56 protein-coding genes and 2 riboswitches (1 of these 58 only partly in view) are annotated in these 54,363 nt (G+C 65.7%); of the genes, 21 read left to right on the top strand and 35 right to left on the bottom strand.

Going from position 1 to position 54,363, the window contains the following annotated elements; all coding sequences use genetic code 11:
* Positions 1-244 precede the first annotated feature (244 nt).
* From BMW87_RS00005 to BMW87_RS00030, 6 genes are all read right to left on the bottom strand, one after another.
* Complete coding sequence (locus tag BMW87_RS00005) at positions 245-691, bottom strand: DUF6386 family protein (protein ID WP_093073216.1); 447 nt, start codon at positions 689-691, stop codon at positions 245-247.
* Positions 692-719: 28 nt separating this feature from the next.
* Positions 720-1,880: an IS30 family transposase gene (locus BMW87_RS00010; protein WP_093073218.1), complete on the bottom strand. Its 1,161-nt coding sequence runs from the start codon at positions 1,878-1,880 to the stop codon at positions 720-722.
* 659 nt (positions 1,881-2,539) lie between these two features.
* The gene (locus BMW87_RS34620; protein ID WP_143062535.1) at positions 2,540-2,755 is read right to left on the bottom strand and encodes a hypothetical protein; all 216 of its coding nucleotides are present in this window, start codon (positions 2,753-2,755) and stop codon (positions 2,540-2,542) included.
* A gap of 216 nt (positions 2,756-2,971) precedes the next feature.
* Complete coding sequence (locus tag BMW87_RS00020; RefSeq protein WP_093073222.1) at positions 2,972-3,322, bottom strand: hypothetical protein; 351 nt, start codon at positions 3,320-3,322, stop codon at positions 2,972-2,974.
* 158 nt (positions 3,323-3,480) lie between these two features.
* On the bottom strand, positions 3,481-4,014 hold the full coding sequence (locus BMW87_RS00025) for a 3'-5' exonuclease (protein WP_093073224.1): 534 nt from the start codon (positions 4,012-4,014) through the stop codon (positions 3,481-3,483).
* Between the two features lie 412 nt (positions 4,015-4,426).
* Entirely contained in the window at positions 4,427-4,759 is a 333-nt protein-coding gene (locus tag BMW87_RS00030) for a peptidyl-tRNA hydrolase (RefSeq protein WP_093073226.1), read from the bottom strand.
* A gap of 478 nt (positions 4,760-5,237) precedes the next feature.
* On the opposite strand from BMW87_RS00030, the gene BMW87_RS00035 reads away from it, so the two are divergent.
* Positions 5,238-5,594: a hypothetical protein gene (locus BMW87_RS00035; RefSeq protein WP_093073228.1), complete on the top strand. Its 357-nt coding sequence runs from the start codon at positions 5,238-5,240 to the stop codon at positions 5,592-5,594.
* Between the two features lie 15 nt (positions 5,595-5,609).
* Here the strand turns inward: BMW87_RS00035 and BMW87_RS00040 are convergent, their stop codons facing one another.
* Positions 5,610-7,031: an aldehyde dehydrogenase family protein gene (locus BMW87_RS00040; RefSeq protein ID WP_093073230.1), complete on the bottom strand. Its 1,422-nt coding sequence runs from the start codon at positions 7,029-7,031 to the stop codon at positions 5,610-5,612.
* A 122-nt stretch (positions 7,032-7,153) separates the two neighbouring features.
* Here BMW87_RS00040 and BMW87_RS00045 point away from each other — a divergent pair, with 122 nt between their 5' ends.
* The 3 genes from BMW87_RS00045 to BMW87_RS00055 are packed head-to-tail and all read left to right on the top strand — an operon-like array spanning position 7,154 to position 9,602.
* Positions 7,154-8,059, top strand: a complete 906-nt coding sequence (locus tag BMW87_RS00045; protein WP_093073232.1) for a LysR family transcriptional regulator — start codon at positions 7,154-7,156, stop codon at positions 8,057-8,059.
* 60 nt (positions 8,060-8,119) lie between these two features.
* On the top strand, positions 8,120-8,392 hold the full coding sequence (locus tag BMW87_RS00050) for a helix-turn-helix domain-containing protein (RefSeq protein ID WP_256216607.1): 273 nt from the start codon (positions 8,120-8,122) through the stop codon (positions 8,390-8,392).
* Entirely contained in the window at positions 8,373-9,602 is a 1,230-nt protein-coding gene (locus BMW87_RS00055; protein WP_256216609.1) for a type II toxin-antitoxin system HipA family toxin, read from the top strand. The genes BMW87_RS00050 and BMW87_RS00055 overlap by 20 nt, the downstream gene beginning before the upstream one ends.
* A 28-nt stretch (positions 9,603-9,630) precedes the next feature.
* On the opposite strand, the gene BMW87_RS00060 is transcribed toward BMW87_RS00055, so the two are convergent.
* Together BMW87_RS00060 and BMW87_RS00065 are read right to left on the bottom strand one after the other, a co-directional pair.
* A complete protein-coding gene (locus BMW87_RS00060; protein WP_093073234.1) occupies positions 9,631-10,044 on the bottom strand; it encodes a GFA family protein in 414 nt (137 codons plus the stop codon).
* Positions 10,045-10,162: 118 nt separating this feature from the next.
* Entirely contained in the window at positions 10,163-11,041 is an 879-nt protein-coding gene (locus BMW87_RS00065) for an AraC family transcriptional regulator (RefSeq protein ID WP_093073236.1), read from the bottom strand.
* 223 nt (positions 11,042-11,264) lie between these two features.
* On the opposite strand from BMW87_RS00065, the gene BMW87_RS00070 reads away from it, so the two are divergent.
* Positions 11,265-12,566 (top strand): UDP-N-acetylglucosamine 1-carboxyvinyltransferase, encoded by a 1,302-nt coding sequence (locus BMW87_RS00070; RefSeq protein ID WP_093055537.1) that lies wholly within the window; start codon positions 11,265-11,267, stop codon positions 12,564-12,566.
* A gap of 31 nt (positions 12,567-12,597) precedes the next feature.
* Here the strand turns inward: BMW87_RS00070 and BMW87_RS00075 are convergent, their stop codons facing one another.
* Positions 12,598-13,632, bottom strand: a complete 1,035-nt coding sequence (locus BMW87_RS00075) for a hypothetical protein (protein WP_093073238.1) — start codon at positions 13,630-13,632, stop codon at positions 12,598-12,600.
* Positions 13,633-13,745: 113 nt separating this feature from the next.
* On the opposite strand from BMW87_RS00075, the gene BMW87_RS00080 reads away from it, so the two are divergent.
* Together BMW87_RS00080 and BMW87_RS00085 are read left to right on the top strand one after the other, a co-directional pair.
* Entirely contained in the window at positions 13,746-14,789 is a 1,044-nt protein-coding gene (locus BMW87_RS00080) for an NAD(P)H-dependent flavin oxidoreductase (protein ID WP_093073240.1), read from the top strand.
* 10 nt (positions 14,790-14,799) lie between these two features.
* Positions 14,800-15,474, top strand: a complete 675-nt coding sequence (locus BMW87_RS00085; RefSeq protein WP_093073242.1) for an alpha/beta hydrolase — start codon at positions 14,800-14,802, stop codon at positions 15,472-15,474.
* On the opposite strand, the gene BMW87_RS00090 is transcribed toward BMW87_RS00085, so the two are convergent.
* A complete protein-coding gene (locus BMW87_RS00090; RefSeq protein WP_093073244.1) occupies positions 15,452-16,081 on the bottom strand; it encodes a TetR/AcrR family transcriptional regulator in 630 nt (209 codons plus the stop codon). The two genes, BMW87_RS00085 and BMW87_RS00090, sit on opposite strands and share 23 nt — an antisense overlap.
* A gap of 49 nt (positions 16,082-16,130) precedes the next feature.
* Here BMW87_RS00090 and BMW87_RS00095 point away from each other — a divergent pair, with 49 nt between their 5' ends.
* The 3 genes from BMW87_RS00095 (at position 16,131) to BMW87_RS00105 (ending at position 18,675) form a co-directional block, all read left to right on the top strand.
* On the top strand, positions 16,131-17,246 hold the full coding sequence (locus BMW87_RS00095; protein ID WP_093073246.1) for a DUF2855 family protein: 1,116 nt from the start codon (positions 16,131-16,133) through the stop codon (positions 17,244-17,246).
* A gap of 125 nt (positions 17,247-17,371) precedes the next feature.
* Complete coding sequence (locus BMW87_RS00100; RefSeq protein WP_093073248.1) at positions 17,372-18,286, top strand: DUF3014 domain-containing protein; 915 nt, start codon at positions 17,372-17,374, stop codon at positions 18,284-18,286.
* 134 nt (positions 18,287-18,420) lie between these two features.
* Positions 18,421-18,675 carry a hypothetical protein gene (locus BMW87_RS00105; RefSeq protein ID WP_093055551.1) on the top strand — a complete coding sequence of 85 codons (255 nt, stop codon included), beginning with the start codon at positions 18,421-18,423 and terminating at the stop codon, positions 18,673-18,675.
* Between the two features lie 38 nt (positions 18,676-18,713).
* Here BMW87_RS00105 and gcvP read toward each other — a convergent pair whose 3' ends face one another.
* From gcvP to BMW87_RS00160, 11 genes are all read right to left on the bottom strand, one after another.
* Positions 18,714-21,623, bottom strand: a complete 2,910-nt coding sequence (gene gcvP, locus BMW87_RS00110; RefSeq protein WP_093073250.1) for an aminomethyl-transferring glycine dehydrogenase — start codon at positions 21,621-21,623, stop codon at positions 18,714-18,716.
* Between the two features lie 51 nt (positions 21,624-21,674).
* Complete coding sequence (gene gcvH / locus BMW87_RS00115) at positions 21,675-22,046, bottom strand: glycine cleavage system protein GcvH (RefSeq protein ID WP_093055555.1); 372 nt, start codon at positions 22,044-22,046, stop codon at positions 21,675-21,677.
* Between the two features lie 60 nt (positions 22,047-22,106).
* Positions 22,107-23,279, bottom strand: a complete 1,173-nt coding sequence (gene gcvT, locus BMW87_RS00120) for a glycine cleavage system aminomethyltransferase GcvT (protein ID WP_093073252.1) — start codon at positions 23,277-23,279, stop codon at positions 22,107-22,109.
* Positions 23,280-23,324: 45 nt separating this feature from the next.
* A riboswitch (glycine riboswitch) is annotated at positions 23,325-23,437 on the bottom strand.
* A gap of 12 nt (positions 23,438-23,449) precedes the next feature.
* A riboswitch (glycine riboswitch) is annotated at positions 23,450-23,540 on the bottom strand.
* 33 nt (positions 23,541-23,573) lie between these two features.
* A complete protein-coding gene (locus BMW87_RS00125) occupies positions 23,574-24,134 on the bottom strand; it encodes a hypothetical protein (RefSeq protein ID WP_093073254.1) in 561 nt (186 codons plus the stop codon).
* Between the two features lie 98 nt (positions 24,135-24,232).
* The gene (locus BMW87_RS00130) at positions 24,233-24,697 is read right to left on the bottom strand and encodes a L,D-transpeptidase Cds6 family protein (RefSeq protein ID WP_093073256.1); all 465 of its coding nucleotides are present in this window, start codon (positions 24,695-24,697) and stop codon (positions 24,233-24,235) included.
* Between the two features lie 106 nt (positions 24,698-24,803).
* Positions 24,804-26,096, bottom strand: coding sequence for a TRAP transporter large permease (locus BMW87_RS00135; protein ID WP_093055563.1), 1,293 nt, complete (start codon positions 26,094-26,096; stop codon positions 24,804-24,806).
* An 11-nt stretch (positions 26,097-26,107) separates the two neighbouring features.
* Complete coding sequence (locus BMW87_RS00140; RefSeq protein ID WP_093055565.1) at positions 26,108-26,620, bottom strand: TRAP transporter small permease; 513 nt, start codon at positions 26,618-26,620, stop codon at positions 26,108-26,110.
* Positions 26,621-26,717: 97 nt separating this feature from the next.
* Positions 26,718-27,692, bottom strand: a complete 975-nt coding sequence (locus BMW87_RS00145) for a TRAP transporter substrate-binding protein (protein ID WP_093055567.1) — start codon at positions 27,690-27,692, stop codon at positions 26,718-26,720.
* Positions 27,693-27,737: 45 nt separating this feature from the next.
* Positions 27,738-28,757: a D-erythronate dehydrogenase gene (gene denD, locus BMW87_RS00150; RefSeq protein WP_093073258.1), complete on the bottom strand. Its 1,020-nt coding sequence runs from the start codon at positions 28,755-28,757 to the stop codon at positions 27,738-27,740.
* A gap of 38 nt (positions 28,758-28,795) precedes the next feature.
* Positions 28,796-29,548: an anti-sigma factor gene (locus tag BMW87_RS00155; RefSeq protein ID WP_093073260.1), complete on the bottom strand. Its 753-nt coding sequence runs from the start codon at positions 29,546-29,548 to the stop codon at positions 28,796-28,798.
* Positions 29,545-30,267, bottom strand: a complete 723-nt coding sequence (locus BMW87_RS00160) for an RNA polymerase sigma factor (RefSeq protein ID WP_256216610.1) — start codon at positions 30,265-30,267, stop codon at positions 29,545-29,547. Before BMW87_RS00160 ends, BMW87_RS00155 begins: the two co-directional genes overlap by 4 nt.
* Here BMW87_RS00160 and BMW87_RS00165 point away from each other — a divergent pair.
* The gene (locus BMW87_RS00165) at positions 30,266-30,802 is read left to right on the top strand and encodes a DUF3455 domain-containing protein (RefSeq protein ID WP_093073264.1); all 537 of its coding nucleotides are present in this window, start codon (positions 30,266-30,268) and stop codon (positions 30,800-30,802) included. The two genes, BMW87_RS00160 and BMW87_RS00165, sit on opposite strands and share 2 nt — an antisense overlap.
* A gap of 34 nt (positions 30,803-30,836) precedes the next feature.
* Here BMW87_RS00165 and BMW87_RS00170 read toward each other — a convergent pair whose 3' ends face one another.
* Entirely contained in the window at positions 30,837-31,322 is a 486-nt protein-coding gene (locus tag BMW87_RS00170; protein ID WP_093073266.1) for a tetratricopeptide repeat protein, read from the bottom strand.
* Positions 31,323-31,512: 190 nt separating this feature from the next.
* On the opposite strand from BMW87_RS00170, the gene BMW87_RS00175 reads away from it, so the two are divergent.
* Positions 31,513-32,100 carry a hypothetical protein gene (locus BMW87_RS00175; RefSeq protein WP_143062536.1) on the top strand — a complete coding sequence of 196 codons (588 nt, stop codon included), beginning with the start codon at positions 31,513-31,515 and terminating at the stop codon, positions 32,098-32,100.
* A 110-nt stretch (positions 32,101-32,210) separates the two neighbouring features.
* Here the strand turns inward: BMW87_RS00175 and BMW87_RS00180 are convergent, their stop codons facing one another.
* Complete coding sequence (locus BMW87_RS00180; protein WP_093073270.1) at positions 32,211-33,908, bottom strand: electron transfer flavoprotein-ubiquinone oxidoreductase; 1,698 nt, start codon at positions 33,906-33,908, stop codon at positions 32,211-32,213.
* Between the two features lie 141 nt (positions 33,909-34,049).
* Here BMW87_RS00180 and BMW87_RS00185 point away from each other — a divergent pair, with 141 nt between their 5' ends.
* Genes BMW87_RS00185 through BMW87_RS00200 form a run of 4 tightly spaced genes read left to right on the top strand, consistent with a single transcriptional unit; the run spans position 34,050 to position 36,869 of the window.
* Positions 34,050-34,832 (top strand): SDR family oxidoreductase, encoded by a 783-nt coding sequence (locus tag BMW87_RS00185; RefSeq protein WP_093055581.1) that lies wholly within the window; start codon positions 34,050-34,052, stop codon positions 34,830-34,832.
* Between the two features lie 20 nt (positions 34,833-34,852).
* The gene (locus BMW87_RS00190; RefSeq protein WP_256216675.1) at positions 34,853-35,740 is read left to right on the top strand and encodes a DMT family transporter; all 888 of its coding nucleotides are present in this window, start codon (positions 34,853-34,855) and stop codon (positions 35,738-35,740) included.
* A complete protein-coding gene (locus BMW87_RS00195) occupies positions 35,737-36,159 on the top strand; it encodes an acyl-CoA thioesterase (RefSeq protein ID WP_093073272.1) in 423 nt (140 codons plus the stop codon). Before BMW87_RS00190 ends, BMW87_RS00195 begins: the two co-directional genes overlap by 4 nt.
* A gap of 11 nt (positions 36,160-36,170) precedes the next feature.
* Positions 36,171-36,869, top strand: coding sequence for a M949_RS01915 family surface polysaccharide biosynthesis protein (locus BMW87_RS00200; RefSeq protein WP_143062537.1), 699 nt, complete (start codon positions 36,171-36,173; stop codon positions 36,867-36,869).
* Positions 36,870-36,875: 6 nt separating this feature from the next.
* Here BMW87_RS00200 and BMW87_RS00205 read toward each other — a convergent pair whose 3' ends face one another.
* Together BMW87_RS00205 and BMW87_RS00210 are read right to left on the bottom strand one after the other, a co-directional pair.
* Entirely contained in the window at positions 36,876-38,231 is a 1,356-nt protein-coding gene (locus BMW87_RS00205) for a sensor histidine kinase (protein WP_093073276.1), read from the bottom strand.
* Positions 38,228-38,902 (bottom strand): response regulator transcription factor, encoded by a 675-nt coding sequence (locus BMW87_RS00210; protein ID WP_093073278.1) that lies wholly within the window; start codon positions 38,900-38,902, stop codon positions 38,228-38,230. Before BMW87_RS00210 ends, BMW87_RS00205 begins: the two co-directional genes overlap by 4 nt.
* A 141-nt stretch (positions 38,903-39,043) precedes the next feature.
* Here BMW87_RS00210 and BMW87_RS00215 point away from each other — a divergent pair, with 141 nt between their 5' ends.
* From BMW87_RS00215 to BMW87_RS00225, 3 genes are read left to right on the top strand one after another with little or no spacing between them, the layout of a single operon-like run.
* Positions 39,044-39,748 carry a phosphatase PAP2 family protein gene (locus BMW87_RS00215; protein WP_093073280.1) on the top strand — a complete coding sequence of 235 codons (705 nt, stop codon included), beginning with the start codon at positions 39,044-39,046 and terminating at the stop codon, positions 39,746-39,748.
* Entirely contained in the window at positions 39,735-40,337 is a 603-nt protein-coding gene (locus BMW87_RS00220; RefSeq protein ID WP_093073282.1) for a phosphatase PAP2 family protein, read from the top strand. The genes BMW87_RS00215 and BMW87_RS00220 overlap by 14 nt, the downstream gene beginning before the upstream one ends.
* Positions 40,338-40,383: 46 nt before the next feature.
* The gene (locus BMW87_RS00225) at positions 40,384-42,135 is read left to right on the top strand and encodes a phosphoethanolamine transferase (RefSeq protein ID WP_093073284.1); all 1,752 of its coding nucleotides are present in this window, start codon (positions 40,384-40,386) and stop codon (positions 42,133-42,135) included.
* A gap of 10 nt (positions 42,136-42,145) precedes the next feature.
* Here BMW87_RS00225 and BMW87_RS00230 read toward each other — a convergent pair whose 3' ends face one another.
* From BMW87_RS00230 to eat, 5 genes are all read right to left on the bottom strand, one after another.
* Positions 42,146-42,727 (bottom strand): peroxidase-related enzyme, encoded by a 582-nt coding sequence (locus BMW87_RS00230; RefSeq protein WP_093055598.1) that lies wholly within the window; start codon positions 42,725-42,727, stop codon positions 42,146-42,148.
* Positions 42,728-42,784: 57 nt separating this feature from the next.
* Positions 42,785-44,053 (bottom strand): HAD family hydrolase, encoded by a 1,269-nt coding sequence (locus BMW87_RS00235; RefSeq protein ID WP_093073286.1) that lies wholly within the window; start codon positions 44,051-44,053, stop codon positions 42,785-42,787.
* 101 nt (positions 44,054-44,154) lie between these two features.
* The gene (eutC, locus tag BMW87_RS00240) at positions 44,155-44,937 is read right to left on the bottom strand and encodes an ethanolamine ammonia-lyase subunit EutC (protein ID WP_093055602.1); all 783 of its coding nucleotides are present in this window, start codon (positions 44,935-44,937) and stop codon (positions 44,155-44,157) included.
* The gene (locus BMW87_RS00245; RefSeq protein ID WP_093073288.1) at positions 44,934-46,328 is read right to left on the bottom strand and encodes an ethanolamine ammonia-lyase subunit EutB; all 1,395 of its coding nucleotides are present in this window, start codon (positions 46,326-46,328) and stop codon (positions 44,934-44,936) included. Before BMW87_RS00245 ends, eutC begins: the two co-directional genes overlap by 4 nt.
* Before the next feature lie 13 nt (positions 46,329-46,341).
* Positions 46,342-47,769, bottom strand: coding sequence for an ethanolamine permease (gene eat / locus BMW87_RS00250; protein WP_093055605.1), 1,428 nt, complete (start codon positions 47,767-47,769; stop codon positions 46,342-46,344).
* A 170-nt stretch (positions 47,770-47,939) separates the two neighbouring features.
* Between eat and BMW87_RS00255 the strand changes: the two genes are divergently transcribed.
* Complete coding sequence (locus tag BMW87_RS00255; RefSeq protein WP_176928807.1) at positions 47,940-48,308, top strand: FKBP-type peptidyl-prolyl cis-trans isomerase; 369 nt, start codon at positions 47,940-47,942, stop codon at positions 48,306-48,308.
* Between the two features lie 3 nt (positions 48,309-48,311).
* On the opposite strand, the gene BMW87_RS00260 is transcribed toward BMW87_RS00255, so the two are convergent.
* Complete coding sequence (locus BMW87_RS00260) at positions 48,312-49,064, bottom strand: glucose 1-dehydrogenase (protein WP_093073290.1); 753 nt, start codon at positions 49,062-49,064, stop codon at positions 48,312-48,314.
* A gap of 124 nt (positions 49,065-49,188) precedes the next feature.
* On the opposite strand from BMW87_RS00260, the gene BMW87_RS00265 reads away from it, so the two are divergent.
* On the top strand, positions 49,189-50,106 hold the full coding sequence (locus BMW87_RS00265; protein WP_093055611.1) for a LysR family transcriptional regulator: 918 nt from the start codon (positions 49,189-49,191) through the stop codon (positions 50,104-50,106).
* Positions 50,107-50,119: 13 nt separating this feature from the next.
* On the opposite strand, the gene BMW87_RS00270 is transcribed toward BMW87_RS00265, so the two are convergent.
* The 3 genes from BMW87_RS00270 to BMW87_RS00280 all read right to left on the bottom strand — a co-directional run.
* Positions 50,120-51,718 (bottom strand): OpgD/OpgG family glucan biosynthesis protein, encoded by a 1,599-nt coding sequence (locus BMW87_RS00270; protein ID WP_093073292.1) that lies wholly within the window; start codon positions 51,716-51,718, stop codon positions 50,120-50,122.
* Between the two features lie 174 nt (positions 51,719-51,892).
* A complete protein-coding gene (locus BMW87_RS00275; protein ID WP_093055615.1) occupies positions 51,893-52,735 on the bottom strand; it encodes a class I SAM-dependent methyltransferase in 843 nt (280 codons plus the stop codon).
* A gap of 132 nt (positions 52,736-52,867) precedes the next feature.
* Positions 52,868-54,363, bottom strand: the 3' portion of a protein-coding gene (locus BMW87_RS00280) for a sigma-54-dependent Fis family transcriptional regulator (RefSeq protein WP_093073294.1). 388 nt of this gene lie beyond the right edge of the window; 1,496 of the gene's 1,884 nt are visible here — the last part of the coding sequence; its start codon lies beyond the right edge, outside the window — the gene reads right to left on this strand; the stop codon is at positions 52,868-52,870.

A 54,363-nucleotide genomic window follows, 5' to 3' on the forward strand; every position in this document is an offset into this window, starting at 1 on the left:
GGGCCCCGAGTTCAATTCCGGTAAGGCCTTTGTGTTCAACCCGCTCTAACGAGCGCAGGTCATCTTCGGAAGATTCATCGTCCGCAAGAAGACGACTTTCATACGCGCCTGCATCCTCTTCAGACGCGACAAAGAAGTCGGTGAGCATTCCCATGTTTGGTTCCTATCTTCGTGATGAAAGACCATGAAAGAGGTCTTTGGACATTGAGCGGATAAGCATTCTGGCCGCATTCTGCCGCCGCGCTCAGGCGCCCAGCCGAACCAGGTCGCCGAACGAATTTGACGCGTCAAGGGTCGTCGGCGTCAGTGAAACGGTGACCGTGCCACCTCGCTGACGTGCACGAACCAAGTACGAGCCCGGCACGGCATCGAGGAACACATTTCCATATTCCGCTTCCGGTTCCAGGCCAGCGGAGCTCATCATTTCGCCGGCGCCGAAGAAGAATCGCCCGCTGGTGTTCCGCACGACCAACTCCACGTCTGCGTCCCCTAGTTCTTCGTGTGCCGCGACCTCGAGCTCATAGCGCCCGTCGGCGCTGACGTTCATGAACGCAGCGTTCGCCCGGTTGACTTCGAGGAGTTCCTCCTGAGGCAACGACCACCAATCGGCATCCTCGTTGAGGCGATGCCGCATGCATTCCGGGTCGAAAAGGACGATGGTGGCGGTGTCGGTTGTTACAGTTGTGCGCATCGCTCAATGTCTGGTGTTGGCGGCGGATTCAACCGGTCGATGCAACGGTCTGGCTGAACATCTCAGCCGGGGTCTGGAAGCCGAGAGTTTTTCTCGGCCTCTCGTTCAATTGTCTGGCCAGGGCGTTGAGCTTGGCTTGTGAGTAGCTTGAGATGTCTATGCCCTTGGGCAGGTACTGCCTGAGCAGACCGTTCGTGTTCTCGTTGCTGCCGCGTTGCCAAGGGCTGCTTGGATCACAGAAGTAGACCTGGATGTCTGTTGCCAGCGTGAAGCGCTTGTGTCCGGCCATCTCTTTGCCTCGATCCCATGTCAGCGATTTGTAGAGCTCTTGAGGAAGCTTTCGAGCGTTCTTGATCAAGGCGTTGACGACCGTCTCGGTGTCCTTGCCACCCACTTTCACGAGCATGACGTACCGCGTCTGACGCTCAACCAGCGTTGCGATCTGGCTGTTGTGGCTGCCGAAGACCAAGTCTCCTTCCCAGTGACCAGGCACCGCGCGATCCTCTATGGATGCGGGCCGTTCGCTGATGGAGACGGCGCCAACGATCTGCCCGTGGGTGTCGGTCTTCTGAGTGTGATGCCGAGACCGGCGCATGCCGCGCGTGCGTCTCAGATGCTGCAACAGTTCCTTCTTCAAGGCACCACGCGCTTGAATGAAAAGGCTGCGGTAGATGGTCTCGTGTGACACGTGTTGGCTCTCGTCGCATGGATAAGTATGCTTGAGCCACCCGGCGATTTGTTCCGGCGACCACAGCAGCCGAAGCTTGTCAGTCACGATTTGCGCCAGAGCTCTGTTTACCGCCAGCCTGCACTGCTTGGGGCGAAGCGCACGATTCCAAGCAGCGCCCTCCGCTTCGGTCGCTCGGTAGTTGGATCGCCCCCCATTGCGCTTGATCTCGCGGCTAATCGTTGATGGCGCTCGCCCGAGCAGGGCAGCAATTGCGCGAATTGATTGGCCGGCCACCACGGCGCGAGAGATCCCTTCTCTCTCGGCCAAGGTCAGCGCTCTTACAGAACGGCTGCGCGGCGGTGGTCGAAAGCCGCCAGTGCGGGACAGAATTCCCTGCACCGACGTGTGCGCCCGATTGAACAGCTGCGCAATCTGATGGAGCGTCCACCCCTGCTTCCATCGCTCCCACATCAATGCTTTTTGGCTGTCCGTGTAGTAGGTTCGCGTCCGGTACTTCATCTGCAACACTCCTTCTGCGTACGCAGCAATCAGTGTGTTGCATCGACCGGTTGAATCCGCCGCCGAAAGCGGCTGACCTATCCTACTTCGGAGTCGCTCCTCACAAGGGACTCCAAGAGGAAGAGCGCCTCTTCGGCGTTGAGAGCCCTCGAGCGATGCGCCGTGCTTCGCGCGCTTCGGCCGGTAGAGCGCTGTGTCAGTCTTGCGCAGCTTTCTGTGTGGTGGATCATGTTGCTATCTACTGCGAACTCATGCCTGAAATATTCTGTCGAGATGTCCTCAGGGTTGAGGGCGAAGTTTGCCGGTGAGGCTCCCCTTATCAGCCAGGTCGACACGCCTTGGGGGCAAGTCGCCTGAATCTCCTCGGGCAGGCGCTGGATGGTTTCAGGGGTCAACTGTTCGCAGATCTTCAAGATGACGCCAGAGAGATCGCCGGTAGCGGTCGCCTGTTCCTCATCGATGATCTCGATAGATCTCGGGTTGATCTCCGCCCTATGACAAGCGCGGAGAACCTCTGCCGTCCAGCTTCCGCTATGGGCGTTGGACGCTTGAGCGAAGAGGTACGTTTGAGGAAGTCGAACTCGATATGGCATACCGCAATATAAGGTCCGCCGACCCATTCTGCAGCTGCGACGAAGATCCGCTATTGGCCGACCTGGTCAGCGAGCGATGTCGCCAGCATCGCTAATTGGAATGGTCAGATGCTCCTCGAGACGCTCCGTTTGCAGATGGCTAGGACCGTAGGCAATAGCGGTAACTCGAACGGACATCCTCTTTGGCGAAGCCCACGCGGCTTGTATTTCAAGCAGCAGTTCCTCACTGTCGACGACAATGACTTTCGAGGCTGGCTTTGAGCCAATCAGTTCGACAAGCATGGGCCGAGGTAGCCGGCGGCATGCCTCCAACTCGTCCGAAAGTGCTGCGTAGGCGCTGGCTCGATTCACTTCATACCTCGGTTGATTCCCGCTACGGATGCTTTTTGTCGGCGCGGTCGACCGGCCGGTCATGGCCGAATTCTGCCCGTGACGGCGAGTGGCTGGTTGTGGCCAGCGCCCGTCGATGGTTGACCGGTGCGGCTTCTCCTTTCTCGCTCAGTCCCACCAGCAGTAGAGCGGATTGCCGCAGACGCCATGGGCTCCAAGGCTGTCCGCGTCTGATCCCCAGAAACAGTAGTACTCGCCCTCGTCAGGCTCGAAGACCAGCCAGTAACCTTCCGACCTCGCGAGCAGGTATCCAGTAATCTTCGTTCCGAGTACGCGATGAGAAAACCCAGGTTCGACGACGATCGCAGACACCTTCTCGGCGGCGGTGGCGTGAGCTCGAATACTCGACCGGAGCTTCTCAAAGTACGTCGCCTCATCCTCACCCTTGGGCACGATGATCCCAGACGTGTCGGCCAGCGCGGCCTCAAGGCTTGCCCAATAGGGATTGGCTTCGTTCATGACTTTTTACTGACTCTACCCAAGGTCCGATCACTGCAGAAAGCCACCCGGTAGCAAAACTGAGGGGTCGCGATGAGAGGCCGCTCCTGGCCGACTGTAGCCCGCCGCCTTGTCTGCGTGAAGAGACCGAAATCGAGACTCTCGCAGTGCTTTGACCACTAGACGAAGATGTATGGAGCCAAGCTCGCCATGTTGCGAGCATCGTCAATGCCGCGGTGGGGCGTTCCTTGAAAAGAAAGGCCAACTCGTCGCAGAGCCTGTTCCAACCCGCAGGCCTTCTTCAAGCCCACGTTGTCGGCAAACCGCATCTTGATGTTGATGTGATTGGGCCCGAACGGATAGGCAGCATCGTGAAACAAGCAGTCCTGCTGCAACTGATACTTGTCGTAGTCTCCCCAACTGCAAAAAGTTGAATCATCGAAGGATTCAATCCATGCAGAGAACTTCTCCAGAACAATGGGAAACGGCTCTGCCGAATCAACTTTCCTCTGCGGAATCTTGGTCAGACGCTTGCAGAAATCGGTGAGCATGGGGTTCCTCACCGGCCTCACAAAGGATTGAAATTCCCCGCGGATGTCAGGACCGTTTCCCCAAAGAGCGACAGCACCGATTTCGATGATTTCCATTTCTTCGCGAGCTACCTGCCCTGTGTCCGAGCAAGTTGCTTCAAAGTCGACGATTAAGTAGGTCAAGTTGCTCCCAAAGTGACGGCATGGTTACACGCGTAGAGACATACCGAATGTCCGCAGTTGGTCGAACTCAGACTATGTCCCTTCTGGCAGGTCGCGTTGATAGCACACCGTCCCCGAGGGCCGCACTACCAGGCGCCACGACGGATTTAGGCTGCTTGCCTCCACTAGCCCGTTGAAGTACGCGACGAACTCGTCTCGCCTAGTCCACCTATCAATGCAATCTTGGTGGGCGCATCCATCGTAGAAGTCCCCGAAATCCGAGAACATCGGGACGAGGTCTGGAAATCCAAGGACGCTGCGCTCAGATCCAAGCGGTTCATTGCAGACGGCGCAGTTCGTGAAAGGGGTGCAGAGGCCCATTATTTCTCTCGGTGGACAAACGCTTCGAAGGTCAGCTCTTGGCCGCGCCCTGTCATTCAGACACAGCCGGAGGCAACGGGGCCTCCTTGTAGAGCCGAAGGAATTTGAACATCTTTGGCCATTCATCCCGAGGCTTGAAGACAATCGCCACCTCTCGATTCTCAAGTGCAGATTCAGTCAAAACCAGATGATCGACAACCTGTTTGGCATTTTCGAACTCTTTGGCATTCGCCTTACAGACAGCCTTGAAAAAAGGGCCTGAAAGCCACTTCTGTGTTTCTGGCTCGTTCTGAAACTTGAGATAACCTGCCAAGGATGCGTGAGCCACGGCGACCATAGCGAAGCCAAGCGGGATGTCGTCTCGGACAAGGATGTACATCTTCATCTGTCTATTCACGCCGCAAGCGTAGCGCTCCTCAGGTTGGGGTTCGAACTCTGTTGCAATCAGCCGCGACGCTCGATGACCGGTTCTGGCCGACTGTAGCCGGATGCACAGCCAGCGCGATCAGAGCTTCGTCTCAATCGAATGCGCAATTCATCGATTCATCTGGCGACCTCTCGGTATGACCTCGGCTCCCCAAGCTTGACGCCCGCCATTGACACCGCTTACATTGCCTTCGCCTCGTGATGAGCGAGGCCGGGATTGGCGTCCCGCTGACATCCTGCGACGAAAGCCGCAGTCACCGCACATGGTCTGCGGCTTTTTCGTTCATGCTTCCTTTTTAGGCGGCTCGAACGGGAGGGCTCGCGCCCTGCCGGTTTCCGCAAGGATGTCCCGGTACGCCAACCTGTTCGAGCTGCCGCCCCCGATTGGCGTCGGGTGCGTCGGTTTCTGCAAATCGACATCCTTGGGAGGCCCACTCATGGCCAACGCTTCTTCAAACGACGCAAGCACCAACGCCCGTTGTGCTTGTGCGCTCTTTCGTCCCACCGCCCAGTTCAAACCCTTCGAATGGGTCCAGGGCGACCGGCTCAACGATTCTTCCCAGCAAAGCCAGGCCGCATTCCTGAACGAAGCCCGCGACGTAGTGCAGGGCGCGCAAACGCTGGTTCAGCTCCTCGCCTGGGACGAAGACCGGCGCGATGCCGCTTCGTCCGACGCAGACCCCGCGCCGCTCTTCGACGCATGCCAGCGTGCCTCGCTGCAGCGGCTTCTCTCGGCAACGCTGGGCCTGCTTCACGCCCGCATCGAAGTCCAGTGCGAGGCACTGACGGGGTAGGGAAGGCCTTCGAGTTCAGGCCGCCCGTATCACCGACTTGGGCTCCAGATACGCCTCCAGCCCGAAGGTGCCGAACTCGCGGCCGATGCCCGATTGTTTGAATCCACCGAAGGGCGCCAGGGGCTCGTGGTGCAGGCCGTTGATCAGCACCCGGCCCGCCTGCAGGCGGGAGCCCACGGCGAGGGCGTGTTCGTCGCTGCCCGACAGCACCACCGCCTGCAGGCCGTAGACCGTGTCGTTGGCGATTGCGATGGCGTCTTCCTCGTCGCGGTAGGTAATGAGGCAGAGCACGGGCCCGAAGATTTCTTCACGTGCGATGACCATGTCGTTGCGTACTCCGGCGAACAGGGTGGGGCGCACGTAGAAGCCGGCGGCGAGGCCTGCCGGGCGGCCCTCGCCACCGGCAATGAGTCGCGCGCCTTCTTCCGTTCCCTTGCGGATATAGCCCTGCACCCGCTCCCACTGCTTGCGGCTGACCATGGGGCCGATCTCGGTCGCGGCATCGCGCGGGTCACCGACCTTCGCGGCCTCGACCGCCGCCCGGGCCAGCGCGATGGCCTCGTCCAGCCGGTGTTCGGGCACCAGGATGCGGGTGCCGGCCAGGCAGGCCTGGCCGCTGTTCTGGAAGCCGGCCGTCACGGCCAGGGGAATGGCGGTGGCGAAGTTGGCGTCGTCCAGCACCACGGTGGGCGACTTTCCGCCGAGCTCCAGCGTCACGCGCTTCAGGGTGTTGGCCCCGGCGCGCTGGATGGCCTTGCCCACGGCGGTGCTGCCGGTGAAAGAAATCTTGGCGATGTCGGGGTGGCTGCTGAGCTCCGCGCCCACCACGTCGCCCCGGCCGTTGACGATGTTGAAGAGCCCCGGCGGCAGGCCTGCGGAGTGCAGTGCCTCGGTGACCACCTGGGTCTGGATGGCGCTCATCTCGCTGGGCTTGATGACCACGGTGCAGCCTGCGGCCAGCGCGGTGGCCAGCTTGTTGCAGATGAAGCCGGCGTTGGAATTCCAGGGCGTGATGAGGCCGGCCACGCCGACCGGCTCCATCACGACCTGCGCGCTGCCGATCTGGCGGGTGAAGGGGTATTGCTCCAGCGTCTTCGCCGCAAGCAGGAAGGCCTCTGCCGCATACCGTGCAACCCAGCTGGCGCGGGACACGGGGCCGCCGTACTCCTCGGTGGTGGCGGCATTGATGTCGTCGGCGCGGGCCAGCACCGCGGCATGCAGGCGGTGAAGCAGTGCGATGCGCTCGGACTTGGTGCTGCGTGCATAGGCGGGCCAGGCGCGCTTGGCGGCGGCAATCGCTCGCAGCGTGTCTTCGCGGTCACCCAGGGTGACGTGGCCGATGACGGCCTCGGTCGCGGGGTTGATGAGCTCGGCCTGTTCGCGCCCGTGGGGGGTGACGAAGGCGCCGTCGATGTAGATCTGGTCGATGTTGCGCATGGCGGTGTTCCTGTTGATTCGCCGGAGAAAAATCTGGCGTGAATCAAATCTAGGGCGCTGGCATTGACTTGAGAAGCCGGCCAAATCACCATGCGTCATTCAGATAATCAGGACAATCCACCATGCACAGCAGTGGATTGATAGAGCTGGAGGCGGTGCTGGCGGTGGCCCGGCACGGCGGCTTCAGGGCGGCGGCGGTCGATATGGGCATGTCGCGCTCGGCCCTCAGCGCCACGGTGGCGGGGCTGGAGGCGCGGCTGGGCGTGCGCCTGTTCAACCGCACCACGCGCAGCGTGTCCACCACCGAGGCGGGCGAGCAGTTCATCGCGCGCATCGCGCCGGCGCTGGCCGACATTCGCGGCGCCATGGAGGCGACCAACGAGCTGCGCGACACGCCCACCGGCACCCTGCGGCTCAACAGTTCGGTCGGTGCGGCGCAGATGATCTTCGCACCGGTGGTGCTGGAGTACCTGCGCCGCTACCCCGACATGAAGGTAGACATCGTGACCGAGCGCCGGATGATCGACATCGTGGCCGAGGGCTTCGACGCCGGCATCCGCCTGGCCGAGGCCGTGCCGCGCGACATGGTGGCCGTGCCCATGAGCGGCGAGCAGCGCATGGTGGTGGTCGCGTCGCCGCAATATCTGCAGAAGCACCCCGCGCCCCAGGTGCCCGACGACCTGATGGCGCACCGCTGCGTGCGCTGGCGCTTTTCGAGCGGCATCGTTTACCGCTGGGAGTTCGCGCGCCACGGCGAGGCGATGACGCTCGACGTGCCCGGCCCCATCACGCTCGATGAACCCCTGCTGATGCTGGAGGCGGCGCGCGCAGGCGTGGGCATTGCCTACATGGGGATGTTCCACGTCGCAGAAGACCTGGCCAGCGGCCGGCTGGTGCCGCTGCTGGAAGAGTGGTCGCCAAGCTACCCGGGCATCTGCCTGTACTACCCGAGCCGGCGCAACGTGCCGGCAGGGCTGAGGGCCTTCATCGACCTGGTGCGCGAGGTGATCGAGTTGCCGGGCCGGTAGCGGAGCTAGGAATGTCCTGTTTAATGGACATTAAGCCTATATACATTAATAATGTGTCGTATGAAGGACAAAATAAGACTACCCATCGAACTGGGCCAGGCAATCCAACGTGCGCGAAAAGATGGCCGCCTGAAGGCGACCGACATCGCCGCGCGCTCGGGCCGCGCGCGCAATGTTCTCTATCGACTGGAGCGGGGGGAAGACATCACGCTTGCCTCGCTTTTTGACATCCTACGTGCCATGGATCTCACGATCAGCCTGGAGCGCCTGGGCATGCCGACGCTGGAAGAAGTTACGGAACGCTTTGGACAGGATGACGACGATGCTTCCTGAAAAGATCAGGCAGCTCGACGTTGGGATCGCCGGCGAGCCGGCCGGCCAGTTGCTCAAACACTCGGTCTACGAGTTCCGGTATCTCGACGGCCGTGTGGAGCAGCCCGCCGTCGCGTTGCTCATGCCGCCGACCCGGCCGACTTACCAGGACGGCGACCTCTTCGCTGTGATGGATCAGAACCTGCCCGAGGGTGACCTGTACCTGCGTCTGCGAGCGATGTTTCCCAAGCAACAGCTCACTCAGATGCACATGCTCGCGGTGGTGGGATCCAACGGTATCGGTCGGTTGGGCTTTCGGTTGCCGGGGGCGCAGCCGCTTGCGATGCCTCGGGTCATCGACCGCAAGACCTTGCTCGGAACCCGCTACACGCCAGAGGTGTTCGACGAACTGGTGCGCGCATACCTGAGCACGGGCGCCGGCATTGCCGGCATGCAGCCGAAGATCATGGTGCCGGATCGGGTCAGCGTTCCAGTGCCCACGATCATCGTGAAGGCTGCGGCACCGTCCTACCCGGGCCTGTCGGCCAACGAGTTCATGTGCCTGACGGCTGCTGGCCACGCAGGCATCGAGACACCCACGTTCGACCTCTCGGACGACGGGCATCTGCTGCTGGTCGACCGATTCGACATCGCGTCGGATGGGTCCCGGATCGGTTTCGAGGACATTGCGGCGCTGATGAATCTTCGGGTGCGCGACATCCAATCCGACCGCAAGTACCACGGAAGCTACCAGCGCATCGCCGAACTGATGCAGTACCTTCAACTGCCCAGCGAGAACCTCGAGCGGTTTTTCGAGCAAGTGGCGTTCAGCATCATGGTGCGCAACGGCGATGGCCACCTCAAGAACTACGGCTTGCTCTATACCTCGACCGCTGACTGCCGCCTTGCGCCGATGTTCGATGTAGTGACAACCGCGCTCTATCGGTACACGCGCTATGAAGGCGGCCCCGAGCTCGAGGACCGCACACTGGCGCTCAAGCTCTTCGCCGGCAAGGGCCACACGAAGGCCTACCCGACGACCGAGGAACTGCTGCTGTTCGGCCGCAAGGTCTGCGGGGTCGCAAAGCCAGAACTCGTTCTCGCGCGAATCGCGCAGGGGATGCAGAAGACGCTGGGCCTGATGGCCAGTGACCAGCGAATCCCGAAGAGCCTGTTGGAGAGCATGCGAGACATCTGGACCGATGGGATGGGCTATGCCAAGGTGCCGTAGATCTCAGTTGAGCCGACGGGCAGGGCCGTCACATCGGCGGCATCTTGTCGAACTTGGGCAGTGCCGGGTCGAGAAAGTCCCAGCCGTGCCCACGCACGGTGTACGTAACCGCCTGCGGCTTGTACCGGCCGGGGTCGTCGAGGCTCGCGGCGTGCACGGTGAAGACGTCGGGCATCGCCGCAAAGGTCAGGTACACGGGCGAGCCGCAGTTCGGGCAGAACCCCCGGGTCTTGACGTTGCCGCTGTCGCCGACCATGTCCCACAGCGTGGCATTGCCGCTGTGCTTCACGCCGGCGCGTGGAAAGGTGAGGTACGAGCCGTGGCCGGTGCCGCTCTTGCGTTGGCAGTCGCGGCACTGGCAGTCGTTCTGGAAGATCGGCTCGGCCGAGATCTCGTAGCGGATTGCGCCGCACGCGCAGCCGCCGGTGTAGGCGTGGCTCATTTGTGTTGTCCTTTCGAGGTTGTTTTCCAGCGGGGCTGGCTGGGTGCAACCAATTTAGGCGAGCGAGGGCGCGGCGGGGGAGTAACAAGTTCGTCGTGAGTGGGCACCGCCCGGGAGCTCAGGCTTCCACGGGCACGTAGAAGTCGATCACGGCCCCTGGCTGGTCGGGCGCGAAATGACCGTCGTACATCTCGAAGTCGGGGCTGTCGACGACCCGCAAGCCGGAGGCGGGAATCAACTCGCCCCAGATGATCGCCATGGCGCTCTTGACTTGCGGGTGCAGCGCGGACCCGTTCAGGGCGATGCGAAAAACGACGTAGGTTGCCGCCGGAATCTCCTTCACTTCGAAGCCCTTGGGGAGATCGCCGTGGGTTTCCACGCCCACGCCCGCCATGTACATGAAGCTCCCGGCCTCCTGGTCCACGCTCCAGACCACGCCGTACGTCGCCCAGCTTGGGGTCTGGGCCTTCAGCGGCAAGGCACCGACAAGCGCAGACCACAGTTGGGGAATGTCGGACTTCGTCGCGTCGTCGAAGCGCCGGGATGGGCCCGCGACGCGGAACGCCTCGAGCCTGGTCAATTCGGGCAATCGGGCCACTGCCGTGGGGGTACTGCTGGGGGAGTTCATTGGAAACTGTCCTTCGATAGGGGTAGGAGAGAAGCCGGTACGAAAGCGGCCGGGTGACGCGCCGAAGAGGCGCTTGAATGCGCGCGTGAAAGCCTCCTGCGATTCGAAGCCGCAATCCAGGGCCAGATCGATGAGCTTCACGTCGGGCTCGCTGCAGAGCCTGCGGGCGCTGCGCACGAGTCGACGCCCGCGCACATGCGCCATGACACTGCGGCCCATGCGGGCGGTGAACATCCGGGAGAAGTGGTACGCCGAAAAGCCCGCGCGTTGCGCGATCAGTTCGAGCGTGAGGGGCTCGTCGAGCCGCTCCTCGATCCAGGCCATGAGGGGGACGAATATGTCGGGCTCGCGGGGCATCGGGTTGTCCATGCGGCGATCATGAAGTACCGCAAACCGGCTGTCCTGACCGAACTTGCTGGCGTGCAGTAATGCGAAAGAATTGCCAACTCAGTGGCTTCTGCTTTGAAGTTCTTACAACTTCGGCCCCGTACATGCGGGTTTCAGACGGTAAAGTGCCCGTCTCCGGTTTCGGACTGTTTCCGACCCTTTTCCCGCCGCCTCCCGCTCCCCCCGTTTCTGTTTCTTCTTCTTCATGTCCAACCTCATCGTGCACGGCGGTACGCCGCTGCGTGGCCGCATTACCCCCTCCGCCAACAAGAACGCCGTGCTTCCGGTGCTCTGTGCCACTTTGCTCACCTGGGAGCCGCTGCGCCTGCATGGCGTGCCCGACATCACCGACGTGCGCAAGATCCTCGACATCTTCCGCACCCTCGGCAGCGACGTGCACATGGACCACGAGACCGGCACGCTCGAGCTGCATCACCGCGAGACCACTTTCGACGCATCGCTGCACCGGCTGCCCGAAGAGATGCGCTCGTCGATCATGCTGGTGCCGCCGCTGCTGGCGCGCTTCGGCGTTGCGCGGCTTGAAGACAACGTGAAGGGCTGCACGCTGGGCGTGCGCGAGATCGATCCGCACGTGGAGGTGTTCCAGCGCTTCGGCGGCGAGGTCGAGCGCACCGAGGGCTCGCTGCTGGTGCGCAGCAAAGGCCGGCTCACGCCGACCGACCACTGGCTCGACTACGCCTCGGTCACGACCACCGAAAACTTCGTGCTGTGCGCAGCCGCCGCGGGCGGCACCTCGACGCTGACCAATGCCGCGTCGGAGCCGCACGTGCAGGAGTTCTGCCGCTTCATGGCCATGATCGGTGTGCGCATCGAGGGCATGGGCACCTCGCGGCTCACGGTGCATGGCAACGGCGCGCTCAAGGGCGGCGAGTTTCGCTTCGACGAAGACTTCCACGAGATCACGACCTTCCTGGCGCTGGGCGCCATCACCGGCGGCGACGTGGTCGTGCGCAACAGCGCCCCCGAAAACTTTCCGCTGCTCGACCGCACCTTCGCCAAGTTCGGCGTGCAGATCGAGCATGCGGACGGCTGGTCGCGTGCCATCCGCACTGGTCCGCTGAAGGTGCAGACACCTTTCACGAGCAACGTGCTCACCAAGGTCGAGGCGGCGCCGTGGCCGTACTTTCCGGTGGACCTGCTGCCGATCTTCATTGCGCTGGGCGTGCGCGCCCAGGGCAATGCGATGTTCTGGAACAAGGTGTACGACGGGGCGCTGGGCTGGACGGGCGAGCTCTCGAAGTTCGGGGCGCACGTGTTCTCGTCTGACCCGCACCGGCTCATTACCTTCGGCGGCAATCCACTGACGCCCGCGGTGGTCGAGAGCCCCTACATCATTCGCGTGGCGATCGCGCTGTTCATGGTGGCGGCGAGCATCGAGGGCAAGTCGGAGATCCGCAACGCCGCACCGATCCGCCGGGCGCATCCGCGCTTCGTGGAGAACCTGCGCAGCCTGGGCGTGCAGGTTGAGTGGACGAGCGAGGAATAACTGGCGGGGTTGGTGTCGCAGCGCTCGCCCGTCAGAACGACGGAACGGGGTTGCGCCCTTCGGTCAGCACATAGGCGCCGTTGCGCCAGGCATAGACCAGTGTGCTGTCGATGGTGAGCACGCGGCGGTTTTTGGTGCCGCTCGTCCGTTCGCCCTTGAACGCGATGCGCATTTCGCCCGGCGCTTCGTCGGTGCCCAGCGTAAAGCTCGGCGTGCCGCTGACGTCGAAGCACGCGCCACGTGGCGGCTCTTCCGACTTGCCGGGCCTGGGCGCTTTCTCGCAGGACTCGTCGGCGCCTTCATTGGTGGCCGACAGCGCAATGCCCCTTGCCAGCACGCGCACCTTGCCCGCTTCGAGCCCATACACCGACAGCCACTGCCCGCAGTAGCCCTGCCAGCAACTGCCGTGGGCAATGGTCAGCGCAAAGCGCTGGGGTGCGATGCGCTCGACCTTGGTGGTGCCGAGGTTGCCCATGAAGCCGAGGTAGTCGACAGCGTCGCTGCGGCTCGCGAGTTTCCAGCCCTCGGCGCTCTGCTCGAAGAAGTAGGCGCCGAGCCATGCGCCGTTCACGTGGCCGTTCATCGGCTCGCCCCGGTCGTCGAGCGGCACGGTCTCGGTCAGCATGACGGCGTGCGTATCGTCCAGCCGCACCACCTCGCGCGGCGACACCTGAGCCTGTTGATCGGCCTCGCTGCCGGGCACTGTCTTGCCCTCGTTGGCCCTCTCGGGCAGCGAGACGGTGTCGGGCTGTCGGGGCGAGGCGCCCGGGCCCTGGGAGTCGGGGAACACCAGCGCCATGAGTTCGGCTCGCTTGAGCGTGGCCGATGCGGTGGGGCGAGGCACTGGTGGTGCGGGTGGTGCTGGCGGTGCGGCGGGGGCAACGGCCTCGGCGGTTGCCACGGCCACTGCGGCTTCGTCCGGCTGCGCGTTGGCGGTGGTAGCGGGGGCTTCTTCTTTCTGCGGGCAGCCGCCGAGCATGACGAGGCTGGCGGTGGCAATGGCAGCAGCAATGGTGCGCTGCAGCGGCCGCGAGTGAGCGGGCCGCGTCGGGTTCAGGATGGGCATGCGCGCGATTGTGCCGAAGCCATTTGGCGATGATGACCCCGCCGCCGCCGCAACCTCCGGCTTGGCGGGAGAATGGCCGGCACCCGGCGACACACGAACAAGGAGCGCTCCAAATGACCACGCTGCAACAACTCATCGGAACGGACCTTCCGCTCATTCAGGCTCCTATGGCCGGCGTGCAGGGTAGCGCGCTGGCCATTGCTGTCAGCAATGCCGGTGGCCTGGGCTCGCTGCCAGGTGCCATGCTGAGCCCCGACGTCATGCGCAGCGAGCTCGCTGCCATTCGCGCGGGCACCGGCAAGCCCTACAACGTCAATTTCTTCTGCCACACCCCGCCGGTGCCGAGCGCCGAACGTGAAGCGACCTGGCGTGCCGCGCTGGCACCGTATTACGCCGAGTTCGGCATCGACGCGGCGAACATTCCCACCGGCCCGGGGCGCAACCCTTTCAGCGCGGAAGTGGCCGATTTGCTGGCCGAATTCCGCCCGCCGGTGGTGAGCTTTCATTTCGGGCTGCCGTCAGAAGCGCTGATGGCGCAGGTGCACGGTTGGGGCGCGAAGGTGCTGGCTTCGGCCACTACGGTCGAAGAGGCGCAGTGGCTCGAAGCGCGCGGCGTGGATGCGGTCATTGCGCAAGGGCTGGAAGCCGGCGGGCATCGCGGGCATTTCCTGTCGCACGACCTGACGCGGCAGCTCGGCACTTTCGCGCTGCTGCCGCAGCTGGTGCACGCCGTGAAGGTGCCGGTGATCGCGGCCGGCGGCATTGCCGATGCAGCGGGCGTGGCCGCGGCCATGGCGATGGGCGCGGCGGGCGTGCAGATTGGCACGGCCTACTTGCTGACGCCCGAGGCGACCACCAGCGCGCTCCATCGCGAGGCGCTCAAGAGCAGGGCCGCGCGGCATACGGCGCTGACCAATCTCTTTACCGGCCGGCCGGCGCGCGGCATCGTGAACCGCGTGATGCGCGAGCTGGGGCCCATCGGCGCAGCCGCGCCGGAGTTTCCGCTGGCCACATCGGGCATCGCACCCTTGCGTGCCAAGGCCGAGGCGCAGGGCAACGGCGACTTCTCTCCGCTGTGGTCGGGGCAGAACGCCACGGGCTGCCGCGAGCTGCCTGCCGCCGAGGTCACGCGCGAGCTGGCACAAGGATTTCATTGAGCTTCAAACCATGACCCAACTGCATCTGCCCCTGAAATTTCTCGCGCATGGCGCGCAACCCGATGTTCGCGAACCCTGGCTGCTGGTGCTGATGCACGGCGTGGGCAGCAACGAGCAAGACCTGTTCGGCCTGGCGCGCATGATGCCGCCGCAGTTCAACGTGCTGAGCCTGCGCGCGCCCTATGTGCTGTCGCCCGACGCCTACGCGTGGTTCGAGTTCCAGGTGCTGCCCGGCGGTGAACGCCGGATCGACGAAGAGCAGGAGCGCGAAAGCCGCTTCCTGGTCGGCGAGATGATCGCCTCGGCCGGCAAGCAACTCGGCGTGCCGCCAGAACGCGTGATGGTCGGCGGCTTCAGCCAGGGCGGCATCATGGCGCTGTCGCTGCTGCTGACCAAGCCTGAGAGCGTGCGCGCCGCGATGGTGTGGCACAGCCGGCTGCTGTCGCAGGTGCTGCCGCACGTCGCGGCGCCGGAGGCCTTCGAGGGCAAGGCGCTGTGGGTGAGCCATGGCAGCGCCGACAACGTGATTCCGCCGAGCGCTGCGCAGGCTACGCGCGAGTTCGCGCGCACGCTGCCGTTGGCACTGTCGGGCGCGGACTTTCCGGGTGCGCATGAGATCCGTCCGGCCGAGTTGCAGGCCACGCTGGCGTGGCTGCAATCGCTCAGCGCGCCGACAAGTTCGTAGACAAGCGCGCCATGACCATCGCTTCCATCTCGGCCACCCACTCGTCGTTGCCCGCTTCGGGCTGCACCAGCAGGCGATAGCGTCGGCCGCCCCATGCGGCGGTCAGCAGCGCATGGATGGTGGCGGGCGAGGGCTGCGGCTGCAGGTCCGTGCAAGCGGCAAAGGCCTTGAGCCACCTGTCAGCCAGTTCGTCGTACACGCGGCGGTGGTGCTTGGGCTCCGCCACGCGGTGTTCGAGCATCAGCATCTCGTGGTCGAAAGCCGGCAGCCCTTCGAGCCGCGTGTCGCAGGTGATGCGCACGAGGCGCTGCACGCGTGTTTGCCAGCCGATGTCGGCCGGTGCGATCACTTCCGCATCGAGCCGCGCGAGTAGCGCCTCGATGCAGTGGCGCACATAGCCCGAGAGCAGGGCTTCCTTGTCGGGGAAGTAGTCGTAGAGCGTGCCGACCGCGATGCCGGTTTCCAGCGCCACTGCGCGCGTGGTCACGCCCTCCCAGCCGTGCGCGGACCAAATCCGAACAAAGGCGTCGTAGATCGCCTGCACGGTGAATTTGCTGCGTGCTTGCGTGGGGCGTTTCAGGGGCTTGGAGCGGGGTGCGTCCGGCATCGACGGTTTTCCGAACCCGCCGGGAGACGGGCCGCCATACAGTTTGCGAATGAACAACGTATTCACTTTAACCCGCCTCGAAACGCGCAAGAACGCCCTCGGCACTACCCGTGTCGTGACTGCGCAAGACACAGGCGAGCTGCAGCCCGGCGAGGTGCTGCTGAAGATCGGCCGCTTCTCGTTGACCACCAACAACATCACCTACGCGGCCTTCGGCGACGCAGTCATGAAGTATTGGCAGTTCTTTCCGACTGGTGATGCCGACTGGGGTCACATGCCGGCCTGGGGCTTTGCCGATGTGGTCGCCTCGAGTGTGGAGGGCGTGGCGGTGGGCGAGCGCTTCTACGGCTACTTCCCCATAGCGAGCCACCTGCGCATGCAGCCGGTGCGCGTAACGCCGCGCGGCTTCTACGACGGCGCGCCGCACCGCAGCGAGTTGGTGTCGGCCTACAACCAGTACATGCGCTGCAGCAACGACGCAGGCTACGTCGCCGCGCTGGAGGACTACCAGATGCTGGTGCGCCCGCTGTTCATCACCTCGTTCATGCTGGCCGACTTCCTGGAAGACAACGCTTTCTTCGGCGCGAAGCAGGTCGTGGTGTCGAGCGCGTCGAGCAAGACCGCATTCGGCACGGCCTTTTGCCTGCGACAGCGCGAAGGGCTGGCGCTGATTGCGGCCACGTCCAACGCCAATCGCGCTTTCGTGGAGAGCCTGGGTTGCTACGACCGCACGCTGAGCTATGAAGAAGTGACGGCGCTGCCGGCCGATGTGCCCACGCTGTACGTCGACTTCTCGGGCAACGACGACCTGCGCGCGACCATTCACCACCATTTCGGCGAAGCGCTGGTGTACGACTGCTATGCGGGCTCCGCGCAGAAGACGGAATTTCTCGGTGACACAACCTCGCTGCCCGGCCCGACGCCAAAGCTCTACTTCGCCCCCGTGCAGATCCGCAAGCGCAATGCCGACTGGGGCCCACAGGAGGTCAACCGGCGCTTCAACGAGGCGCAAGGCAGCTTCATCGCCGAGCTGAGCAGGCCCGGCAATCGATGGATGACGCTGGCGCAAGGTGAGGGCTTCGCGCATGCGCAAGCTGTGATCGCCGACCTGCACGCGGGCAGGGTAGATCCGCGGCAGGCGCATGTGGTGCGGCTCGCGGGCTGAGCGTGTGAACTTCCGCGCGGCGGGTGCGTCACAGGGCGTTACGACGACGAGGCTGGTGCGCAGCCCGAATTGGTGCACCATAGCCGTTCGCTTCCCCGACATTCCCGCACAAGGAAACCCACCTCATGCCCGAGCCCGACAGCGACACGCGCGACGCCCCTGAGTTCAGACCCCGCCGCGAAATGCCCATAGGCGCCATCGTCGCCTTCGTGCTGGTGCTGCTCGGGACTGCCTACCTTGGCTGGCGCTGGTATCAGCAGCAGATGCTGGCAGAACCCGTGCCAGTGGCCGCGGCGCCCAATGACGCGCCCGCACCGCCACCACCGGCGCCGCCCTCGGCAGCGTCCGCCGAGCCGCAGAACCCCATGGATGCACTGGCCCCGCCCGATGCGGCATTGCCCAAGCTGCCTGATTCCGATGCGCGCGTGACGAAGGCGCTGATCGAACTGTTCGGCGGCAAGAACGTTGCAGCGTACATGCACCCCGACGGCATCGTGCGCCGCTTCGTCACCACCGTCGACAACCTCGCGCGCGAACAGGCTCCGCCCAGCGCATGGCCGGTGCTGCCCACGGGCCAGCGCTTCATCACCGACGGGCAGCAGGGGCAGGTACAGACGATTGCCGCGAACAACGCCGCGCGCTACAACGCCATCGTGCTGCTGGCCGAGTCGGTCGACCCGGCCAAGGCGGCGGCCGTGTACGCAAAGCTCTATCCGCTGTTCCAGCAGGCGTACGAAGAGCTGGGCTATCCGGGCCGCTACTTCAACGACCGGCTCATTGCCGTGATCGACCACCTACTGCAGGCGCCCGAGCCCAAGGGGCCGGTGGAGGTGCGGCTGGTCGAGGTGAAGGGTGACGTGCCCTCGACCCGGCCGTGGGTGCGCTATGAATACGCCGACCCCAAGCTGGAGTCGCTGTCTTCCGGCCAGAAGATCATGGTGCGCATGGGGCCGGAGAACGAGCGCAAGGTGAAGACCAGCCTGCGCGGCCTGCGCCAGCAGATCGCCACTGGCGACGTGGCGAAGAAGAAGCAACCCTGACGCCGCACGGCGCTCGACGTACACGGGCGCCCGTGAGCATTCCTCCGGCGCGCTGTGTAGGCGCGGACCGATTGCGTGCCGCACGGATGTCGCTGAGGCTTTGTTCTCAAAATCAAAACCTCGAGGACACCCGTATGAACCTGATGAGCGTCGACCTCTACCAGAGTGCAACCGATTCGGAGAAATTCCTCGCGCTTCCAGCGGGCACCGATCCTGCCGAACTCATGGGTCCGATGACCTTCGACCAGGACTATGCGCAGGTCAAGCGATACCAGGAGGCATTCCAGTTCGATCCGTCCGAAGCCTATGCGGGCGTCAATGCCGCCAAGATCGCTGCAGACATCCTGACCGTGAAGTGGGCGACCTATCGTCGCGAATCCCCGCCGTAAAAGGGCCGCTGGGCTGCCGCCCGCCTTCTCGGATTTCGTCAGGCCTCTTCGGTTTCCTTGTAGTCGCCCACGGGCACGCAGCTACAGAACAGGTTGCGGTCGCCGTACACGTTGTCAACGCGGCCGATGGGCGGCCAGTACTTCGCGTTCTTGAGTTCGGCCAGCGGAAACGCGCCGAGTTCGCGCGAGTACGGGTGGCTCCACTCGGTGCCGAGCAGGCTCGCAGCCGTGTGCGGCGCGTGCTTGAGCGGGTTGTCTTCCTTCGGCCACACGCCTTCTTCGATGCGGCGGATTTCGCCGCGGATGGCGATCATCGCGTCGATGAAGCGGTCGAGCTCGGCCAGCGGCTCGCTCTCGGTCGGCTCGACCATCAGCGTGCCGGGCACGGGGAAGCTCAGCGTGGGGGCGTGGAAGCCGTAGTCGATCAGGCGCTTGGCCACGTCTTCGGCGGTGACGCCGCTGGTGTCCTTCAGCGGGCGCAGGTCGAGGATGCACTCGTGCGCGACGTGCCCGTTGGGGCTCGCGTACAGCGTGGGGTAGTGGTCCTTCAGGCGCGCGCTGATGTAGTTGGCGCTGAGAATGGCCGTTTCGGTCGCAGCCTGCAGGCCCTTGGCGCCCATCATGCGGCAGTACATCCAGCTGATCGGCAGCACGGCCGCATTGCCCAGCGGTGCGGCCGACACGGCGCCCACGCCGTTCGACGGCACGCCGGCCGTCGCGTGGCCAGGCAGGTATGGCACGAGGTCTTCGACCACGCACACCGGGCCCACGCCGGGGCCGCCGCCGCCGTGCGGAATGCAGAAGGTCTTGTGCAGGTTCAGGTGGCTCACGTCGCCGCCGAACTCGCCCGGCGCAGCCACGCCGACCAGCGCGTTCATGTTGGCGCCGTCGACATACACGCGGCCGCCGTGTTCATGCACCAGCTCGCACAGTTCCTTCACGCGGGTTTCGAACACTCCGTGCGTGCTGGGGTAGGTGATCATCACTGCGGCCAGCTTGTCGCTGTGCTTTTCGCAGGCGCGCTTCAGGTCGTCCATGTCGACGTTGCCCTGCGCGTCGCAGGCCGTCACCACCACCTGCAGGCCCACCATCTGCGCGCTCGCGGGGTTGGTGCCGTGTGCGGAAGACGGAATCAGGCAGATGTTGCGGTGGCCCTGGCCCTTGGCTTCATGGAACGAGCGGATGGCCAGCAGGCCTGCGTACTCGCCTTGCGAGCCGGCGTTGGGCTGCAGGCTGATGCCCGCGTAGCCGGTGGCTTCGCACAGCCAGGCGCGCAGCTGGGCGTCGAGCTGGGCATAGCCCTGCTGCTGCTCGGCGGGCGCGAAGGGGTGGATGTTGGCGAACTCGGGCCAGGTGATGGGGATCATCTCGCTCGTCGCGTTGAGCTTCATCGTGCAACTGCCCAGCGGAATCATGCTGCGGTCGAGCGCCAGGTCTTTGTCCGACAGGCTGCGGATGTAGCGCAGCATCGCGGTTTCGCTCTTGTGGGTGTTGAACACCGGGTGCGTGAGAAAGGCGCTGCTGCGGCGAAGGTCTTCGGGGATCAGCGGCGTGGTGCTGCCCGACAGGTCATCGAAGCGCGGCGCCTGCGTGCCGGCGGGCGCGAAGAGGCTCCACAGGGTTTCGACGTCGGCGCGCGTGCTGGTCTCGTCGAGCGAGATGCCCAGGTGCTGCTGCAGGCGCTGGCGCAGGTTGACGCCGGCGGCTTGCGCGCGCTCGATGATCGCCGGCGTGTCTTCGCCGGTGCGGATGGTCAGTGAATCGAACGCGGTGGTGTTGACCGGCTCGCGGCCCATCTGCGTGAGGCCCTTGGCGAGGATTGCCGTGAGCGCTGCCACTCGCTGCGCAATGCGTGTGAGGCCGTCGGGCCCGTGGTAAACGGCGTACATGCTGGCCACCACGGCCGGCAGCACTTGCGCGGTGCAGATGTTCGACGTTGCCTTCTCGCGGCGGATGTGCTGCTCGCGCGTCTGCAGTGCGAGGCGGTATGCGGGCTGGCCGTGCGTGTCGACGCTCACGCCGACCAGGCGGCCCGGCAGCGAGCGCTTGAATTCGTCGCGGCAGGCCAGGTAGGCGGCGTGCGGGCCGCCGTTGCACAGCGGCATGCCGAAGCGCTGCGTGGTGCCGCAGACGATGTCGGCATCGAACTCGCCGGGCGCGACGAGCAGCGTGAGCGCCAGCAGGTCGGCCGCGACGATGAGGGCGGCGTCGCACTGATGCGCGTGGCCTGCGAGTGGTCGCAGGTCGTGCACGTGGCCGGTGGTGGCGGGGTACTGTGCGAGCGCGGCGAAGAACTCGCCGCTCACCATCAGGTGGGGCAGCGTTTCCGACACGGTGCTCACCTTCACTTCGATGCCCAGCGGCGCGGCGCGCGTCTTGATGACTTCGATGGTCTGGGGATGGCAGTCGCCCGACACCAGGAACACGTTGCTCTTGCTCTTCACGCTGCGCTTGGCCAGCGTCATGGCCTCGGCTGCGGCCGTGGCCTCGTCGAGCATCGAGGCGTTGGCGATGGCCATGCCCGTGAGGTCGCACACCATCGTCTGGAAGTTGAGCAGGGCTTCCATGCGGCCCTGCGAGATTTCGGCCTGGTAGGGCGTGTAGGCGGTGTACCAGGCGGGGTTCTCGAGCACGTTGCGCAAGATGACGCCCGGCGTGTGCGTGCCGTAGTAGCCCTGGCCGATGAAGTTCTTGAACACCTTGTTCTTCGACGCCATCACCTTCAGCTCGGCCAGCGCATCGGCTTCGGTTGCCGGTGCGGGCAGGCGCATCGGCTTTGCGCGGCGGATGGCCGCGGGCACGATGCCGTCGATGAGCTCTGCTCGCGTTTCCGAGCCGATCACCGGCAGCATGCGCGCCTCGTCCGCCGCATCGATGCCGATGTGGCGGGCGAGGAATTCTTCGGCGTTCTCTAGTTCTTGCAAAGAGGGAAGGGCGGGCGTCGGCATGGCGGTGAGGGCTCGGGGAGAAGAAGGAAGGTGGCTGAAGAACTCAGCGGATCAGGATTCGGCGGCGAACTTGTCGTAGGAGGCCGCGTCCAGCAGGGCGTCGAGCTGTGCGGGTTCGCTCAGCTTGACCTTGAAGAACCAGCCGGCGGCCAGTGGGTCGCTGTTGGCCAGCGACGGATCGGCGCGCAGCGCCTCGTTCACTTCGGTGATCTCGCCCGACACGGGCATGAACACGTCGGCCGCGGCCTTGACCGATTCGACGACGCCGGCAACTTCGCCTTGCGCAAAGGTCTTGCCGACTTCGGGCAGGTCGACGAACACCACGTCGCCCAGCGCGTCCTGCGCATGCACGGTGATGCCGACGGTGGCTGCGTCGCCTTCGGCCGACACCCATTCGTGGTCCTTGGTGTACTTGATGCTCATGGAAAAACTCCTCGTGGAAAAAATGAATCGGGGTGTAGAGCCTAGCCGGGTCGACCGGGCTCAGCCGCGGTAGTAGCGGGTGGGCACGAAAGGCATCGTCGAGACCTCCATCGGCACCGGCTTGCCGCGCACGATGGCCTGCACGCGCGTGCCCGGTTCGGCAAAAGCGGTGGCCACGTAGCCCATCGCGATGCAGCGGTCGGCCGTCGGGCCGAGCAGGCCGCTGGTGACGACGCCGATGTCGTGGCCTTCGAAAGATTGCAGCACCGTGCCGTCGCGCACCGGAATGCGTTCGAGGGCGACGAGGCCCACGCGCTTGCGCTTCAGCGTGTCGTGGTCGGTGTGGCCGGCAGCGCCTGCGGCAGCGACGGCAAGCTGCGCGAGGATCTTTGTCGCGCCTGGAAAGCCGCCTTCGCGCGCGCCGCCCGTGCGGCGCACCTTCTGCATCGCCCAGTTGAGCGAGGCCTCGACCGGCGTGGTGGTGGTGTCGATGTCGTTGCCGTAGAGGCAAAGCCCGGCTTCGAGCCGCAGCGAATTGCGCGCGCCCAGGCCAATGGGCTTGACCTCGGGTTGGGCCAGCAGCAGGCGGGCCAGCGCCTCGGCGTCCTTCGCGGCCACCGAGATCTCGAAGCCGTCTTCGCCGGTGTAGCCGCTGCGGGTGACGAAGGCGGCAATGCCGCCGATCTGCACCGCACCGCCCGTCATGAACACGAAGCGCTCGATGCCGGGCGACAGCCGCGCCAGCGTGGCCGCGGCCTGCGGGCCCTGCAGCGCGAGCAGGGCGTGGTCGGGCAGGGGCTGCACTTGGCAGCGGCTGCCGATCTTCTGCTGGATGTGGGCGATGTCGGCCACCTTGCAGGCGCCGTTGACGATCACGAAGATCGAGCCGTTGCCTTCATTGAAGAACATCAGGTCGTCGAGGATGCCGCCTTCGTCGTTCAGCAGCAGGCCGTAGCGCTGCTTGCCGGCGGGCAGGTCGATCACGTCGACTGGCATCAGGGTTTCGAAGGCGGCCGCTGCATCGGGCCCGACGAGGCGCAGCTGGCCCATGTGGGAAATGTCGAACAGGCCGGCCGCATCGCGCGTGTGCTTGTGCTCGGCCATCAGGCCGGCGGGGTACTGCACCGGCATCGAATAGCCGGCAAAGGGGACCATGCGGGCACCGAGCTCCACGTGGAGGTCGTGCAGCGGCGTCTTGAGAAGTTCGGTAGCGGGGGCGGAAGAAGCAGCCACGGGGCACTCCAAAGGGGCAGACGAAATCCATGACGCAAGCCATGGGCCACCCCTGCTGTCCGCTTTACCTGAGAGATTCGCCCCACGATCGGGGTTTGCTCCTTCGGTGGGCCGATGGGCAGTTTTCACTGCAACGGCCTCTCTCCAGCAAGGAAACGCCGGTGTTCACCGGCGCCTTGTCAGTCCTTTTGCCTGAGCGTTCGGGAAACCCCTGCGCCTTCGGCGGCCCCGGCACGCGGGGCTCTCTCCTGACCCTGGCGAGTGTAGTGGATCGCGCGGGGCCGGGGTTCGGCGTCAGTGGATGATTTCGGCCGGCGGCAGCAGCTTGTCGATGCGCTCGCGCAGCGATTCGGCCCGCTCCACCCCGGCGGTTTTCTCGATCTCGGTGAGCATCAGCGCGGCGATGGTCAGCATCGCCTCGCGGTCGCGGGCCTCGCGCAGGGCGTCGCGCATCTGCAGCGCGAATTTCGGGTCGCGCCGCACGAACATGCGCTCGCAGATGTCGAACAGGAACATGCGCGTGGTGGCCAGCGAGCGCTTGCCGTCGAAGGTGTCGGCCGAGGTGGTGGCGACCTGGATCGGCTCGGCGGCGGCGATAGGCGCGGGCCGGGCGGGGGCTGCTACCGGTGCGGGCGCCGGTGCCGCAGCAGCAGCCTGCGGGGCCTGCAGGTAACCCCGCTGCACCAGCGCCTGGATCGCCTGTTCGGCTTCAACCCGGTTGGAGAACAGCGGACTGAAGTCGGTCAGCGAGCGCCGGCCATCGGCCATCAGCAGCAGGGCGCGCTCACGCTGGCTGAGCGTGCGCTGTCCGCCCTGGAGTTCGTCGCGCGCCTTGTCGGTCTTGGTGGGAAACATGGCAGCCACAGCTTTCGGGAATCGAGGGCTGCAGCATCGTTGCAAGTGGTGACATCTTCATGAACCGTTTGCCTTACAGGGGCAATCGCGGCTGGCCTTCAGCCCGCGCTTTCCTTGCGTATGAGCCACTGGTTGCCCACGCGCTGCAATTCCAGCGTCTTGCGGCTCTTCTCGCGCAGCTTGTCGGCGCTGTAGGTCTGTTGAAAGCTCGCGCTGGCCGCCTGCCCCTGGACGCTGATGACCAGGCTGTCGATGCTCACGCTGATGGTCGTCTTGTCGGTAATGCGCGCGCGGCGGTCCGCCTCCCAGGCCTTGCGGTCCTGGCCTCGCGGCGGCGTGAAGTCGGGTGCATAGGCGGCCAGGTAGCGCACCACGTCCCGGGCTGACCAGGCCGCGGCCCAGGCGCGCACGGCGGCTTCGACTTCGCGGATGCTGGAGGCGGGATCGGCCGGCGCTGCTGCCGATACGGGGGCTGGTGCCGCGGCGGGCGTTGCGGGCGGGGCGCCGAAGGCAGCCGGAGCCAGCAAGGCGCCGCCCAGCAGGCAGCTCAGGAATCGATTCATGGCGCAGTCCCCTCCTTGTCGGTTGTTGGCCCTTGGCCCGTCGCCCGATTCTGGCAGTGAACATCCGCCGATTCACCGGGCCGATCAGGCCCCGGAGCCCGGGCCGCTACTTGAACCCGAGCACGTGCGGCAGCCACGTGCTCAGCGCGGGCACGAAGGTCAGGATGACCAGCACCGCCCCATGGGCCCAAAGGAACGGCACCAGCTCCTTCACCAGCGCCGACATCGGTACCTTCGACACGTTGCAGGTCACGAACAGCAGCCCGCCCACCGGCGGCGTGATCATGCCCAGCGTGAGGTTGAAGATCACGATCATCGCGAAGTGCACCGGGTCCACACCCAGCTTGATGGCCACCGGCGCAAGGATCGGCGCCAGCACCATCACACCCGGCAGCGGCTCGATGAAGATGCCGAACAGCAGCAGGAACACGTTGACGATGATCAGGAACATCCACGGCGAGAGGTTCATGCTGATGAGCCATTCGGCCATCTGCTGCGGAATGCCCTCGATGGTCAGCACCCACGCGAACGAGGCCGACAGCCCGATGATGATCAGCACCGAAGCCGACAGCAGGGCAGAGCGCGAGAGGATGTCGGGCAGCATCTTCCACTCGAGCGTGCGGTAGACGAACTTGCCGCACACCAGCGCATAGAACACCGCCACCACCGAGGCCTCGGTCGGCGTGAACCAGCCGGCGCGCATGCCGCCCAGGATCACCACCGGCAGCAGGATCGCAGGAATCGCCTTCCAGGTCGTGACCAGGATCTCGCGCAGCGGAGGCGTTTGCCCATCGCCCTTGTAGTTGCGCTTTTTCGAGACGTAGAAGTTCACGACGCACATCGCCACCGCGATCAGGATGCCCGGCATGATGCCGGCCGCGAACAGCGTGCCGACCGATACGCTCTCGTCCTGCAGCGCGTAGATGATCATGATGATCGAGGGCGGAATGATCGGCCCGACGATGGCGGTCGAGGCCGTGAGCGCCGCCGCGTACGAGCGGTCGTAGCCGGCCTTGTCCATCATCTTGATGAGCATCGACCCCGGCCCCGCCGCGTCGGCCAGCGCCGAGCCCGAGATGCCCGAAAAGAAGGTCAGCGACACCACGTTGGTGTAGCCCAGCCCGCCGCGCCGGTGGCCCACGAACTGGCCTGCGAAGCGCAGCAGCACCTCGGTGAGCGAGCCGCCGCTCATGAGTTCGGCCGCAAGAATGAAGAAGGGCACCGCCATCAGCGGAAAGCTGTCGATACCGGTGAAGGTTTCCTTCAGCAGCACCATCAGCGGGTAGTTCTCCGCAAGGATCAGCGTGGTAACGGTGGAAAGGCCCAGCGCAAAGGCCACCGGCACGCCGATGGCCAGGAAAATGCAGGCGGAAACGATCAGAACAATGCTGGCATCCATGGTCGTTCTCCTTACAGCGACGCCGAGGCGTTGGCGTCGAAGTGCGCGTCGGACGCGAACTCCCTGCGCAGCACGTAGCCACGCACCACCAGCAGCCAGTGCACGATCAACAAGATGCCGCCGAACAGCATCGCGCTGTAGATGTAGGCGAATGGAATCTGAGTCACGGCAGTGAGCTGGAACATCGTGCGTTCCATGTACAGCCAGCCGTACCAGACCATGAAGCCGAAGAATGCGAAGAGCAGCCCGGCGACGACGATGCGCACCGCGACGGCCGCGCTGCGGGGCAAGGCGTCCTGCAGGTTCTCGACCGCGATGTGCCCGCCGTAGCGCAGCACCGGCCCGGCGCCCAGGAAGGTGAGCCAGATCATCATGTGGCGCGACACCTCTTCCGCCCATTCGAGCGACTGGCTCGTGGTGTAGCGCAGCACGACGTTGGTGAAGATGATGACCGACATGGCGGCCAGCAGAAGAATCAGCGCCCAGCGGTTGGCGGCGAGAAAGTAGCGCTCGAAGGCTTGCACTTTGTGTTGTTCTCTGTTCTGTCTGAAAAACGAAGCGCCCGGCGCACGCATGCGTGCCGGGCGCGTTGCCGGAGGGTCGGCCGTTGCGGCTCAGGGCTTACTTGACGTCCGTGATCTTCTTGATGTTGTCCGCGCCGAATTCCTTGGCGTAGCTCACGTAGGCGGGCTTCAGCGCCTCGCGGAAGGCGGCGCCGTCGACGGTGCGCGTGACCTTCATGCCGTCTTTCTCGAGCTGGGCAATGCCGTTGTTCTCGTCGTCGTTGACCTTCTTGCGCTGGGCAATGGCGGCCTTCTTCGCGGCTTCGGTGAACACCTTCTTGTCGGCGTCAGACAGCTTGTTCCACACCTTCGGCGACAGCAGAAGCAGCGCCGGCGAGTACACGTGGCCCGTGAGCGAGAGGTGCTTTTGCACCTGCGAGAACTTCGACGACAGGATCACCGGAATCGGGTTCTCCTGCCCGTCGACCGTGCCTTGCTGCAGCGCGCCGAACAGTTCGGGGAAAGCCATGGGCGTGGGCAGGATGCCGAAGGTGCGGTAGCCGTCCATGTGCACCTTGTTTTCCATGGTGCGCATCTTCAGGCCGGCCGCGTCGCTGGGCTTGACGATGTCGCGCTTGCTGTTCGTCATGTGGCGAAAGCCGTTCTCCGTCCAGGCCAGCGCGATGATGCCCTTGCTCGGGAACTTGGTCAGGATGTCCTGGCCGATGGGGCCGTCCATGACTTTGCGTGCATGGTCGTAGTCGCGGAACAGGAACGGAATGTCGACGATCTTGACCTCGGGCACGAAGTTGCCCACCGGGCCGGTCGAGGTGTTGACCAGGTCCTGCGTGCCGAGCTGGATGGCCTCGATCTGCTCGCGCTCGCCGCCGAGTGCCGAGTTGGCGAAGTGCTGGCACTTGTAGCGGCCTTGGGTGCCTTTCTCGATTTCTTCGCAGAACACCGTGGAGCCCACGCCGTAGTGCGACTCCTTGGAAGTCGCGTAGCCGATCTTCAGAACGGTCGGTTGCTGCGCGAAGGCGGAAGTGCCCAGGGCAAGCGAAAGGCAGGCGGCGGCGATGTGGCCGAGTTTCATGATGTCTCCGGGGTTTGAAGTCAGGTGCGCGTCAGGCGCAACGGACTATGCAACACCCGGGAGCTTTACCGCGTCGGGATTTTCACGGACGTACTCGCGAATGACGGCCTCGAAGTTTTCGTCGGACGTGAGCCCGAGCGCCCTCGCGCGCACGGTATCGATGTGGCCCGGCCAGGTCTTCACGATGCGCTGGATCGTCGGGTCGGGTGTGCGGTCCAGCAGGGCGGTGGCGGCCTTGCCGGCCACGCGCTCCAGCGCCGCGGCCATTTCGCCGACCGTGGTGGCGAGAGAGGGCAGGTTGAGCGCGGTGCGCGGGCCCCACTGCGCATCGCTGGCCTCGGCGGCGCGGATGATGCCTTCGATGGTGCGCGCCGGTGACGCAATGGCGACAGGCGTTGCGTCGGGCACGGGGCAGGCGGCGGGCAACCCGGCCAGCGGCTCGCGGATCATGCCGCTGAAGAAGCCCGAGGCCGCGCCGTTGGGCTTGCCCGGGCGCACGCTCACCGTCATGAGCCGCACGCTGCGCCCGCGCACGAAGCCCTTGCGCGTGAAATCGGCCACCAGCTGTTCACCAATGAATTTCTGGATGCCGTAGCTGGTCTGCGGCGTGGGCAGCGTGTGGTCTTCGATCACCTTCGGCAGCGGCTGCTCGGGCGAATCGCCGAACACTGCGAGCGAACTGGCGAACACCAGCACGGGTTTCGTGCCGAGCGTGCGTACTTTTTCGAGCAAGGCATGCGTGGCCGCGAAGTTGCTGCGCATGCCGAGGTCGAAGTCGGCTTCGCATTCACCGCTCACCGCGGCGGCCAGGTGGAAGATGGCATCGGCTTCGCGCCAGACGGTGGCATCTGCGTCAGCGGCGAGCTGTGCGTTCAGGTCGCCCGTCACGGTGGTGATGCGCGCATCGGCCGCGAGGTCGGCGGGAGCGCCCGCGCGGTCGACCAGCGTGATGCGTTCGATGGGCTGGGCCGGTGCGCCGGCCAGCGAAAGCTTGCCTTGCTTCAACAGCGTGCGTGCGAGGCGCGCGCCCAGAAAACCGGCGCCGCCGGTGATGACGATCTGCATGGGTTTTGTCTCCTGTGAGCCGCAAGAATAAGCGAGGCTCACCAGAGCTTGGCGCAGGCGCCGCTCAACACCACATCGGCACTGGGGGCCGCGGGCGAGGCGCTGCGCTCGCGCGTCACGACGAGGCGCGAGACCTTCGACAGCAGCTTCTCGGAGGTGTCGGGCAGCGTCAGCGTGCCAGCGCCGCTCGCCGGTATCGCGCCGATGGCGAAGGGCGCTGCATCGGCGGGCAAGGCCCACAGCACAAGCCGTTCATCGCCCGAAACGGGCCGCGCTGTCGCACCCAGCACCTTCAGCGTGACCGTGTGGCCATGCCGCAGCGAGCTGACCAGCAATCGGCCCCGGCCGTCGGTGTCGGTGAGCACGCCCACATAGCTTTGCGGCAGCCGCTCGCCCGTGCGCATCGCGAGCTGGTCGCTCGTGATGAAGGCGCCGGGCACGGCAAGGAACAACGCGCTTGCGGCGATGACGCCCGCCACGAGCCCGCCGAAGCTGAAGCCTGCGGGCCGCAGCCAGCCGGTCCAGCGAGAAGGCCGCGCCTGTCGTGCTTGCTGTGCCTGGGCGGGTTGGGTGCGTGCGGCGATCGCGCGCCAGAGATCGGCCGAAGGCTTGCGCTGCTGCACCGACAGGGCCAACTGCCCGAGCCGCTGCTCCCATTGCGCGACCACGTCGCGCACGTCCGCGCGATCGCGCATCAGCCGCTCGAAGCGCCGCCGCGCGCCGCCCTCGAGCGTGCCCAATGCGTAGGCCGATGCCAGTGCATCGAGCAGGCGGGCGTCGGTGTATCTCATGGCGCCACCCCTTGCGCGCTCAGGCAGGCGCGCAGCTTGTCGAGCCCGCGCCGGATCCAGGCCTTGACCGTGCCGAGCGGCGCATTCATCTGTGCAGCCACCTCGGTGTGCGACAGGCCCTGGTAGTAGGCCAGCGCCAAGCTCTGGCGGAAGCTGCCGTCGAGCGCAGACATGCAGCCATCGATGCGAAGCGCATGCATGGCCTGGTCGAACAGCTGCGCTGCGCCGGGGGCCGGGTCGGCTGCCGTATCGGCCTCGGTTTCTGCCTCGCCGTCCGGACCCGTGGCCAGCGGTTGTTCGTGGGTTTTGCGCCGCTTGCGCGCGCGCAGCGCGTCCAGCGCCTTGTTGCGCACGATCGCGATCAGCCAGGTGATGGGCTGGATCTCTTGCCCGTCGACGCTGGAGCGATAGCCGCCCGCGTTTTTCCAGATGCTCACATAGGCCTCTTGCAGCACGTCTTCGGCTGCCTGTTCATTGCCCAACATACGAACCGCGACGCCGAACAGATGCAGGTGCGTGCGTTCGTAGATCTGGGCGAAGCACGCGTGGTCGCCACGGGCCGCGCCGGCGATCAGGTCTTGCAGGCTCATCAGAATATTTCTATTCATGCGGGCGAGTATTGCATCCGTTCCTGCGTGCGTGTCGTTTCTGGAGAAGGACCGGATGATCCGGCCCGCACTCGTTCGTTTATCTTTTCTTCCTGAACCGGGAAATGCCATGACATTGAAATCGACGCGAATTCTTCCCTCGTGCACTGCCCTGCTGGGCGCCGCCTTGCTTGCCGCTTGCGCATCGCCAGCCACCGAACTGCCGGCCGCCATCAAGGCATCCGATGGCGAACGCACCGCCTTCACCTGGCACGCAGTGGGCGTGCAGATCTACGAATGCAAGGCCGGCGACAAGGGCGCGCTGGCCTGGCAGTTCGTGGCGCCCGAGGCGGAGCTTTACGGCCCCGGCGGCGCCAAGGCCGGCACGCACGGCGCGGGGCCCAACTGGACCGCACTGGACGGCAGCAAGACGCTGGGCACGGTGAAGGCCCGCGCCAACGGCCAGCGCGAGGCCGACATTCCGTGGCTGCTGCTGTCCGCCAAGTCGGCCGGCGGTCCCGGCAAGTTGGCCGATGTCACCGGCGTGCAGCGCATCAATACCCTTGGCGGCACTGCGCCGGCAAAGGGGTGCGAGGCGCAGGCCGATGCAGGCAAGCGCATCCGGCAGGACTACAGCGCGGACTACGTCTTCCTGGTTGCCAAGTAGCCGCATGAGGCGGGCCGGCCGGCCCGCCTCATGCTCAGCTCTTCTTGGCGCCACCGGCCTTGAAGCTTTCGACGGAAGCCTTCAGGTCCTTGTACTCGGGGCAAGCCATGTTGCAGGCCTGGCCCAGCGCGGCAAGACGCTGCTCGGCCTTGGGCAGGTCACCCATCGAGATGTACAGCTCGCCCGAATATTCGAGCGCACCGACGTGCTTCGGATCGATCTTCAGCGCGGCGTCGTAGTACTTCTCCGAGGCGGCCCACTTGCCGGCGCCGGACTTGCGCAGGGTGTAGCCCATGAGGTTGTTCCAGTCGGCATTGCCGGTGTCGTTGACGCGTTCGAGTTCGCTGATGGCTGCAGTCCACTTGCTGTCGGCGATCAGCGCGCGGGCGGCGGACAGCTTGTTGGCAGGCGCGGCCTTGGTGGCCGGCGCAGGAGCGGGGGCTGGGTCGGCGGCGAGCGCGTGGCCGGCGGCGACGGTCAGAGCGGCGGCGATGGCGATGCGGTGGAGCAGGGTGTTCATGGCGAAAGATCCTCTTCGATAGGTTGAATGGGTTGGCGGACTGCGACGTGCATCGCCGTCCTGATTCCATTTACGCCACGGGTTTCCGAACGGACGCATCGCCGCGAAAAAAACGGACGAGAGGTTCCTGTCGTGCTCCTGCCTCGTAAAAGTTCGCGCTTAAAGTACCCGCTGGAGCGGAGGACCAACCATGAACAGCAGATTTGAAGTGCCAGATGTGGGGCCCGGTGCGCACCAAGCCAATCCTTACGCGCCGCCCGAGGCCCCAGTCGATCGGGCACCGCCACAGCGGCCTGCAGCAAGGAAGCCGATCGCGGCCTGGCTTCTGCAACTTCTTGCGGTAGTTGTCGGTGGGCTGTCGGCGCTCGGTATCTGGCGTCTCATGGCCTACCTGGTGCAGAACCCGCAGATTGAAGCGGGCGGCATGCTGTTGTTCTTCGACTTCGCATGGCGCTTGGGACTCGTCGCGAGCGCCGTTGGCGCACTGATCGGCACGCAACGGCGCACCGCCTATGGACGGTGGTTGGGCTTGCTGTTGCTCGCTGCGGCGGTCGTGTTGCTTGCATATCTGAAGCTCGGCCTGCCTTTCATGTCGACGCGCAACTCGTATTGGCGCCTCGCTCCTTCGAGCACAAGCGTGGACAACTCGGCGGAGGCAGCGGGCATCGTGCTGCTGTTCGGCCTCATGGCGTGGTGGGTGTACGCCTTCGGCTTCTCGGCCAAGGCCCGCAAGTTCTTCAGGGTCACGCCTCGCGTGGAGTCCACTGGTCCCCGCTAAAGGTCGGGGCCAGCAGCACTCGGTGGCCTTCGCGCGCACCCCCGAACGCAAACAGCACCGAAACGAAAAAGCCCTCCGAAGAGGGCTTTGCCACACAAGCGCAGAGCGCCTTACATCCCCACGTAGTTCGGCCCGCCACCGCCCTCAGGCGTAACCCACACGATGTTCTGCGTCGGATCCTTGATGTCGCAGGTCTTGCAGTGCACGCAGTTCTGCGCGTTGATCTGCAGGCGCTGCTTGCCGTCTTCCGTGCCGACGAACTCGTACACGCCGGCCGGGCAGTAGCGGCTCTCAGGGCCCGCGAACTTGGCGAGATTGACGTTGACCGGCACCGTCGCGTCCTTCAGCGTCAGGTGGGCCGGCTGCTGCTCTTCATGGTTCGTGTTGCTGATGAACACGCTGGAGAGACGATCGAAGGTGAGCTTGCCGTCCGGCTTCGGATAGACGATGGGCTTGCACTCCGCCGCGGGCTTCAGGTACTGGTGGTCGGGCTTGTTGCGGTGCAGCGTCCACGGAATGTGGCCCTTGAGCAGCCATTGCTCGATGCCGTTCATGAAAGTTGCAATGCCCAGGCCCTTCTTGAACCAGGCCTTGAAGTTGCGCGCCTTGTTCAGCTCGGCGTGCAGCCAGCTCTTCTCGAAGGCGGCCGGGTAGGCCGTGAGCTCGTCGTGCTGGCGGCCGGCTGTGACCGCGTCGAAGGCGGCCTCGGCGCACAGCATGCCGGTCTTGATGGCGGCGTGGCTGCCCTTGATGCGGCTCACGTTGAGGTAGCCGGCCTCGCAGCCGACCAGTGCGCCGCCCGGGAACACCGTCTTGGGCAGCGACATCAGGCCGCCGGCCGTGATGGCGCGCGCGCCGTAGCCGATGCGCTTGGCCGGCTTGATGCCCTTGGCCTCGTCGCCTTCGAGGTACCAGCGGATGTTGGGGTGCAGCTTCCAGCGCTGCATTTCCTCGAACGGGCTCAGGTAGGGGTTGCTGTAGTCCAGTCCCGTGATGAAGCCCATGGTGACCTTGTTGTCCTCCATGTGATAGAGGAAGGCGCCGCCGTAGGTGTTGTTGTCCATCGGCCAGCCGGCGGTGTGCAGCACGAAGCCGGGCTGGTGGCGCTTGGGGTCGATTTCCCAGACTTCCTTCACGCCGAGGCCGTAGGTCTGCGGGTCTTTACCTGCGTCGAGCTTGTACTTTGCGATGAGCTGGCGGCCCAGGTGGCCGCGCGCGCCTTCGGCGAACACCGTGTATTTGCCCAGCAGCTCCATACCGAGCTGGAAGTTCTCGGTCGGTTCGCCGTCCTTGCCGACACCCATGTTGCCGGTGGCCACGCCGCGCACCGAACCGTCTTCGTTGTAGAGCACTTCAGCGGCAGGAAAGCCTGGGAAGATCTCGACGCCGAGATTTTCAGCCTGTTGCGCCAGCCACTTGGTGAAGGCGCCCAGGCTGATGATGTAGTTGCCGTGGTTCTGGAAGCAGGCCGGCAGGAAGAGGTTGGGAGTGCGCAGGCTCGACTTCTCGCCCAGGAACACCATCGCGTCGTCTGTCACCGGCTGGTTCAGCGGGGCGCCCAGTTCCTTCCAGTCGGGCAGTAGTTCGTTGAGCGCGCGCGGGTCCATGATGGCGCCCGAGAGGATGTGCGCGCCGGGCTCCGAGCCCTTTTCGAGCACCACGACCGAGATCTCTTTTTCGTGCTGCGCGGCGAGTTGCTTGAGCCGGATCGCGGTCGAGAGGCCGGCCGGGCCGCCACCGACCACGACCACGTCGTATTCCATGGCTTCGCGAGGGCCGAACTGGGCGAGGATTTCGTCGTGGGTCATGTGGGTTGGGTCGATAATGATTTTTCGAGGCGCGGGGCTTCCCGGGTTGCGGGGCATTTTATGCGGCGTCCACGGGCGGTCCGTGTCACTCGTGGGCGGGGCGCTTGGGCGTCACCTGCGCGACTCCACAGGATTCAGTTCATGGCATACAGCATCGATCTTTCCGGCCGCGTGGCCTTCGTCACCGGCGCCTCCAGCGGGCTCGGCGCCCAGTTCGCGAAAACCCTGGCTCGTGCGGGCGCCGCGGTGGTGCTGGCCAGCCGCCGCGTCGAGAAGCTCAAGGAGCTGCGCGCACGCATCGAAGGCGAGGGCGGCGACGCCCACGTGGTCGAGCTCGACGTGACCGACATCGGCAGCATCAAGGCGGCGGTCGCGCGTGCCGAGACAGAGGTGGGCGCCATCGACATCCTGGTCAACAACTCGGGCGTGAGCACCACACAGCGCCTGCAGGACGTGACTCCCGACGACTACGACTACATCTTCGACACCAACGTGAAGGGCTCCTTCTTCGTGGCGCAAGAGGTCGGCAAGCGCATGCTGGCGCGCGCCCAGGGCACGGCGCCTGGCACCTACATCGGTGGGCGCATCATCAACATTGCGTCGGCGGCGGCGCTCAAGGTCATGCCGCAGATCGGCACGTACTGCATGAGCAAGATCGCCGTGGTGCAGATGACCAAGGCCATGGCGCTCGAATGGGGTCGCTTCGGCATCAACGTGAACGCGCTGTGCCCGGGCTACATCACGACCGAGCTCAACGAGGAACACTGGAGCACCGAAGGCGGCGCCAAGCTGGTCAACATGCTGCCGCGCAAGCGCGTGGGCAAGCCCGAAGACCTGGACGGCCTGATCGTGCTGCTGGCCAGCGGCCAGAGCCACTTCGTGAACGGCGCCGTCATCGCGGCCGACGACGGGTTCTCGCTCTGAGTCCGCGGGCTTGGGTCGGCATTGCGGCCGGACTGGCCGCGGGTGCGCTCTGGGGCTTGACCTTCGTGGCACCGCGCATGGTGGGTCACTTCGGCATGGTGGACATCACGGCCTCGCGCTTCGCGGTGTTCGGAGCGATCTCGGCGCTTGCCGTGTTTGCGCGGCCTGCCGCCGTGCGCTGGCCGAACGGGCGGCAGGCGCTCGCGGCGCTGGGGCTCAGCGTGTTGGGCTTTACCGGCTACTACCTGCTGCTGGCCTTCGGCATCGAGGCGGCGGGCACCGAGGTACCCAGCCTCATCATCGGCACGATCCCCGTCTGGATGATGCTGCTGGGCCGGCCCGTCGGCCTGCGGATGCGCGCGCTGCTGCCGGGGCTGCTGCTCACGGGCGCGGGCATCGCGCTGATGATCTACGGCGCATGGTCCGCGCAGCACGGCGCAGGCAGTGGCGGTGCCCGCTTCGGCTGGGGCATCGCGCTGGCGCTGGCCGCAATGGCAAGCTGGACGGTGTACGGCCTGCTCAACGCCGCCTGGCTGCAGCGCCACACCGAGCTCAACGCAACCGACTGGGCCAACTGGCTCGGCGTGGCGACTGGCCTGGGCGCCTTGCTGCTGTGGCTGGTTGCGGGCAGCGACGTGGCCACTCTGAAGGCGCAGCCCGACGGCATGCTGTTCGTGTGGATCGCGCTGGCGAGCGGCTTCGGCTCGTCGTGGCTGGCGACCATCCTCTGGAACGTCGCGAGCCAGCGCCTGTCCGCCAGCCTGTGCGGCCAGCTGATCGTCAGCGAGACGCTGTTCGCGCTGTTCTATTCCTTCGTCTGGGACGGCCGCTGGCCGCAGGCCGCCGAGTGGGCGGCGGCGCTGCTGTTCGTGCTGGGCATCCTCGCATCCATCAAGGCGCACCGATGAGAATCGAAATCCCTGAAAAGAAAAAGCTCGTGTATGAAACGTCGATCCCGATCCGATGGGGCGACATGGATGCAATGGGCCATCTGAACAACGGCACCTACTTTCGCTACCTCGAAACCGCGCGCATCGACTGGATGCACTCCATCGGCTTCGAGCCCGAGCCTGGCGGCGAGGGCATGGTGATCGTCAACGCCTTCTGCAATTTCTACCGCCAGATCGAATACCCGGGCAACGTGCTGCTCAAGATGTACGTGAGCGACCCCGGCCGCACCACCTTCGAGAGCTGGGGCACCATGGCCCGCGAGGAAGAGCCCGACGTGATCTGCGCAGCTGGCGGCGCGACCACCATCTGGGTCGACTTTCCGAAGCAGAAGGCGCTGGCGCTGCCCGATTGGCTGCGCGCGCTGGTGAGCGAGTGAACGGCGGTCCGATGAAGCGGAAGCTCCTGGCGTTAACGCTCCTGGCATTGCTTGTCACCGGCAGTCACGCCCAGACAAGCCTACCCGGCAAGAACGAATGCGCAGCCAATGCGCCGTACGTGAGCGCCGAGGCGCTGAAGAAGGCTGGGCTTGAACTCCCCGCATTCAAGCGCTATTGCTACACCGACAAGTCGGGCAGCTACGTCTTGCTGCTCGGCGAAAAGCAGGACGAGCCATACGACGGGGAACTGCTGTCCTCGGCCATCCAGGCCTCGCTCTACAAGGTGGGCGGCGACAACACCTTGACCCGTGAATGGTCGATCCGCGACTTCGCCAACAAGGACGAGGCCGGCGTCAACTTTCGCTCGAAGCTCATCGAACTCGCGGACATCGACGGCGACGGGCTGGTCGACCCGATCCTCGTGTATCGCTTCTTCAACCCCGTTGACGCCGATCACATCGACAACGACGACTACGTGGGGCGCATCAAGATCGTCGCTTTCCATCTGGGCCGCAAGGCGACGATCCACGCCATCACCGGTCATCTGGACGGCGATCGCAAGACCACCGCCAATGACAACTACTTTGCGTTGCCCAAGCCGGTGCAGCGGCATCTCGTGAAGAAGATGAAGGCGATGTACGACGCCGGGCAGTTCGGCTTCGACAACTCCTATGGCTTTGTGCCGAAGAAGGAAGCTGCCCGGCGCTGAAGAGGCTCAGGCCGGCCGCAGCACGATGCGCGCCTCGAAGCCGTGCGCCGCGCCCAGGGGCGGCGACGAGAGTTCGAGCTTCGCGCCGTGCTTCTCGACGATGGTGCCCACGATCGAAATGCCCAGGCCATAGCCCGCGCGGTCGGAGCTGTGGCGCACGTGGCGCTCGCGCAGGGTTTCGAGCTGCGCGGGGGTAACGCCGTGGCCGGTGTCGCGCACGGCCAGGGTGCAAGGCGACATCACCTCGATGACGACGCGGCCGCCGCCGTAGCGCAGCGCGTTCTCCACCAGGTTGCGCAGGGCAATTGCGAGAGCATCGACGTCGCCGAGGGCCAGTGGCACGACGCTGTCGGGCACCTTGAGCATGAGCCGCTCGGCATTCTGCGGGTCTTGCCAGAACTCCTGCGCCACGGTGCCGGCAAGCTGCACCAGGTCGACCCGCGTGCGCGCGAGCGAGGCGCCCGATTCCGCGCGCGACAGCTGCAGCAGCTTTTCGGTGCGATGGCTGAGAGTGTGCAGCGCATCGAGCGCGGCCTGCACGTCGTTACGCTGCAGGTCGTGCTCCAGCGCGGTCTGCAGCCGCAGGCGGGCGGCGGCGAGCGGCGTGCGCAGCTCGTGCGCGGCATTGGCCGCCAGGGCGCGCTCCACGTCGAGCGAGTGAGACAGCCGCTCCAGCAGCCGGTTGACGTGATCGCCGACAGTGCGCAACTCCTTGGGCAACCCGCCGGGCAGGGCGATCGGGCTCAGGTCGGCGCCGCTGCGCTTCTCGATCTCGCCGGCCAGATCCTGCAGCACCCGCAGCTCGGTGCGCGCCACGTTGCGCAACACCAGCGCAAGCAGCGGCAGCACTGCGCCGAGCGGAATGATCAGGCCGAAGAGCGTGCGGTTGAGGGCGTGGCGGCGTTCGTCGAGCGGGTCCGCCACCTGGAAGAACAGGCCCAGCGTCGGGTGTCGCACGGTGTAGATGCGCCAGGTCGGGTTGTTCGCGAAGCCGGCGGCCAGCGGCACGTCGAAGGTGTCCGCGGGCGCCTCGGCGGAGCGCAGCATCACATGCTCGTGCAGATCGACGATCTGGTAGATCACCGCGTCTTCCGAGAACAGCTGCTTGGGCGCGATCAGCGGTTCGCGCGGCGGCTCCTGGCCCGGGTGCTGCAGCTTTTCCAGTTCCTGCACCGCCATCGCGAACATGCGGTGCGAGACCTCGACCAGTTCGTTGTCGAAGTTGTGGTTGATCTCGCGGTCCACATACCAGACCACGGCGAACACGCACAACAGCCACACGCCGCCGACCCAGATGATCAGGGTGCGGGTCAGCCGGCCGGCGAGCGAGTCGCGGCCGGCCGCGAAGCTGGAGGCACTCATTCGTCGTCGTCCGCGGAGAACGACAGCCGGTAGCCGAGGCCGCGCAGTGTCTGGATGTGGCTGCGTCCGAGCTTGCGCCGCAGGCGGCTGATGAAGACCTCTAGCGTGTTGCTGTCGGCCTCGTCGCCGAAGCCGTACAGCGCATCGGCGAGGTTCTCGCGCGTGTGGATGCGCTCGGGCCGCGTGGCCATGACGCGCAGCAGCGCCCATTCCTTCTGCGTCAGCGTGATCGGCGAGCCGTCCTTGCGCACCATGTCGTGCGCCAGGTCGATCTCGAGCGTGCCGAGGTGCAGCACCGGCGAGCTGCTGGAGCTGCGGCGCCGCTCGACCGCGCGCAGGCGCGCAAGCAGTTCGGCAGGGTCGTAGGGCTTGATGAGGTAGTCGTCGGCGCCGGCGTCCAGGCCGCGGATGCGGTCTGTTACCTGGTCGCGGGCCGTCAGCACGATGACTATGGGGCGCTCGGGCAGGGCGCGGATCTGCGGCAGCAGCGAGAGGCCGTCTCCGTCGCCCAGATGCAGGTCGAGCAGCACGGCTGCGTACTGCACCGAGAGCAGGGCGCCGCGCGCGTCGGCCAGGCTGGGCGCCACGTCGACCACGAAAGCCTTGGCCAACAGGTAGCTGCAGACGGCATCTGCCAATGCACTGTCATCTTCGACCAGCAATATGCGCACGCATGTCTTTCCAAGAAAAATTGCAGTCTAGCGTCACCGAGTTGCACCGGGCCTTTCAGTCAGGTTCGGTTCATCTTGCTTCAGGCTCGGTTCATTCCGCAAACGTAGGCTCGCGACTGTTTTTCAGTCCTGCCTTCGTCCATGACTCGTTTTCCCAATTTTCGTCTGGGGGTTCTGACCCTTATCGCACTGGTTGCACTGATGGCGTGGGACGCGACGGGCGGGGATCTGATGCTGGCGCGCATGGCAGGGTCCCACATCGGGTTTCCCCTGCGCGACAGCCCCTTCATGGTTCATGTGATGCATGAGGGCGCCCGCGACCTCAGCTGGGTGCTCGTGATCACGCTGTTCGCCGCGATCCGCTGGCCCTTCGGCCTGCTGCGCCGCCTGAGCACCGGTAGCCGCGTGCAGTTGGCCCTGACCGTGCTGCTCTCGGTGATTGCGGTCAGCGTGCTCAAGCACGCCAGCCACACCAGTTGCCCTTGGGATCTGCAGGAGTTCGGCGGCATGGCGCGCTACGTGTCGCACTGGTCGTGGGGCGTCGACGACGGCGGGCCAGGCGGGTGCTTCCCGGCCGGCCATGCTTCGGCGGCCTTTGCCTACGTGGGCGGGTATTTCGTGCTGCGCCGGGTGTCGTCCCGCGCTGCAGCAATCTGGCTAGGGGTGGCGATGGTTGCAGGGCTCGTGCTGGGTGTGTCGCAGCAGCTGCGCGGCGCCCACTACATGAGCCACACGCTCTGGACGGCCTGGGTCTGCTGGGTTGTGGGCTTTGCCATCGAGGTGGCGGTAACGCGCTTCGGTTCGCGCGCATTGAGGCCGGCGGTGCCCGCACATGCAGGACCTTGATTTCGCGCTGTTCAGGCTGATCAACGCGGGCATGTCGGTACCGGCATGGAGCCTGGGCTTCGCAGAGTTCTCCTCCAACCTGCTGCCTGCTCTGTTGACGCTCGCCATCGGGGTCTGCGCATTGTTCAGCCGGCGCTGGCGCTATGCGCTGTTCACGGTGCTGATGAGCGTGCTGGCCGTATGGTTGATCGTGAACATGATCCGCACGGTGGCGCCGATTCCCCGGCCTGCGTTCTATGGCCTGGGCATCCAGTGGGTGCCGCAGGGCGTGCGGCCCGGTTTCCCGAGCCTGCATGCGGCCGGCACCTTTGCCGCGGCCTTTGCGCTCTGGTGCCTGCCTGCTCGCTGGCCCATGCTGGCGGCGCTGCTGGTGGCCACTGTAGTGGCGTGGAGCCGGGTGTACCTGGGCCTGCATTTCCCCTCCGACATCGTGGCGGCGGCGATGCTGGGCGCGGTGGTGTCGATCGTGGTGGAACGCGGCATCAGCCGGCCGCTGAGCCTGGCCGTTTCCAGCGGTGCTTTCGTGACGCGGCGGCGCGCGAGGATGAGGATGCTGAGGATGCGCAGGGCCGGCCTGAACACTGACTGAATAGTCAGTTCAGGCTCCCTTCAGGCGGGTTCGTTACATTCGGCACATGTCTGTTTCGCGAATCGCTCCCGCCCCATTGCAGCGGGTGGGTACTTCTGACTCCAAAACGCCACACTCGCCTGCCTCCGGCGGCCCGTGGGTGCGCTTCAATCTGTGGCTGGAGCGGCCGCGTTCGGCCGCCGTGGTCGTCCTGTGGCTCAGCCTCTACCTCGTCCTGACCACCAACTGGCCGCTGTGGAACGAGTTGGCCCGCATCGGTGGTGCGCCGAGCACCTACATGACGACCATCGTGGTCATGAGTCTGCTCACGCTGTGCGGCTCGGCGGCCATGTTGTCGCTCACCGCCTGGTCCCGCTGGATGAAGCCGCTGTGGCTCGCCGTGGTCGTGCTGGCTGCGGTGGTGCAGCACTACATGCTCGAGTACCGCGTGGTGATGGACCCGACCATGATCGCCAACGCGCTGCAGACCGACCCGAACGAGGCGCGCGATCTGCTGAGTTGGCGCATGGCCTTCAACGTGTGGGTTGTGGTACTGCCCGCGGCCTGGTTGCTGTGGCGGGTGCGCGTCGCGCCGATGGGCATCCTGTCGAAGCTATGGCGCAACGTGGCGCTGCTGCTGCTGTCGGTGGTCGTGGCGCTCGGCGCGGCGGTGTCCATGAACCGCGAGCTGGCGCCGCTGATGCGCAACAACGTTCATCTGCGCTACATGATGAACCCCATCGCGACCCTCTATTCCACGGGTTCGCTGCTCATCAAGCCGCTGTTCAAGCGCAGCGGCAAGCTGATTCCGATCACCGCCGGCACGGCGCTGGGCGCGAGCTATGCGGCCCAGACCAAGCCGCCGCTGTTCGTGGTGGTGGTGGGCGAGACGGCCCGCGCCGACCACTTCGCCCTCAACGGCTATGCGCGCGACACCACGCCCGAGTTGGCCAAGCGCGGCGTGCTGAGCTACCGCGACGTGCATTCCTGCGGCACCAATACGCTGGCCTCGGTACCGTGCATGTTCTCGCCGCTGGGCAAGCAGGGATATGAGTCACGCAAGGACGACTACGAGAACCTCGTCGACGTGCTGCAGGCCGCCGGGCTGGCCGTGTTCTGGCTCGACAACCAGGCTGGCTGCAAGGACGTCTGCACCCGCGTGCCGAATGCCTCGGCCTTCGACGGCCTCGATGCCGCCACGAAGAAGGCTCTGTGCGACGGCGACGAATGCCTCGACGACGTGATGCTCAAGGGCCTGGACGAGCGCATCGCCGCATTGCCGGCCGAGCGCCGCGCCAAGGGCATCGTGCTGGTGATGCACCAGATGGGCAGCCACGGCCCGGCCTACTACAAGCGCTCGGCGGCCGATGTGAAGCGCTTCCTGCCCGAGTGCAAGACCAATGCGCTGGCCGAGTGCGGCCACGCCGAGCTGATGAACGTGTACGACAACTCGATCGTGCAGACCGATCGCTTCCTCGGCCAGACCATCGACTGGCTCAAGGCGCAATCGAAGCAGTACGACCCGGCCATGCTGTACGTGAGCGACCACGGCGAGTCGCTCGGCGAGTACGGCCTGTTCCTGCACGGTGTGCCCTACAGCTTCGCGCCCGAGGCGCAGAAGCACGTGCCCATGGTCACGTGGTTCAGCGAAGGCATGAGCGAGCGGCGCAAGCTCTCGCGCTCGTGCATGGAGGCGGGGCTCGATGCGCCGCTCACGCACGACAACCTGTACCACACGGTGCTCGGCGTGATGGACGTGACCACGCCCACCTACAAGTCTGCCCTCGACGCGCTCGCGTCCTGCCGCAACAAGGCCTGAACGGGTTCGGCTACTTCTTCTCGCGGGGCAGCCGCCCCATGAGGAAGAACTCGTTGTTCGGCTGCATGCCGCTGAAGCTGGCCAGGCGATTGCTCAGGCCGAAGAAGGCGGTGATGGCCGCGATGTCCCAGATGTCCTCGTCGTCGAAGCCGTGGGCGTGCAGCGGCGGAAAGTCGCTGTCGTCGATCTCGTGCGAGCGGTCGCAGACCTTCATTGCAAAGTCGAGCATCGCGCGCTGGCGCGGCGTGATGTCGGCCTTGCGGTAGTTCACTGCCACTTGGTCGGCCACCAGCGGCTTCTTCTCGTAGATGCGCAGCAGCGCGCCGTGCGCCACCACGCAGTACAGGCACTGGTTGGCCGCGCTGGTGGTGGTGACGATCATCTCGCGGTCGCCCTTGGTGAGCGAGCCTTCTTCCTTGAGCATGAGCGCGTCGTGATACGCGAAGAACGCGCGCCACTCGGCGGGGCGGCGCGCCAGGCCGAGGAACACGTTGGGCACGAAGCCTGCCTTTTCCTGCACGGCGAGGATCGCGGTGCGGATGTCCTCGGGCAGGTCTTTCAGTTCGGCAAGGGGGTAGCGGGCCGTTGTCATGTTGTCTCCTGGTGTTCGATGCCAGGATCATAGGCAACCGCCCGCGGTGCGCCGCGTTTACTTCAGCGCCTTGCCCTGTGCTGCGCCCAGCGGCGTGTGCAGTTGCGAGGGTACCCACGAGCCCGTGTTGTCGTCGCGCCCCTGCAGCAGGTAGCGCGTGTCGGCCTTGCCGTAGTTCTGCACTGCCATGGCCGAGAACTTGCCGATGTCGGTCTTCGGGTCGCGCAGGCGATTGACGATCAGCACCTTCTTCGTGTCTGCAAAGTCGGCCATCATGTTCTGGTCGCCTTCGCTGTCGCCGGCCACGAAGCTCGGGCCGTAGCCGTACTTGCTGACCAGGAAGCGCTGGATGTTCTTCGTCTTGCCCGGGCCCTGCGTCTGGTCGTAGCCGCGGCGGAACTCGGGCTGGATCACGCCGCTGGCATCGCGCTCCAGCTCCATCGCGAGCACGCGCTCGGGCGGATTGTTGTAGCCGAAGGCGGGGTTCGACGAGATCTCCTTGATCACATCGACGAACGATGCCGAGCACACCCACACGTCGAAGCCCGCGTTGCGGAAGGCGGCGTACAGCTCCTGCATTTCGGGCTGCAGGCGCAGGCCGTTCTTCCAGCTCACCGAGACTACGCCCGCGCGGCCCGGCAGCGCGGTGGGCGAAGTCCACTTGACCTTGGCGACCGGCTCCTTCAGCTGCCATGCCACCGTGTCGGCCGTGAGCTTGCGCACCTGCGCCTCGGTCATGCCGGCGAAGAGGTACGTGACCCACGGGTAGGCCGTGTCGTGGTCGAAGGTGTCGCCGATGGCTTCGTACAGGTAGCGCACCTTGGTGGTGAATGCGCCGTAGTGCGGGCTCAGTGCCACCACGGCCAGCGACTGGTCGCCCTTCAGGCCCTTGTAGTTCTGGTAAAGCCAGGTGTAGCTCGCGACGATGTCGGGCACCACGCGGTCGATGTTCACCGGTTGGCCGGCCGCGTTGTTGTACGCGGGCAGGAAGTCTTTCTTCGGGATGTTCTTGCGAAGCGCCACTTCGAGCTGCGCGGGCGTGGCACCGAAGACGAGGTTCTCGAGCTGGTAGATGAGCGAGGCCTCTTCGATGTCGAGGAAGACGCTGGTGTTGTCCCAGTCGAACACCACGTACGGCCGCTTCGCGGCGTTGTAGCCCGGGCTGCCCTTGCCGAGGCTGGCGATCAGGCCCTCGATCTGCGCGCGGTTGAAGGCGTCCCAGTGGCCGGGCGAAAGGGCCGGCCTCGCGGAGGACGACAGGCTGGCACAGCCGGCCGCAGCCATCGCAGCGGCAATTGGCGAGAGAAGAAGGAGGCGACGTTGCATTGCTTTTTTCCTGTTTGAGTGCATGCGTTGGACAAAAAAAGACGATGACGAGCGTACGAAGCGCTCGTGACAGTTCCGGCGTTGCCGCTTGTGGGTTGTGCTCAGCGCGCGAGCGATGGCGCCTGGCGCTGTTCAAGCACCGCGAGATCGCTCTCGTCCTTGAGCCCAATGCCGGTCAGTCCCCTGCGCAGGGACTCTCGCATCAGCCATGCCAGCTTGAACGCGGCCACTTCGTAGGGCAGGCCTTCGGGGCGCACGTTCGAGATGCAGTTGCGTTCGGCGTCGTGCCGGCCGCGCTTTGGCGAATGGGTCAGGTAGATGCCGAGGCTGTCGGGCGAGCTGAGGCCCGGGCGCTCGCCGATCAGCATGACCGAGAGCGCCGCGCCGAACAGTTCGCCCACTTCGTCGGCCAGCGCCACGCGCGCCTGCGTGGCGATGACCACGGGGGCAAAGCTCGTGTCGGGCGGCAGGTGCGATCGCAATGCCGCGAGCAGCGGCACCGTATGACGCGCCGCCGCGAGCGAGGAGAGCCCGTCGCCGACCACCACGCAGACATCGCAGCCATAGCGCCGGTCGCCGAGCAGGCGCGTGGCGGCGTCTTCATCGAGCTGGCGCCCGAGGTCGGGCCGGCGCAGGTATTCGGTGCGGTCCGCGGCGCGGCTGCGTGCGCGCGCCACTTCCCAGCGCTGCGCGGTCAAAGCGGCTTCGAGCGCATCGACGTCGAGCGCGGCGTGGATCGCGTCGCGGGCCATCGCATGCGCCCATCCGAAGCGCAGTGTCTCGTCGGTCGGCATGCCGGCGCCGGCGCGGCCCAGTGCCAGCCGCGCGGGCGTGGCCGAGCGCCATTGCGCCCAGGGGTTGGGGGTGACCGGTGAATCGCTCATGACGCGAGTGCGGAGAGCCCGCTCATGTCGGCCAGCAGCCGGTTGGAAGAGGGCGGTGCCAGCTGGCCGGCCGCATCGGTGATCTGCATGCGCTGCAGCCACGCTTCGAACTCCGGCGCACGCTTCAGGCCCAGTGTTTCGCGCAGAAACAGTGCGTCGTGGAAGGAGGTGCTCTGGTAGTTGAGCATCACGTCGTCCGCGCCCGGGATGCCCATGATGAAGTTGATGCCCGCCGTGCCCAGCAGCACGAGCAGCGTGTCCATGTCGTCCTGGTCGGCCTCGGCGTGATTGGTGTAGCAGATGTCGCAGCCAATGGGCAGGCCCAGCAGCTTGCCGCAGAAGTGGTCCTCGAGCCCGGCGCGGATGATCTGCTTGCCGTCGTACAGATACTCCGGCCCGATGAAGCCGACGACAGTGTTGATGAGAAAGGGCTTGTAGCGCCGCGCCAGCGCATAGGCGCGCGCCTCGCAGGTCTGCTGGTCGACGCCGAAGTTGGCGTTGGCCGAGAGCGCGCTGCCCTGGCCGGTCTCGAAGTACATGACGTTGTCGCCAATGGTGCCGCGCTTGAGCGACAGCGCCGCCGCGTAGGCCTCGTCGAGCAGCTCCGGCGTCACGCCAAACGAGAGGTTCGCCTTCTCGGTGCCTGCAATCGACTGGAACACCAGGTCCACCGGTGCGCCGGCTTCGGCCAGCTTGAGCGTGTTGGTCACGTGCGTGAGCACGCAGCTTTGCGTGGGAATCTCGAAGCGCTGGATCACCTCGTCGAGCATGCGCAGCAACTGGCCAAGCACCGGCATGCTGTCCGAGGCCGGGTTGAGGCCGATCACCGCATCGCCCGCGCCGTAGAGCAGGCCGTCGAGCGTGGAGGCCGCCACGCCGCGCAGGTCGTCGGTCGGGTGGTTGGGCTGCAGGCGCACGGCCAGGTGGCCGGGCAGGCCGACGGTGTCGCGAAAGCGCGTGACCACGCTGCACTTCTTCGCGACAGACACCAAGTCCTGGTTGCGCATGATCTTGGACACGGCCGCAACCATCTCGGGCGTGAGGCCCGGCGCAAGCGCAGTGAGCGTGGCGGTGGTGGCAGCCTCGGACAGCAGCCAGTTGCGGAAGTCGCCGACCGTGAGGTGCGACACCGGCGCGAAGGCTTGCGCATCGTGGCTGTCGATGATGAGGCGCGTGATGTTGTCGCTCTCGTACGGAATCAGCGCTTCGGTGAGGAACTGCTTGAGCGGCGTGTCGGCCAGCACATGGCGCGCGGCCATGCGCTGCTGCGCGGTGGCCGCGCCGATGCCCGCGAGGTAGTCGCCCGAGCGCGCGGGGCTCGCGAAGGCCATGACCTGCCGCAGGTCTTCGAAGGCGAAGACCTGGTCGGCGATGGTGGTGCGATACAGCATCTTTCTTCAGGTGTCAGGCGGAGGTCGTCGAAGAAGACAGCATCTCGTCGGGCGCGGCCGCTTTGCGCTGCGCCGATGTCAGCAGGAAGTAGCCGTACGCCGCGGCCATCAGCACGATGAACAGCAGCGTGAGCATGCCGTTGAACCACACCATCGCACCCAGGCACACCACGCCGAGCCCGAGCGCGATGGCCGGGAAGACCGGGTAGAAGGGCGCGCGGTAGGTGCGCAGCAGGTTCGGCTCGGTGCGGCGCAGCTTGAACAGCGCGGCCATCGAGATCAGGTACATCACGATGGCGCCGAGCACCGCCATGGTCACGATGTTGGCAGTGAGCGTCTGGCCGCCGAACTGCACCCACTCGTCGCTGAAGATGGCAATGACGCCGATCACGCCGCCGGCCAGCAGCGCGCGGTGCGGTGTGTCGAAGCGCGGGCTCAGGCCGGCGAAGTAGCGCGGCAGGTAACCGGCGCGCGCCAGCGCGAAGATCTGGCGCGAGTAGCCCATGATGATTCCGTGGAACGAAGCGATCAGCCCGAAGAGGCCGATCCACACCAGCATGTGCAGCCAGCCACTGTTATCGCCCACCACCGCCTTCATGGCCTGTGGCAGCGGGTCGTTGATGTTGGCGAGCTTGCGCCAGTCGCCCACGCCGCCCGCGAAGATCATCACGCCGAAGGCCAGCACCACCAGCGTGACGATGCCCGTGGTATAGGCGATGGGAATGGTGCGGTGCGGGTCGCGCGCCTCTTCGGCGGCCATGGCCGCGCCCTCGATGGCGAGGAAGAACCAGATCGCGAACGGTATGGAAGCGAAGATGCCCGAGATGGCCGCGCCGTTCAGCACGCTGCCGCCGGCCCAGCCGTTGGCCACGAAGTTGGCCATGGTCCAGCCCGGCGTGACCACGCCCATGAACACCAGCAACTCGACGATGGCCAGCACCGTCACGAACAACTCGAAGGCCGCCGCTATGCCCACGCCGACCCAGTTGAGCGCGATGAAGATCACGTACGCGCCCAGGGCGAACCACTTCGGGTTGATGCCCGGGAACTGCACGTTGAGGTACGCGCCGATGGCCAGCGCGATGGCCGGCGGCGCGAAGACGAATTCGATCAGCGTCGCAAAGCCCGCGACAAAACCGCCGTTGGGTCCGAAGGCGCGCCGCGCATAAGCAAAAGGACCACCCGCATGCGGAATGGCTGTGGAGAGCTCGGTGAAGCTGAAGATGAAGGTGGTGTACATCGTGGCCACCAGCACCGTGGCAACCAGGAAGCCGAGCGTGCCGGCCGTGTTCCAGCCGTAGCTCCAACCAAAGTACTCACCCGAGATGACGAGGCCCACCGCAATGCCCCAGAGTTGCACGGGGCCGAGCACTTTCTTGAGATGGCCGGTGCCTGTGTGGGCCGGCGCTGCTGCGCCAGTGCTGGCTTCGGTGGAGTTCATGCGGCTTCCTCTCTGCGTGAATGTTGACAGTGCACATTCAGCAAAGCAAGGGCCGTTCCAACGAGGCCGGCATGGGCCGATATGGGCCGCTGGCCATAATCGGGGCCTCTCAACCTTCGAGGTGTTTTGTGAAGTCTCTTTTCTGTGCCGCTCTCGTGTCCGTCTTTGCAATGCCCGCCGCGTTCGCGCAATCTGCGCCCGTGACCACGCCAAGCGGCCTGATCTACCAGTCGATCAAGGAAGGCACCGGCGCTTCGCCTGCGGCCACCGACGTGGTCAAGGTTCACTACCGCGGCACCTTCCCCGACACGGGCAAGGAATTCGACAGCTCCTACAAGCGCGGCGAACCCACCGAGTTCCCGCTCAACGGCGTGATCCCGTGCTGGACCGAAGGCGTGCAGAAGATGAAGCCCGGCGGCAAGGCCAAGCTGACCTGCCCACCGTCGATTGCCTACGGTTCGCGCGGCGCGGGCGGCGTGATTCCGCCGAACGCCACGCTGAATTTCGAAGTGGAGCTGGTGTCCGTCACCAAGCGCTGATCGTCAGATCTGCGCCATGCCGCCATCGACGAACAACTCGACGCCGTTGACGAAGCTGCTGTCGTCGGAGGCCAGGAACACCACGGCCTTGGCGATTTCGTCAGGCGTGCCGACCCGGCCCAGCGGGATGTTCTGGGTTTGTCCCTCGACGAAGCCCTGCACCTGCTCCGCCGTGAGGCCCAGCAGGTCGTAGGCGGGGGTCGGCACCACGCCGGGGCTCACGGCGTTCACGCGGATGCCGGCGTCCTTCAGGTCCACCGTCCAGCTGCGCGCAAAGCTGCGCACCGCCGCCTTGGTCGCGCTGTAGACGCTGAAGGCCGGGTTGCCCTTGATGCTGGTGATCGATGCGTTGAGCACGATCGATGCCCCCTTGGGCATCAGCGGCAGCGCCTTCTGCACCGTGAAGAGCAGGCCGCGCACATTGGTGCCGAAGATCTTGTCGAAGTGTTCCTCGGTGATCTGCCCCAGCGGCAGCAGGCTGCCGCCGCCCGCGTTGGCGAACAGCACGTCGAGGCGGCCTTTCTCCTGCTTGATGGTGGCGTAGAGCCGGTCGAGGTCTTCGAGCTTCGACACGTCGCCGAGCACGCCGGTCACGTTGCGCCCGATGGCCTTCACGGCCGCGTCGAGTTCGGCCTTGCGGCGGCCGGTGATGAACACGTGCGCGCCTTCGGCCACGAAGCGTTGCGCGGTGGCCAGGCCGATGCCGCTGGTGCCGCCGGTGACGAGGGCGATCTTGTCGTCGAGCTTGAGGGTCATGGTTTCTTCCTTGGTGGTTGCTGCAATGCAGCGTTGTCGATGGAAGCAAGTTTGGGCGCGACCCCCACGCGGACCAAGACGGCGCGCGGGATTTGTTTATTTCCGGATCACTAATAATTCGGCGATGGACCAGATCACCGCCATGCGCGTGTTTGCCCGCGTGGTCGAGGCCGGCACCTTCACGCGCGCCGCCGACTCGCTGCAGATGCCCAAGCCCACCGTGACGAAGATGGTGCAGCAGCTCGAAACGCACCTGCGCGTGAAGCTGCTGCAGCGCACCACGCGGCGCGTGACGGTCACGCCCGAGGGCGCGGCCTACTACGAGCGCACCGCGCGCGTGCTGGCCGAACTGGAAGACATCGAGTCCGACCTCACCAACGCGCAGGCCAATCCGCGCGGTCGGCTGAGGGTGGACGTCGGCTCCTCGCTGGCCAACATGATCCTGATTCCGCAGCTGCCGACGTTCCATGCGCGCTATCCCGAAATCGAACTCGAGATCGGCGTGAGCGACCGGCCGGTGAACCTGATCGGCGATGCGGTCGACTGCGTGATCCGTGCGGGCGAGCTGACCGACCAGTCGCTCGTGGCGCGCCGCATCGCGACCTTGCCCTTCGTGACCTGCGCCACGCCGGCCTATCTGGAGCGCCACGGCGTGCCGAAGACGCCCGCGGATCTCGGTGACGGCACGCACCGCGTGGTGGGCTATTTCTCGTCGCTGAGCAACCGGCCGATTCCGCTGCGCTATGGGCGCGGTGAAGAGCGCATCGAGATCCACGGCCACACAGTGGTGGGCGTGAACGAGAGCACGGCGCACCTGAGCGCGATGCTCACCGGCATGGGCGTGGCGCAGACCTTCGATGTGATGGCCGCGCCCTACCTGGCCAGCGGCGCGCTGGTCGAGGTGCTGCAGGGCTGGGCGCCCGAGCCGTATCCCCTGCACGTGGTGTACCCGACCAACCGGCACCTGAGCGCCAAGCTGCGCGTGTTCGTGGACTGGGCGGTGGAACTCTTCGCGCCCTACAACAAGGCCGGCAAGCGCTGAAGCGCCCGCGATTTCAGCCCGGCTGGTACTGGTACAGCCAGGTCTCGGTCAACGTCTGGTCGCCGTTCTTCATGTACATGCGCATGTCGATCGGCTCGTTGCCTTCGGGCGTGAAGTCGAACTGTGCGCGCCAGTGGCCCGGCACGCCGTTGGGCACGGCCTCGGCGAAGACGTACGAGAACTTGCCGCGCGCCGCCGTCAGCATCACCTCGGGCTTCACGCCGAAGGGCACGGCCTGCAGCGGCTGTCCGATGAACTCGACCATGAACTTGCGCACGCCCTGCGGACGCGGCTGGCCCGGCTGCCCGCCGCGCCCGATGCGCGTGGCCACGCAGCGCGCGAGAGGCGACGGAAAGGGTTCCTGGTCGGTCCAGTGCAACCGGTATTGCAGGCTGTAGCTGGCCCCGGCCTTCGCATCGGCCTTAGGCACCCAGAAGGCGACGATGTTGTCGTGGATCTCGTCGTCGGTCGGAATCTCGATGAGCTGCACCGAACCCTCGCCCCAGTCGCCCAGCGGCTCGATCCACAGGCTCGGGCGCTTCTCGTAGTTCACGCCGTCCTGGTAGTGGTCGAAGGCGCGATCGCGCTGCAGCAGGCCGAAGCCGCGCGGCTTGGTATCGGCGAAGGCCGAGGCGCGCGTCTGCGTGGGGTTGTTGAGCGGGCGCCAGATGCGCTCGCCCGCGCCGTTCCAGATTGCGAGGCCGTCGGAGTCGTGCACCTCGGGGCGCCAGTCGATGGCGGTGGGCTTGATGGTTTCCGAGTACCAGTACATCGACGTGAGCGGCACCAGGCCCAGGCGCGACACGTCGCGGCGCAGGAACATGCGCGCGTCGATGTCCATGATGACGGCCTTGCCGCGCTGCATGATGAACTTGAACACACCCGTGACGCTCGGCCCTTCGAGCAGCGCGTAGACCGTCATCGACGTGGTGTTGTTGGCGGCCGGCGTCTCGAAGTAGAAGCGCGTGAAGGTCGGAAACTCCTCGGGCTTGTCGGGCACTGCCACGTCGAGCGCGATGCCGCGCGCCGACAGGCCGTACTGGTAGAGCTCGCCGATCGCGCGAAAGTACGAGGCGCCGAGGAACGCGACCCAGTCGTTCTTCTGCCAGTCGAGCTTGCTCTGGTCGCCCAGGCGGCTTTCCTGCAGGCGAAAGCCCGCAAAGCCTGCGCCCGGCGGCAGCGCGCGGGCCGGGCTGTCGGGCGGCATCGAGAAGTAGGTGGGGCTGTAGAGCACCTCGCGGGAAAATGCGTCGCCGTCGGTGTTCTCGAGCACGTGCATGCGCACGGGCGTCTGGAAGAAGCGCCCGAGATGGAAGAAGGTAACGGGGAAGGCGCCGGGCCCGTCGCGGAAGAGGGCGTTGGCGGGGTCGAACTTGATCTTGCCGTGCGCGTCGTAGTCGATGCGGTCGAGCACCTCGGGCGCCAGTGGCGCGGCGGCTGCATAGGGCTTGGCGGCGAGCGACTTCGCCTGTGCGATCAACGCGTCGAAGGAAAAGGGCGTGGGCTGGCTCAGTTGCAGCCCGTTGGCGGCCAGTGCCTCCTGGGGCAGTCCGAGGGCGGCGAGTGCGGCAGCGGCACCACCGGCGGCAAGGAAGGATCGGCGATCAAGCATGTGGTTCTTGAGGGTTGCGAATCTTGAGGGAGAAGAAAGAAAAGCAGCGAAGACGATAGAGCATTCTCCGCGACCGGGAACAGCTGGTAGCTTGACCTGGCCCGGGGCCGCACCGCGTCAGCCATTCCGCGCAGCGCGGGCCGGACAAAGCCGGCACTTCACAAAATTGTGCGTTTATGTATCGGCGACGTCCGTCGCCTTCAGCGCGTAGAGCGCATACAGCGGCACCCCGAGAAACAGCATGACCATCGGGGCGAACAAGGTGTAGGGCAGGCCGATGCCTTCCAGCACGCGGTAAGTGTCGGTCAGCTGCAGGCGCGGATGGGGCTGCGTCAGTTCGGTAGAGCGACGGATGCCCCAGAGAAACTCTGCACCGGTCGTGCGCACCGACGGATGCTGCCTTCCGCGCCCCACCGCAAGCCAGCACATGGCGTCGAAGGCCAGCATCGAGCCTGCGGGCGCGCGTTCGCCGAAGGTGGCGAGCACCGCCTGCACCTGCTCGGGCTTCAGGTACATCAGCACGCCTTCGGTGAACAGGAAAACCGGCGCAGCGTTGCGCTTGCGCGGCAGGCCCAGCTGTTCCCACCAGTCGGGCGCGGTCAGGTCGAGCTCGCGCAGGTCGTGGCGTTCATTCGTCTCGGGGATCAGCTCGCGGCGCATTTCGAGCACCTCGGGCAGGTCGGCGTCGGTCATGTGGGACTTGCCGTCGTCCAGCCACTGGAAGTAATGGCTAAGGCCGCAACCCATGTTCACCACGCGGCCGCCGGGGTGCTGCTTGAGGAAGTCCTGGGCCAGGCTGCGGAAGCGACGGGTGCGCGAGAGGATGCTGTAGATGGTCGCCCGGTCTTCCGGCAGCGCTTGGCCGTCGTCGCGGATCTGCTCCAGGATGCCCGCGGCGTATGCGTCCCGCACGGCCACTTGCGGAAACATCGCGTCGCCCGAAGCCCGGGCGGCCAGGGGAATCCGCAAGGTCGAAGGAACGGCCGACAGGCGCCGTGCGCGTCTGCCGGTGGTCATGGATGCGGAAGAGAGGCCATGCACAAAGTCTGGCCGCTCCGGCATTGCGGGGCAAGTCAGTCTTTGGTTATGCCGGCGGGTGAGAAGCGCATGTCTGCGCAGGCCCGCGCCTTCAGCCTGCGGACTGTCCAGTCAATGTGCCTCGGGCTTGCCGCGCTGGCGCGCAAGATGGCGATAGATGGTGCTGCGGTGAACATCCAGCCGGCGGGCGGCCTTCGCCACGTCGTGATCGCAGGCCTTGAGTGCCTCGTCGATGGCGTGGCGTGTGATGCTCATCAGCGGTTCGGTGTGTGGCAGGGCATGGGGCGTCGCGTCGTCGGGCGGCGAAGTCCACGCGCCGACCAGATGCGCGGGAAGCATGGCCGCCGTCACCGAATCGCCCGCATCGGCAAGCGCCACGACCGCACGCAGCGTGCTGCGCAGCTCGCGCACATTGCCCGGCCAGCGGTAGGCGGCCAGCGCTTCGAGCGCATCGCTCTCCAGCCGCAGGTGCTTGGCCGCGCCGCCTGCCTCGAGGAACAGCCGCGAGATCAGCGCGTGCCGGTCGCCGCGCTGGTGCAGCGGCGGCAGGGCGACTGTGAACCCTGCCACGCGATACATCAGGTCGGCACGAAAGCGCCCGGCCTCCACCAGTGCCGGCAGGTGGCCGTGCGTGGCGCAGACCAGGTCGAAGTCCACCGCCACGCCCTGGCCGCCGCCCAGCGGCGTGACCACGCGCTCTTCGAGCACGCGCAGCAGGCGCGTCTGCAGGGGCAGCGGTATCTCCGCGATCTCGTCGAGGAACAGCACTCCGCCGTGAGCCTCGCGGATGCGGCCCGCCATGCCCTTGCGCTTTGCGCCGGTGAAGGCGCCTTCCTCGTAGCCGAACAGCTCGGACTCGATCAGCGTCTCGGGCAGCGAGGCGCAGTCCACTGCCACGAAGGGCCCCGCGCTGCGCCGGCTCGCGGCATGCAGCCGGCGCGAGAACACCTCCTTGCCGCTGCCGGTCTCGCCGTTGACCAGCACGGAGACGCCTTCGTTCAGCACCCGCACAGCCTTGTGCAGCAGCGGTTGTATGTCGTCGGCTTCAGTGGTCATGCCCGGGGACGACGTGGCGTGGCGAGCGGCGGTACGCGCTGTATCCGGCGTGTTCGAACGCTCCATCACCATCGCGATCTGCCGCCCGCCCGGCAGCGTCAGCAGGTTGCGCCGGTGCTCCATGCGTGGCCAGTTCGTGCCAAGAAAAGCCTCGGCGTCCAGGTCGAGCAGCCCCTCCCACGAGCGGCTGAACAGTTCGAGCGCTACACGGTTGGCCGCGACGATGCGCCCGCCCTCGATCACCATCAGCCCCTCGCGCGCGGTGCCGATCAGTGCCGGCCGCGCGTGGAAGCGCAGCACGTGGCCGCCGGCCTCGGCCAGCATCATGCGGTGCTCGACCTGCTGCGCCGCCATGCGCACCAGCCCCAGAGCATGCGTGTTCACGCGCACCGTCTCGCCAGAGATATCGAGCGCGCCCGCCAGTTCGCCGCGGCCGGTGAAGATGGGCGCCGCCGCACAGCCGAGCGCGCCGTTCTGCGCCAGGTAGTGCTCGCCGCCCAGCACCATCAGCGCTTCTCGCTCCGCCAGCGCCGTGCCGATGGCATTGGTGC

This window comes from Variovorax sp. OV084, from assembly GCF_900111625.1.
Classification (GTDB): Bacteria; Pseudomonadota; Gammaproteobacteria; order Burkholderiales; family Burkholderiaceae_C; genus Variovorax.

Bases quoted from the DNA above. Each gene is read 5' to 3' on its own strand.
- BMW87_RS00005 (WP_093073216.1), bottom strand. From the start codon at position 691: ATGCGCACAACTGTAACAACCGACACCGCCACCATCGTCCTTTTCGAC.
- BMW87_RS00010 (WP_093073218.1), bottom strand. From the start codon at position 1,880: ATGAAGTACCGGACGCGAACCTACTACACGGACAGCCAAAAAGCATTG.
- BMW87_RS34620 (WP_143062535.1), bottom strand. From the start codon at position 2,755: ATGCTTGTCGAACTGATTGGCTCAAAGCCAGCCTCGAAAGTCATTGTC.
- BMW87_RS00020 (WP_093073222.1), bottom strand. From the start codon at position 3,322: ATGAACGAAGCCAATCCCTATTGGGCAAGCCTTGAGGCCGCGCTGGCC.
- BMW87_RS00030 (WP_093073226.1), bottom strand. From the start codon at position 4,759: ATGAAGATGTACATCCTTGTCCGAGACGACATCCCGCTTGGCTTCGCT.
- BMW87_RS00035 (WP_093073228.1), top strand. From the start codon at position 5,238: ATGGCCAACGCTTCTTCAAACGACGCAAGCACCAACGCCCGTTGTGCT.
- BMW87_RS00040 (WP_093073230.1), bottom strand. From the start codon at position 7,031: ATGCGCAACATCGACCAGATCTACATCGACGGCGCCTTCGTCACCCCC.
- BMW87_RS00045 (WP_093073232.1), top strand. From the start codon at position 7,154: ATGCACAGCAGTGGATTGATAGAGCTGGAGGCGGTGCTGGCGGTGGCC.
- BMW87_RS00050 (WP_256216607.1), top strand. From the start codon at position 8,120: ATGAAGGACAAAATAAGACTACCCATCGAACTGGGCCAGGCAATCCAA.
- BMW87_RS00055 (WP_256216609.1), top strand. From the start codon at position 8,373: ATGACGACGATGCTTCCTGAAAAGATCAGGCAGCTCGACGTTGGGATC.
- BMW87_RS00060 (WP_093073234.1), bottom strand. From the start codon at position 10,044: ATGAGCCACGCCTACACCGGCGGCTGCGCGTGCGGCGCAATCCGCTAC.
- BMW87_RS00065 (WP_093073236.1), bottom strand. From the start codon at position 11,041: ATGGACAACCCGATGCCCCGCGAGCCCGACATATTCGTCCCCCTCATG.
- BMW87_RS00070 (WP_093055537.1), top strand. From the start codon at position 11,265: ATGTCCAACCTCATCGTGCACGGCGGTACGCCGCTGCGTGGCCGCATT.
- BMW87_RS00075 (WP_093073238.1), bottom strand. From the start codon at position 13,632: ATGCCCATCCTGAACCCGACGCGGCCCGCTCACTCGCGGCCGCTGCAG.
- BMW87_RS00080 (WP_093073240.1), top strand. From the start codon at position 13,746: ATGACCACGCTGCAACAACTCATCGGAACGGACCTTCCGCTCATTCAG.
- BMW87_RS00085 (WP_093073242.1), top strand. From the start codon at position 14,800: ATGACCCAACTGCATCTGCCCCTGAAATTTCTCGCGCATGGCGCGCAA.
- BMW87_RS00090 (WP_093073244.1), bottom strand. From the start codon at position 16,081: ATGCCGGACGCACCCCGCTCCAAGCCCCTGAAACGCCCCACGCAAGCA.
- BMW87_RS00095 (WP_093073246.1), top strand. From the start codon at position 16,131: ATGAACAACGTATTCACTTTAACCCGCCTCGAAACGCGCAAGAACGCC.
- BMW87_RS00100 (WP_093073248.1), top strand. From the start codon at position 17,372: ATGCCCGAGCCCGACAGCGACACGCGCGACGCCCCTGAGTTCAGACCC.
- BMW87_RS00105 (WP_093055551.1), top strand. From the start codon at position 18,421: ATGAACCTGATGAGCGTCGACCTCTACCAGAGTGCAACCGATTCGGAG.
- gcvP (WP_093073250.1), bottom strand. From the start codon at position 21,623: ATGCCGACGCCCGCCCTTCCCTCTTTGCAAGAACTAGAGAACGCCGAA.
- gcvH (WP_093055555.1), bottom strand. From the start codon at position 22,046: ATGAGCATCAAGTACACCAAGGACCACGAATGGGTGTCGGCCGAAGGC.
- BMW87_RS00125 (WP_093073254.1), bottom strand. From the start codon at position 24,134: ATGTTTCCCACCAAGACCGACAAGGCGCGCGACGAACTCCAGGGCGGA.
- BMW87_RS00130 (WP_093073256.1), bottom strand. From the start codon at position 24,697: ATGAATCGATTCCTGAGCTGCCTGCTGGGCGGCGCCTTGCTGGCTCCG.
- BMW87_RS00135 (WP_093055563.1), bottom strand. From the start codon at position 26,096: ATGGATGCCAGCATTGTTCTGATCGTTTCCGCCTGCATTTTCCTGGCC.
- BMW87_RS00145 (WP_093055567.1), bottom strand. From the start codon at position 27,692: ATGAAACTCGGCCACATCGCCGCCGCCTGCCTTTCGCTTGCCCTGGGC.
- denD (WP_093073258.1), bottom strand. From the start codon at position 28,757: ATGCAGATCGTCATCACCGGCGGCGCCGGTTTTCTGGGCGCGCGCCTC.
- BMW87_RS00155 (WP_093073260.1), bottom strand. From the start codon at position 29,548: ATGAGATACACCGACGCCCGCCTGCTCGATGCACTGGCATCGGCCTAC.
- BMW87_RS00165 (WP_093073264.1), top strand. From the start codon at position 30,266: ATGACATTGAAATCGACGCGAATTCTTCCCTCGTGCACTGCCCTGCTG.
- BMW87_RS00160 (WP_256216610.1), bottom strand. From the start codon at position 30,267: ATGGCATTTCCCGGTTCAGGAAGAAAAGATAAACGAACGAGTGCGGGC.
- BMW87_RS00170 (WP_093073266.1), bottom strand. From the start codon at position 31,322: ATGAACACCCTGCTCCACCGCATCGCCATCGCCGCCGCTCTGACCGTC.
- BMW87_RS00175 (WP_143062536.1), top strand. From the start codon at position 31,513: ATGAACAGCAGATTTGAAGTGCCAGATGTGGGGCCCGGTGCGCACCAA.
- BMW87_RS00180 (WP_093073270.1), bottom strand. From the start codon at position 33,908: ATGACCCACGACGAAATCCTCGCCCAGTTCGGCCCTCGCGAAGCCATG.
- BMW87_RS00185 (WP_093055581.1), top strand. From the start codon at position 34,050: ATGGCATACAGCATCGATCTTTCCGGCCGCGTGGCCTTCGTCACCGGC.
- BMW87_RS00195 (WP_093073272.1), top strand. From the start codon at position 35,737: ATGAGAATCGAAATCCCTGAAAAGAAAAAGCTCGTGTATGAAACGTCG.
- BMW87_RS00200 (WP_143062537.1), top strand. From the start codon at position 36,171: ATGAAGCGGAAGCTCCTGGCGTTAACGCTCCTGGCATTGCTTGTCACC.
- BMW87_RS00205 (WP_093073276.1), bottom strand. From the start codon at position 38,231: ATGAGTGCCTCCAGCTTCGCGGCCGGCCGCGACTCGCTCGCCGGCCGG.
- BMW87_RS00215 (WP_093073280.1), top strand. From the start codon at position 39,044: ATGACTCGTTTTCCCAATTTTCGTCTGGGGGTTCTGACCCTTATCGCA.
- BMW87_RS00220 (WP_093073282.1), top strand. From the start codon at position 39,735: ATGCAGGACCTTGATTTCGCGCTGTTCAGGCTGATCAACGCGGGCATG.
- BMW87_RS00225 (WP_093073284.1), top strand. From the start codon at position 40,384: ATGTCTGTTTCGCGAATCGCTCCCGCCCCATTGCAGCGGGTGGGTACT.
- BMW87_RS00230 (WP_093055598.1), bottom strand. From the start codon at position 42,727: ATGACAACGGCCCGCTACCCCCTTGCCGAACTGAAAGACCTGCCCGAG.
- BMW87_RS00235 (WP_093073286.1), bottom strand. From the start codon at position 44,053: ATGCAACGTCGCCTCCTTCTTCTCTCGCCAATTGCCGCTGCGATGGCT.
- eutC (WP_093055602.1), bottom strand. From the start codon at position 44,937: ATGAGCGATTCACCGGTCACCCCCAACCCCTGGGCGCAATGGCGCTCG.
- BMW87_RS00245 (WP_093073288.1), bottom strand. From the start codon at position 46,328: ATGCTGTATCGCACCACCATCGCCGACCAGGTCTTCGCCTTCGAAGAC.
- eat (WP_093055605.1), bottom strand. From the start codon at position 47,769: ATGAACTCCACCGAAGCCAGCACTGGCGCAGCAGCGCCGGCCCACACA.
- BMW87_RS00255 (WP_176928807.1), top strand. From the start codon at position 47,940: ATGCCCGCCGCGTTCGCGCAATCTGCGCCCGTGACCACGCCAAGCGGC.
- BMW87_RS00260 (WP_093073290.1), bottom strand. From the start codon at position 49,064: ATGACCCTCAAGCTCGACGACAAGATCGCCCTCGTCACCGGCGGCACC.
- BMW87_RS00265 (WP_093055611.1), top strand. From the start codon at position 49,189: ATGGACCAGATCACCGCCATGCGCGTGTTTGCCCGCGTGGTCGAGGCC.
- BMW87_RS00270 (WP_093073292.1), bottom strand. From the start codon at position 51,718: ATGCTTGATCGCCGATCCTTCCTTGCCGCCGGTGGTGCCGCTGCCGCA.
- BMW87_RS00275 (WP_093055615.1), bottom strand. From the start codon at position 52,735: ATGACCACCGGCAGACGCGCACGGCGCCTGTCGGCCGTTCCTTCGACC.